This is a genomic window from Mesorhizobium sp. M2A.F.Ca.ET.043.02.1.1 (genome assembly GCF_003952405.1).
In the GTDB taxonomy this organism is placed as follows: domain Bacteria; phylum Pseudomonadota; class Alphaproteobacteria; order Rhizobiales; family Rhizobiaceae; genus Mesorhizobium.
The window spans coordinates 2,367,078-2,420,929 of sequence record NZ_CP034445.1 but is presented as its reverse complement, the minus strand read 5'-3'; the positions used below and the strand labels follow the sequence as shown (position 1 = coordinate 2,420,929).

At 64.0% G+C, this 53,852-nt stretch carries 59 protein-coding genes, 1 other RNA gene and 1 pseudogene (2 of these 61 cut by a window edge); 35 read left to right on the top strand and 26 right to left on the bottom strand.

What is annotated here, in order from left to right; all coding sequences use genetic code 11:
- The 5 genes from EJ068_RS11570 to EJ068_RS11550 all read left to right on the top strand — a co-directional run.
- On the top strand, nt 1–1,107 hold the 3' portion of the coding sequence (locus EJ068_RS11570; protein ID WP_127249635.1) for a branched-chain amino acid ABC transporter substrate-binding protein. The gene continues 12 nt to the left of window position 1, outside the view; the window shows 1,107 of its 1,119 coding nt (coding positions 13–1,119); its start codon lies off the left edge, out of view; its stop codon occupies nt 1,105–1,107.
- Nucleotides 1,108–1,377: 270 nt separating this feature from the next.
- The gene (gene pyc / locus EJ068_RS11565; protein ID WP_127249634.1) at nt 1,378–4,836 is read left to right on the top strand and encodes a pyruvate carboxylase; all 3,459 of its coding nucleotides are present in this window, start codon (nt 1,378–1,380) and stop codon (nt 4,834–4,836) included.
- 151 nt (nt 4,837–4,987) lie between these two features.
- Nucleotides 4,988–5,248, top strand: a complete 261-nt coding sequence (locus tag EJ068_RS11560; RefSeq protein ID WP_040991643.1) for a DUF2312 domain-containing protein — start codon at nt 4,988–4,990, stop codon at nt 5,246–5,248.
- 23 nt (nt 5,249–5,271) lie between these two features.
- Nucleotides 5,272–5,712 carry a hypothetical protein gene (locus EJ068_RS11555; protein ID WP_127249633.1) on the top strand — a complete coding sequence of 147 codons (441 nt, stop codon included), beginning with the start codon at nt 5,272–5,274 and terminating at the stop codon, nt 5,710–5,712.
- A gap of 9 nt (nt 5,713–5,721) precedes the next feature.
- Entirely contained in the window at nt 5,722–6,018 is a 297-nt protein-coding gene (locus tag EJ068_RS11550) for a hypothetical protein (protein WP_127249632.1), read from the top strand.
- A gap of 135 nt (nt 6,019–6,153) precedes the next feature.
- Here EJ068_RS11550 and msrB read toward each other — a convergent pair whose 3' ends face one another.
- The 6 genes from msrB to EJ068_RS11520 all read right to left on the bottom strand — a co-directional run bounded on the left by msrB (nt 6,154) and on the right by EJ068_RS11520 (nt 10,370).
- Nucleotides 6,154–6,558 (bottom strand): peptide-methionine (R)-S-oxide reductase MsrB, encoded by a 405-nt coding sequence (gene msrB / locus EJ068_RS11545; RefSeq protein ID WP_127249631.1) that lies wholly within the window; start codon nt 6,556–6,558, stop codon nt 6,154–6,156.
- A gap of 477 nt (nt 6,559–7,035) precedes the next feature.
- Nucleotides 7,036–8,226, bottom strand: a complete 1,191-nt coding sequence (locus EJ068_RS11540; protein ID WP_127249630.1) for a VWA domain-containing protein — start codon at nt 8,224–8,226, stop codon at nt 7,036–7,038.
- 10 nt (nt 8,227–8,236) lie between these two features.
- Nucleotides 8,237–8,641, bottom strand: coding sequence for a type II toxin-antitoxin system HicB family antitoxin (locus EJ068_RS11535; protein ID WP_126080719.1), 405 nt, complete (start codon nt 8,639–8,641; stop codon nt 8,237–8,239).
- A gap of 11 nt (nt 8,642–8,652) precedes the next feature.
- Nucleotides 8,653–8,847 (bottom strand): type II toxin-antitoxin system HicA family toxin, encoded by a 195-nt coding sequence (locus tag EJ068_RS33180; protein ID WP_127249629.1) that lies wholly within the window; start codon nt 8,845–8,847, stop codon nt 8,653–8,655.
- 63 nt (nt 8,848–8,910) lie between these two features.
- Entirely contained in the window at nt 8,911–9,357 is a 447-nt protein-coding gene (locus EJ068_RS11525; protein WP_127249628.1) for a GNAT family N-acetyltransferase, read from the bottom strand.
- Nucleotides 9,358–9,530: 173 nt separating this feature from the next.
- A complete protein-coding gene (locus tag EJ068_RS11520; protein WP_127249627.1) occupies nt 9,531–10,370 on the bottom strand; it encodes a MoxR family ATPase in 840 nt (279 codons plus the stop codon).
- A gap of 163 nt (nt 10,371–10,533) precedes the next feature.
- Between EJ068_RS11520 and ssrS the strand changes: the two genes are divergently transcribed.
- The 7 genes from ssrS (at nt 10,534) to EJ068_RS11485 (ending at nt 14,175) form a co-directional block, all read left to right on the top strand.
- Nucleotides 10,534–10,689: non-coding RNA, 6S RNA (gene ssrS / locus EJ068_RS11515), on the top strand.
- 82 nt (nt 10,690–10,771) lie between these two features.
- Nucleotides 10,772–11,356: a 5-formyltetrahydrofolate cyclo-ligase gene (locus tag EJ068_RS11510; RefSeq protein WP_127249626.1), complete on the top strand. Its 585-nt coding sequence runs from the start codon at nt 10,772–10,774 to the stop codon at nt 11,354–11,356.
- Nucleotides 11,357–11,437: 81 nt separating this feature from the next.
- Nucleotides 11,438–11,878 carry a DUF3592 domain-containing protein gene (locus EJ068_RS11505; protein WP_127249625.1) on the top strand — a complete coding sequence of 147 codons (441 nt, stop codon included), beginning with the start codon at nt 11,438–11,440 and terminating at the stop codon, nt 11,876–11,878.
- Nucleotides 11,879–11,924: 46 nt separating this feature from the next.
- Nucleotides 11,925–12,206: a BrnT family toxin gene (locus tag EJ068_RS11500; protein ID WP_127249624.1), complete on the top strand. Its 282-nt coding sequence runs from the start codon at nt 11,925–11,927 to the stop codon at nt 12,204–12,206.
- A 25-nt stretch (nt 12,207–12,231) separates the two neighbouring features.
- Entirely contained in the window at nt 12,232–12,519 is a 288-nt protein-coding gene (locus tag EJ068_RS11495) for a transcriptional regulator (RefSeq protein WP_127249653.1), read from the top strand.
- The gene (locus EJ068_RS11490; protein WP_127249623.1) at nt 12,516–13,340 is read left to right on the top strand and encodes a YmdB family metallophosphoesterase; all 825 of its coding nucleotides are present in this window, start codon (nt 12,516–12,518) and stop codon (nt 13,338–13,340) included. Before EJ068_RS11495 ends, EJ068_RS11490 begins: the two co-directional genes overlap by 4 nt.
- A gap of 70 nt (nt 13,341–13,410) precedes the next feature.
- Entirely contained in the window at nt 13,411–14,175 is a 765-nt protein-coding gene (locus EJ068_RS11485) for a TerC family protein (RefSeq protein ID WP_127249622.1), read from the top strand.
- Nucleotides 14,176–14,223: 48 nt separating this feature from the next.
- On the opposite strand, the gene EJ068_RS11480 is transcribed toward EJ068_RS11485, so the two are convergent.
- The gene (locus EJ068_RS11480) at nt 14,224–14,706 is read right to left on the bottom strand and encodes an SRPBCC domain-containing protein (protein ID WP_127249621.1); all 483 of its coding nucleotides are present in this window, start codon (nt 14,704–14,706) and stop codon (nt 14,224–14,226) included.
- 51 nt (nt 14,707–14,757) lie between these two features.
- Here EJ068_RS11480 and EJ068_RS11475 point away from each other — a divergent pair, with 51 nt between their 5' ends.
- The 3 genes from EJ068_RS11475 (at nt 14,758) to EJ068_RS11465 (ending at nt 16,385) form a co-directional block, all read left to right on the top strand.
- Nucleotides 14,758–15,081, top strand: a complete 324-nt coding sequence (locus EJ068_RS11475) for a helix-turn-helix domain-containing protein (protein WP_127249620.1) — start codon at nt 14,758–14,760, stop codon at nt 15,079–15,081.
- 203 nt (nt 15,082–15,284) lie between these two features.
- A complete protein-coding gene (locus EJ068_RS11470) occupies nt 15,285–16,034 on the top strand; it encodes a YebC/PmpR family DNA-binding transcriptional regulator (RefSeq protein ID WP_127249619.1) in 750 nt (249 codons plus the stop codon).
- A 39-nt stretch (nt 16,035–16,073) separates the two neighbouring features.
- Nucleotides 16,074–16,385, top strand: a complete 312-nt coding sequence (locus tag EJ068_RS11465) for a SelT/SelW/SelH family protein (RefSeq protein WP_126080728.1) — start codon at nt 16,074–16,076, stop codon at nt 16,383–16,385.
- Between the two features lie 31 nt (nt 16,386–16,416).
- On the opposite strand, the gene EJ068_RS11460 is transcribed toward EJ068_RS11465, so the two are convergent.
- Entirely contained in the window at nt 16,417–16,893 is a 477-nt protein-coding gene (locus tag EJ068_RS11460) for a DUF1772 domain-containing protein (protein ID WP_127249618.1), read from the bottom strand.
- 121 nt (nt 16,894–17,014) lie between these two features.
- Here EJ068_RS11460 and EJ068_RS11455 point away from each other — a divergent pair, with 121 nt between their 5' ends.
- Nucleotides 17,015–17,656, top strand: a complete 642-nt coding sequence (locus EJ068_RS11455) for a TetR/AcrR family transcriptional regulator (RefSeq protein ID WP_127249617.1) — start codon at nt 17,015–17,017, stop codon at nt 17,654–17,656.
- 302 nt (nt 17,657–17,958) lie between these two features.
- Here the strand turns inward: EJ068_RS11455 and rpmE are convergent, their stop codons facing one another.
- A complete protein-coding gene (gene rpmE / locus EJ068_RS11450; RefSeq protein ID WP_040974396.1) occupies nt 17,959–18,180 on the bottom strand; it encodes a 50S ribosomal protein L31 in 222 nt (73 codons plus the stop codon).
- 206 nt (nt 18,181–18,386) lie between these two features.
- Here rpmE and EJ068_RS11445 point away from each other — a divergent pair, with 206 nt between their 5' ends.
- Nucleotides 18,387–20,189, top strand: coding sequence for an ABC transporter transmembrane domain-containing protein (locus tag EJ068_RS11445; RefSeq protein WP_127249616.1), 1,803 nt, complete (start codon nt 18,387–18,389; stop codon nt 20,187–20,189).
- A 7-nt stretch (nt 20,190–20,196) separates the two neighbouring features.
- Here the strand turns inward: EJ068_RS11445 and EJ068_RS11440 are convergent, their stop codons facing one another.
- From EJ068_RS11440 to EJ068_RS11430, 3 genes are all read right to left on the bottom strand, one after another.
- Nucleotides 20,197–20,628, bottom strand: coding sequence for a type II toxin-antitoxin system VapC family toxin (locus EJ068_RS11440; RefSeq protein WP_127249615.1), 432 nt, complete (start codon nt 20,626–20,628; stop codon nt 20,197–20,199).
- Nucleotides 20,625–20,918, bottom strand: a complete 294-nt coding sequence (locus EJ068_RS11435; protein ID WP_126080733.1) for a hypothetical protein — start codon at nt 20,916–20,918, stop codon at nt 20,625–20,627. The genes EJ068_RS11440 and EJ068_RS11435 overlap by 4 nt, the downstream gene beginning before the upstream one ends.
- Nucleotides 20,919–20,979: 61 nt before the next feature.
- Nucleotides 20,980–22,467, bottom strand: coding sequence for a carboxypeptidase M32 (locus EJ068_RS11430; protein ID WP_127249613.1), 1,488 nt, complete (start codon nt 22,465–22,467; stop codon nt 20,980–20,982).
- Nucleotides 22,468–22,614: 147 nt separating this feature from the next.
- Here EJ068_RS11430 and EJ068_RS11425 point away from each other — a divergent pair, with 147 nt between their 5' ends.
- The gene (locus EJ068_RS11425; RefSeq protein ID WP_127249652.1) at nt 22,615–22,968 is read left to right on the top strand and encodes a DUF1304 domain-containing protein; all 354 of its coding nucleotides are present in this window, start codon (nt 22,615–22,617) and stop codon (nt 22,966–22,968) included.
- A 77-nt stretch (nt 22,969–23,045) separates the two neighbouring features.
- Here EJ068_RS11425 and EJ068_RS11420 read toward each other — a convergent pair whose 3' ends face one another.
- The 9 genes from EJ068_RS11420 to EJ068_RS11380 form a co-directional block, all read right to left on the bottom strand.
- Complete coding sequence (locus EJ068_RS11420; RefSeq protein ID WP_127249612.1) at nt 23,046–23,471, bottom strand: hypothetical protein; 426 nt, start codon at nt 23,469–23,471, stop codon at nt 23,046–23,048.
- 236 nt (nt 23,472–23,707) lie between these two features.
- Nucleotides 23,708–24,736: a peptidoglycan -binding protein gene (locus EJ068_RS11415; protein WP_127249611.1), complete on the bottom strand. Its 1,029-nt coding sequence runs from the start codon at nt 24,734–24,736 to the stop codon at nt 23,708–23,710.
- Between the two features lies 1 nt (nt 24,737).
- Entirely contained in the window at nt 24,738–25,757 is a 1,020-nt protein-coding gene (locus EJ068_RS11410) for a MotA/TolQ/ExbB proton channel family protein (RefSeq protein ID WP_126080738.1), read from the bottom strand.
- A 102-nt stretch (nt 25,758–25,859) separates the two neighbouring features.
- Entirely contained in the window at nt 25,860–26,552 is a 693-nt protein-coding gene (locus tag EJ068_RS11405) for a hemolysin III family protein (protein WP_127249610.1), read from the bottom strand.
- 189 nt (nt 26,553–26,741) lie between these two features.
- On the bottom strand, nt 26,742–27,542 hold the full coding sequence (locus tag EJ068_RS11400) for an inositol monophosphatase family protein (RefSeq protein ID WP_126080740.1): 801 nt from the start codon (nt 27,540–27,542) through the stop codon (nt 26,742–26,744).
- A 37-nt stretch (nt 27,543–27,579) separates the two neighbouring features.
- Entirely contained in the window at nt 27,580–28,146 is a 567-nt protein-coding gene (gene efp, locus EJ068_RS11395; RefSeq protein WP_126080741.1) for an elongation factor P, read from the bottom strand.
- 117 nt (nt 28,147–28,263) lie between these two features.
- Complete coding sequence (locus tag EJ068_RS11390; RefSeq protein ID WP_245463401.1) at nt 28,264–29,442, bottom strand: tetratricopeptide repeat protein; 1,179 nt, start codon at nt 29,440–29,442, stop codon at nt 28,264–28,266.
- Nucleotide 29,443: 1 nt separating this feature from the next.
- Nucleotides 29,444–30,091 (bottom strand): thiamine phosphate synthase, encoded by a 648-nt coding sequence (locus EJ068_RS11385; protein WP_127249609.1) that lies wholly within the window; start codon nt 30,089–30,091, stop codon nt 29,444–29,446.
- A 179-nt stretch (nt 30,092–30,270) separates the two neighbouring features.
- Nucleotides 30,271–31,368 carry an adenylate/guanylate cyclase domain-containing protein gene (locus EJ068_RS11380; protein ID WP_127249650.1) on the bottom strand — a complete coding sequence of 366 codons (1,098 nt, stop codon included), beginning with the start codon at nt 31,366–31,368 and terminating at the stop codon, nt 30,271–30,273.
- 160 nt (nt 31,369–31,528) lie between these two features.
- On the opposite strand from EJ068_RS11380, the gene EJ068_RS11375 reads away from it, so the two are divergent.
- Nucleotides 31,529–31,963, top strand: coding sequence for an SRPBCC domain-containing protein (locus EJ068_RS11375; RefSeq protein WP_126083675.1), 435 nt, complete (start codon nt 31,529–31,531; stop codon nt 31,961–31,963).
- A 139-nt stretch (nt 31,964–32,102) separates the two neighbouring features.
- Here EJ068_RS11375 and EJ068_RS11370 read toward each other — a convergent pair.
- Nucleotides 32,103–32,511 (bottom strand): annotated as a pseudogene (locus EJ068_RS11370) (GNAT family N-acetyltransferase).
- Between the two features lie 163 nt (nt 32,512–32,674).
- On the opposite strand from EJ068_RS11370, the gene EJ068_RS11365 reads away from it, so the two are divergent.
- Complete coding sequence (locus tag EJ068_RS11365) at nt 32,675–33,445, top strand: sulfite exporter TauE/SafE family protein (protein ID WP_127249649.1); 771 nt, start codon at nt 32,675–32,677, stop codon at nt 33,443–33,445.
- A gap of 186 nt (nt 33,446–33,631) precedes the next feature.
- On the opposite strand, the gene EJ068_RS11360 is transcribed toward EJ068_RS11365, so the two are convergent.
- Nucleotides 33,632–34,183, bottom strand: a complete 552-nt coding sequence (locus EJ068_RS11360; protein ID WP_127249608.1) for a DUF2269 family protein — start codon at nt 34,181–34,183, stop codon at nt 33,632–33,634.
- Between the two features lie 535 nt (nt 34,184–34,718).
- On the opposite strand from EJ068_RS11360, the gene EJ068_RS11355 reads away from it, so the two are divergent.
- From EJ068_RS11355 to EJ068_RS11330, 6 genes are all read left to right on the top strand, one after another.
- Nucleotides 34,719–35,249, top strand: coding sequence for a DUF1465 family protein (locus tag EJ068_RS11355; protein WP_127249607.1), 531 nt, complete (start codon nt 34,719–34,721; stop codon nt 35,247–35,249).
- Nucleotides 35,250–35,529: 280 nt separating this feature from the next.
- The gene (locus tag EJ068_RS11350; RefSeq protein ID WP_127249606.1) at nt 35,530–36,594 is read left to right on the top strand and encodes a glycosyltransferase family 2 protein; all 1,065 of its coding nucleotides are present in this window, start codon (nt 35,530–35,532) and stop codon (nt 36,592–36,594) included.
- A 473-nt stretch (nt 36,595–37,067) separates the two neighbouring features.
- Nucleotides 37,068–37,577, top strand: coding sequence for a crossover junction endodeoxyribonuclease RuvC (gene ruvC, locus EJ068_RS11345; protein ID WP_071031435.1), 510 nt, complete (start codon nt 37,068–37,070; stop codon nt 37,575–37,577).
- A 10-nt stretch (nt 37,578–37,587) separates the two neighbouring features.
- Nucleotides 37,588–38,208, top strand: a complete 621-nt coding sequence (ruvA, locus tag EJ068_RS11340; protein WP_127249605.1) for a Holliday junction branch migration protein RuvA — start codon at nt 37,588–37,590, stop codon at nt 38,206–38,208.
- 43 nt (nt 38,209–38,251) lie between these two features.
- Nucleotides 38,252–39,289: a Holliday junction branch migration DNA helicase RuvB gene (ruvB, locus tag EJ068_RS11335; protein WP_127249604.1), complete on the top strand. Its 1,038-nt coding sequence runs from the start codon at nt 38,252–38,254 to the stop codon at nt 39,287–39,289.
- Nucleotides 39,290–39,421: 132 nt separating this feature from the next.
- Nucleotides 39,422–40,324 (top strand): metallophosphoesterase, encoded by a 903-nt coding sequence (locus EJ068_RS11330; protein ID WP_127249603.1) that lies wholly within the window; start codon nt 39,422–39,424, stop codon nt 40,322–40,324.
- A 16-nt stretch (nt 40,325–40,340) separates the two neighbouring features.
- On the opposite strand, the gene EJ068_RS11325 is transcribed toward EJ068_RS11330, so the two are convergent.
- Complete coding sequence (locus EJ068_RS11325; RefSeq protein ID WP_127249602.1) at nt 40,341–41,591, bottom strand: cellulase family glycosylhydrolase; 1,251 nt, start codon at nt 41,589–41,591, stop codon at nt 40,341–40,343.
- Between the two features lie 56 nt (nt 41,592–41,647).
- Between EJ068_RS11325 and ybgC the strand changes: the two genes are divergently transcribed.
- The 9 genes from ybgC (at nt 41,648) to ftsH (ending at nt 51,852) form a co-directional block, all read left to right on the top strand.
- Complete coding sequence (gene ybgC, locus EJ068_RS11320) at nt 41,648–42,118, top strand: tol-pal system-associated acyl-CoA thioesterase (protein ID WP_126080751.1); 471 nt, start codon at nt 41,648–41,650, stop codon at nt 42,116–42,118.
- A gap of 461 nt (nt 42,119–42,579) precedes the next feature.
- Nucleotides 42,580–43,290, top strand: a complete 711-nt coding sequence (gene tolQ / locus EJ068_RS11315) for a protein TolQ (RefSeq protein WP_042645742.1) — start codon at nt 42,580–42,582, stop codon at nt 43,288–43,290.
- 9 nt (nt 43,291–43,299) lie between these two features.
- Nucleotides 43,300–43,761, top strand: a complete 462-nt coding sequence (gene tolR, locus EJ068_RS11310; RefSeq protein ID WP_042645743.1) for a protein TolR — start codon at nt 43,300–43,302, stop codon at nt 43,759–43,761.
- 7 nt (nt 43,762–43,768) lie between these two features.
- Nucleotides 43,769–44,929 carry a TonB family protein gene (locus EJ068_RS11305; RefSeq protein WP_127249601.1) on the top strand — a complete coding sequence of 387 codons (1,161 nt, stop codon included), beginning with the start codon at nt 43,769–43,771 and terminating at the stop codon, nt 44,927–44,929.
- A gap of 79 nt (nt 44,930–45,008) precedes the next feature.
- Complete coding sequence (gene tolB, locus EJ068_RS11300) at nt 45,009–46,283, top strand: Tol-Pal system beta propeller repeat protein TolB (RefSeq protein ID WP_245463454.1); 1,275 nt, start codon at nt 45,009–45,011, stop codon at nt 46,281–46,283.
- 271 nt (nt 46,284–46,554) lie between these two features.
- Complete coding sequence (pal, locus tag EJ068_RS11295; protein ID WP_126080754.1) at nt 46,555–47,061, top strand: peptidoglycan-associated lipoprotein Pal; 507 nt, start codon at nt 46,555–46,557, stop codon at nt 47,059–47,061.
- Nucleotides 47,062–47,282: 221 nt separating this feature from the next.
- Nucleotides 47,283–48,443 (top strand): tol-pal system protein YbgF, encoded by a 1,161-nt coding sequence (gene ybgF, locus EJ068_RS11290; RefSeq protein ID WP_127253565.1) that lies wholly within the window; start codon nt 47,283–47,285, stop codon nt 48,441–48,443.
- Nucleotides 48,437–49,813 (top strand): tRNA lysidine(34) synthetase TilS, encoded by a 1,377-nt coding sequence (tilS, locus tag EJ068_RS11285; protein WP_127253566.1) that lies wholly within the window; start codon nt 48,437–48,439, stop codon nt 49,811–49,813. Before ybgF ends, tilS begins: the two co-directional genes overlap by 7 nt.
- Before the next feature lie 104 nt (nt 49,814–49,917).
- Nucleotides 49,918–51,852 carry an ATP-dependent zinc metalloprotease FtsH gene (ftsH, locus tag EJ068_RS11280; protein WP_127253567.1) on the top strand — a complete coding sequence of 645 codons (1,935 nt, stop codon included), beginning with the start codon at nt 49,918–49,920 and terminating at the stop codon, nt 51,850–51,852.
- Between the two features lie 527 nt (nt 51,853–52,379).
- Here the strand turns inward: ftsH and EJ068_RS11275 are convergent.
- Both EJ068_RS11275 and EJ068_RS11270 read right to left on the bottom strand, forming a co-directional pair.
- Entirely contained in the window at nt 52,380–52,832 is a 453-nt protein-coding gene (locus EJ068_RS11275; protein WP_127253568.1) for a hypothetical protein, read from the bottom strand.
- A gap of 237 nt (nt 52,833–53,069) precedes the next feature.
- Nucleotides 53,070–53,852: the 3' portion of a hypothetical protein gene (locus tag EJ068_RS11270; protein ID WP_129554536.1), read on the bottom strand. The gene runs 84 nt beyond the window's last position; only the last 783 of its 867 coding nucleotides appear in the window; its start codon lies off the right edge, out of view; it ends in the stop codon at nt 53,070–53,072.

The following is a 53,852-nucleotide window of genomic DNA, read 5'->3' as shown; positions in this document are numbered from 1 at the left end:
CTCTTGTCCGCCGTTGCGCTGACCGCGTTCATCGCGTTCAGCGGCAGCGCGTGGGCCGATATCCTGATCGGCGTCGCCGGTCCGATCACCGGCCCGAACGCGGCCTTCGGCGCACAGCTGCAGAAGGGCGCGGAACAGGCTGTCGCCGACATCAACGCGGCGGGCGGCGTCAATGGCCAGCAGCTCAAGATCGAGATCGGTGACGACGTCTCCGATCCCAAGCAAGGCATCTCGGTCGCCAACAAGTTCGTCGCCGACGGCGTCAAGTTCGTCGACGGCCACTTCAACTCGGGCGTGACCATTCCGGCATCGGAAGTCTATGCCGAAAACGGCATCCTCGTCATGACGCCGTCGGCAACCAATCCTAAGCTTACCGAGCGCGGCCTGTGGAACACCTTCCGCACCTGCGGTCGCGACGACCAGCAGGGCAAGGTGGCCGGCGACTACATCGCCAAGAACTTCAAGGACGCCAAGATCGCCATCGTCCATGACAAGACGCCATACGGCCAGGGCCTTGCCGACGAGACCAAGAAGAACCTCAACGCCAACGGCATCAAGGAAGTGATGTATGAAGGCATCAATGTCGGCGACAAGGACTTCTCGGCCCTCATCGCCAAGATGAAGGAAAACAATGTCAACCTGATCTACTGGGGTGGCCTGCACACCGAAGCCGGCCTGATCATCCGCCAGACAGCCGACCAGGGCCTGAAGGCGCCGATGTTCTCGGGCGATGGCATCGTCTCCAATGAACTGGCCTCGATCGCGGGTGACGCGGTTGCTGGCACGCTCAACACCTTCGCTCCGGATCCGCGCAAGAACCCGGACGCCAAGGAAGTGGTGGAGAAGTTCCGCGCCGCCGGCTTCGAGCCGGAAGCCTACACGCTCTACTCCTATGCCGCCGTGCAGATCATTGCCCAGGCCATCGCCAAGGTCGGTTCGGCCGACGATGCGCAGAAGGTTGCCGAAGTGATCAAGTCCGGCGGTCCGTGGAAGACGGTTATTGGTGAGATCGGCTATGACGCCAAGGGCGATATCACCCGTCCCGACTACGTCATCTACGAATGGAAGAAGGGTGACGACGGCAAGTATAGCTACTTCGAGAAATAAGTCGGCAAATAGAAGCCGACTTGCAACGAATGCCCGGCGCTTGCGCCGGGCATTTTTTTGTGCGGCCGCAGCCGGCCGGAAGCCTCGCCCGGCGGGCTCGGAACGCGCCCTCGCCGCCCGCGACAGACCGGCGGAGGAGCAACAACGGCGCGCCTGCCGCAAACAAGCGAGTTAAACCGTTTTAGGTGTCGCGCAAATTTGTTTGCGCTGCAGCATTTTCACGTTAATCATTGCGCCGTTCACCTCCTTTACGCTGCTGGAGCCCAGTCCTTGGCCATCACGAAGATCCTCGTCGCCAACCGGTCCGAAATCGCCATCCGCGTGTTCCGCGCGGCCAATGAGCTCGGTCTCAAAACCGTGGCGATCTGGGCGGAGGAGGACAAATATTCGCTGCATCGCTTCAAGGCCGATGAAAGCTACCAAGTCGGACGCGGGCCGCATCTCGCCAAGGACATGGGGCCGATCGAGAGCTACCTGTCGATCGAGGAGGTGATCCGGGTCGCCAGGCTGTCGGGCGCCGATGCCATCCATCCCGGTTACGGCCTGCTGTCGGAAAGCCCGGAATTCGCCGAGGCCTGCGCCGAAGCCGGCATCACCTTCATCGGCCCGAAGCCGGAAACGATGCGCCGGCTGGGCAACAAGGTCGCCGCGCGCAACCTGGCGATCGAGGTCGGCGTGCCGGTCGTGCCGGCAACCGATCCGCTGCCCGACGACATGGACGAGGTCAAGAAGCTCGCCGCTCAGATCGGCTATCCGGTGATGCTGAAGGCCTCATGGGGCGGCGGCGGCCGCGGCATGCGCGCCATCCGTGCCGAGGCAGACCTCGCGCGCGAGGTGATGGAAGGCAAGCGCGAGGCCAAGGCCGCCTTCGGCAAGGACGAGGTCTATCTCGAAAAGCTGATCGAGCGCGCCCGCCATGTCGAGGTCCAGGTGCTGGGCGACACCCACGGCAATGCGGTGCATCTGTTCGAGCGCGACTGTTCGATCCAGCGCCGCAACCAGAAGGTCGTTGAGCGCGCGCCGGCGCCTTACTTGAGCGAAGAGCTGCGCCAGGAGCTTTGCGGCTATGCGCTCAAGATCGCGCGCGAAACGAGCTATATCGGCGCCGGCACGGTCGAGTTCCTGCAGGACGCCGACACCGGCAAGTTCTACTTCATCGAAGTCAATCCGCGCATCCAGGTCGAGCACACCGTCACCGAGCAGGTGACCGGCATCGACATCGTCAAGGCGCAGATCCATATCCTCGACGGCTTCGCCATCGGCACCAAGCAATCAGGCGTGCCGGCGCAGAAGGACATCAGGCTCAACGGCCACGCGCTGCAGTGCCGCATCACCACCGAGGATCCGGAGCACAATTTCATCCCGGACTACGGCCGCATCACCGCCTATCGCGAGGCGGCCGGCTTCGGCATCCGGCTCGACGGCGGCACCGCCTATTCGGGCGCGGTCATCACCCGGTTCTACGATCCGCTGCTCGAAAAGGTGACGGCCTGGGCGCCGACGCCCGGCGAGGCGATTTCGCGCATGAACCGGGCGCTGCGCGAGTTCCGCATCCGGGGTGTGGCCACCAACCTCACCTTCCTCGAAGCGATCATCAACCACCCGCGCTTCGCCGACAATTCCTACACGACCAAGTTCATCGACACGACGCCGGAACTGTTCGAGCAGGTGAAGCGGCAGGACCGCGCCACCAAGCTGCTCACCTATCTGGCCGATGTCAGCGTCAACGGCCACCCCGAGACGCGCGGCCGGCCGGCGCCGAAGGCGAATGCGGCCGCACCCGTGGTGCCCTATCTCAACGGCCATATCCCAGACGGCAGCAAGCAGAGGCTCGATGCGCTCGGCCCGGAGAAATTCGCCGCCTGGATGCGGGCGCAGCGCCAGGTGCTGGTCACCGACACGACGATGCGCGACGGCCACCAGTCGCTGCTCGCCACGCGCATGCGCACCTATGACATTGTCGGCATCGCCGGCACCTATGCGCGCGCCCTGCCGCAACTCTTGTCGCTGGAATGCTGGGGCGGCGCGACGTTCGACGTCGCCATGCGCTTCCTCACCGAGGACCCTTGGGAGCGGCTGGGCAAAGTGCGCGAGGCGGCGCCCAATCTGCTGCTGCAGATGCTTTTGCGCGGCGCCAACGGCGTCGGCTACACCAACTATCCCGACAATGTCGTGCAGCATTTCGTCAAACAGGCGGCAAGCGGCGGCGTCGACCTGTTCCGCGTCTTCGACTGCCTGAACTGGGTCGAGAACATGCGCGTCGCCATGGACGCGGTCGGCGCCGAGGGCAAGCTGGTCGAAGCGGCGATATGCTACACCGGGGACATCCTCGATCCGGCGCGGGCGAAATACGACCTCAAATATTATGTCGGGCTGGCCAAGGAGCTGGAAGCGGCCGGCGCCCACATCATTGCCGTCAAGGACATGGCCGGGTTGCTCAAGCCGGCCGCGGCGCGCGTTCTGTTCAAGGCGCTGCGCGAGGCGACCGACCTACCGATCCATTTCCACACGCATGACACGTCGGGCCTTTCGGCGGCGACGGTGCTGGCGGCGGTGGAGAGCGGCGCCGACGCCATCGACGCGGCGATGGATTCCTTCTCCGGCAACACCTCGCAGCCCTGCCTCGGCTCGATCGTCGAGGCGCTGAAGGGGACCGAACGCGATCCCGGTCTCGACCCGCAATGGATCCGCCACATCTCCTTCTACTGGGAGGCGGTGCGCAACCAGTACGCGGCTTTCGAGAGCGACCTCAAGGGGCCCGCCTCGGAAGTCTATCTGCACGAGATGCCGGGCGGCCAGTTCACCAACCTCAAGGAACAGGCGCGCTCGCTCGGGCTGGAGACACGCTGGCATGAGGTGGCGCAGGCCTATCACGACGTCAACCTGATGTTCGGCGACATCGTCAAGGTGACGCCGTCATCCAAGGTGGTCGGCGACATGGCGCTGATGATGGTCAGCCAGGATCTCACCGTCGCCGATGTCGAGAACCCGGCCAAGGACATCGCCTTCCCGGATTCGGTCGTGTCGATGCTGCGCGGCGATCTTGGCCAGTCGCCCGGCGGCTGGCCAGCGGCGCTGCAGAAGAAGGCGTTGAAGGGCGACAAGCCGATCACGGTCAGGCCCGGCTCGCTGCTGAAGCCCGCCGACCTCAAGGCCAGCCGCAAGGACATCGAGACGAAGCTCGAGCGCAAGCTCTCGGAGTATGAGTTCGCTTCCTGGCTGATGTATCCGAAGGTGTTCACCGATTTCGCTGCCGCGCAGGAGACCTACGGGCCGGTGAGCGTCCTGCCGACACCGACCTATTTCTACGGCATGAAGTCGGAAGACGAGATCTTCCTCGACATCGAGAAGGGCAAGACGCTGGTGGTCCGCTGCCAGGCGTTCGGCGATGTCGACGACAAGGGCATGGTCACGGTCTTCTTCGAGCTCAACGGCCAGCCGCGCCGCGTCAAGGTGCCTGACCGCGCGCATGGCGCTTCCGCCGCCAAGGCGCGCCGCAAGGCCGAGCCCGGCAATGAGGGGCATGTCGGCGCGCCGATGCCGGGCGTGGTCTCGGCGCTTGCCGTGGCGCCTGGACAGGCGGTCAAGGCGGGCGACGTGCTCTTGTCGATCGAGGCGATGAAGATGGAAACCGCGCTGCACGCCGAACGCGACGGCGAGATCGCCGAAGTGCTGGTCAAGGCCGGCGACCAGATCGACGCGAAGGATCTGCTCATAGCCTTTAAATGACGGTCGGATCGTCATGCCTGGCGGGCGGCTGACAGCAGCCGTCCACAGCCGCTCGACAAGTGTCTTGACCCGCCGCGCCCGGTCGGGCAGGGAACCCGCTCCAATTCGCCGTGGCGGGAATCGCCCTGGCTTCAGAAGACGCGGAGAGAAAATGGCCGACGAAATCACCGAGACCAGCCAGACTGTAGCCGCCGGCCAGCTGCGCACCATCATCGAGCGCATCGAGCGACTCGAGGAAGAGAAGAAGACGATCTCCGACGACATCAAGGATGTCTATGCCGAGGCCAAGGGCACCGGCTTCGACACCAAGGCGATCCGCACCATCGTGCGGCTGCGCAAGAAGGACCAGGCGGAGCGGCAGGAAGAGGAGTCGATCCTCGACCTCTACAAGGCCGCTCTCGGCATGGTGTAAGCCCTCATGGCCGGCAGCCGGTCATGACCGAATTCGACTTCGGCGGCCGCCGCGCCTCGGAGTTCCGCCATCGCGGCTTCTGGGCCCTGTTCGCCGAGCGGCATCCGCAGGAAAGAGCCACGCTTGCAAGGCGCGGGCCCTGGTTCTGGCAGCGCGGGCTGCCGGATTTCGCCCTGGTGCTTTCGATGTATGTCGCGCCGGCGCAAAACCATGTCGGCGTCTTCTTCGGGCGCAATGAGAAGTTCGGGGCAACGGACTCATGGTCGCGGCTGAAGCCGTTCCAGCCGGCGATCGAGGCGAAGCTGAAGCTCAAGCCCGAGCAGAGCTCGCAAGGTCTCGGCATCAACTCGCTATGGCATGTGAACTGCTATGCCGAGGACAACTGGCCGGCCATGACCGACTGGCTGGTGACAGAGTGCTCGCGCTTCGAAGAAGCCGTGACCGACGTCCTGGGGCGGAGATAGGCCGCCGGGATGACGGATTTTTTCCGCACGCGCTGGAGGGGTGAAGCGCCGCTCGACCGGCTGTTCTGGCGCGACATGCTGCTCGTCGCGACGATCCTGAGCATCGCCTCGTCGGCGCTTGCGCTGATCCTGCTTGGATTGAAGCTGCCGCTCTGGCTGGTGCTGGCGGTGCATTTACTGCCTGTTCCCTACAACATCTTCCTGACCATCGCCGTCTGGCGCACGGCGGAGAAGAGCGGCGGGTTCAAGGCGCAGCTGATGATGCTGGGTTCGGCGCTCTGGCTGATCGCGACGGTCGTGGCATGATGATCTTTCCCGGAGCAATTCCGGGCGGAAGGCTACGGCGAAGGCGCCGAACCTAACCGCGTCGCACTTTACCTGGAATCGCTCCAGACGAAAAAGGGCGGCCGAAGCCGCCCTTTGGGAGTTGTTTCCGGGATATCAGGTCGCCGGTTCGAAGCGCAGCGCCACGCCGTTGATGCAATAGCGCAGGCCGGTCGGCGGCGGGCCGTCCTCGAAGACATGGCCGAGATGGCTGCCGCAGCGCGAGCAGTGGCATTCTGTGCGGACCATGCCGTAGCTGCGGTCGACAGTGGTCTCGATCGAGCCCGGGACCGGATCGTTGAAGCTCGGCCAGCCGGTGCCGCTCTCGAACTTCAGCTTGGATTCGAACAGCGGCTGGTCGCAGCCGACGCAATAGAAAGTGCCGGCGCGCTTCTCATAGAGCAGGGCGCAGCTGCCGGGGCGCTCGGTGCCGTGATTGCGCATGACGGCATACTGCTCCGGCGTCAGCCGGGCGCGCCACTCGGCATCGGTGCGGGTGACGGGACAGGCGTGGGCGTCCATGAAATCTCCTCGCCTTGGCGGCTCGTTGTTGCTTGCAACGGGTATTCGTCGGAACATAGGCGTTTGTTACACGTGCCGCCAGCGAAAGCGGGCTAATCCCTGATACACGGATTTTGAAAGATTGCCGTTTGTCTTGGCGCAAGACTTTCTGCTCAGGCCCGTGAAATCGGCGCAAGCGCCGGGGATTGGTCGAGGCCGCCCCAACTTCGTCATTCTATGGCGGAGCAAGGAGCGAAGCGACGCGGCGCAGACCATAGAATCCATTCCGTGACTTGGAAGCGCCGCCACGGTGCAGAATTCTGCTCCGTTGCAGGCCTCGGCGAAGGTAACGGCATGGATTCCAGGGTCTGCGCGCGTCGCTTCGCTCCTTGCTCCGCCCTGGAATGACGATCGCGATGGGCGTTTCGGCCAATCTCCAAAGCATGCCGCCTGCCAATGCGAACGGAGCCGACCGGTCAACATCCCTGTGCCGGGGAACTAATGCTTGCGCGACAACTGCCTGGTCGCGGCTTCCAGCCCGGCCAGTGTCAGCGGGAACATGCGGCCGCCGAAGATCTCGCTGATCATGGCGATCGAGTGCGTGTAGCGCCAGTTCTTCTCGGCTTCCGGGTTCAGCCAGATCGCGTTCGGCCATTGCTGCAACAAGCGCACCAGCCACACGCTGCCGGCCTCCGGGTTCCAGTGCTCGACCGAGCCGCCCGGATGGGCGATCTCGTAGGGGCTCATCGAGGCGTCGCCGACGACGATCACCTTATAGTCCGGCCCGTATTTGTGGATCAGGTCGAAGGTCGGGATCGTCTCGGCCAGCCGCCGCCGGTTGTCCTTCCAGACGCGCTCGTAGAGGCAGTTGTGGAAGTAGAAATATTCGAGCTGGCGGAACTCGGCACGGGCGGCCGAGAACAGCTCCTCGACACCGCGGATGTGGTCGTCCATCGAGCCGCCGACGTCGAAAAACATCAAAAGCTTCACGGCATTGCGCCGCTCGGGCCGTGTCTTGACGTCGAGATAACCGTGCTCGGCGGTGGCATGGATGGTGCCGGGCAGGTCGAACTCCTCCTCGGCGCCCTCGCGCACCCAGCGGCGCAGCCGCTTCAGCGCCACCTTGATGTTGCGGGTGCCGAGCTCGACGGTGTCGTCGAAATTCTGGAATTCACGCTTGTCCCAGACTTTCACCGCGCGGCGATGCCGGCTTTCATGCTGGCCGATGCGCACCCCTTCCGGATTGTAGCCATAGGCGCCGAAGGGCGAGGTGCCGCCGGTGCCGATCCATTTCGAGCCGCCCTGGTGCCGGCCTTTTTGCTCCTCGAGCCGCTGCTTCAAGGTTTCCATCAACTTATCGAAGCCGCCCAAAGCCTCGACCAGTTTTTTCTCCTCCTCGGTCAGGTGCTTTTCGGCCAGCCGGCGCAGCCATTCCTCGGGGATGTTGGCGACATCGACGGCGTCGGATCCGCCAAGCGCCTCGACGCCCTTGAAGACATGCGCGAAGACCTGGTCGAAACGGTCGATATGGCGCTCGTCCTTCACCAGGGCCGCGCGGGCGAGGTAATAAAAAGCCTCGACGTCATAATCGACCAGCCCGGCTTCCAGCCCTTCCAGCAGCGACAGATATTCCCTGAGCGAAACGGGAACCCGCGCTGCCTTCAGTTCGAGGAAGAAGGGGATGAACATGGTTGGGCTGCTATCTGTGCCCCTCGATCTTCTCGCGTGCCGCGCTTGCAATGAACGCGGAGCGGGTAAGGCCGCGCCGGCCGGCTTCTTCGTCTATTGCTGCCAACAGACCAGCATCGAGGGACAGATTGGCTCGGACAGGTCTTCCTGAATCGATCAGCACGGGGATCATCACCGCGGATTCGCCGGCGGTGCTATCGATCTCGCCTGACCGCAGCAATTGCGTCATCGTGCGAGGGGCAGGCATCGGCAGCTGCTTTGCTATCCGGGCCTCAGCCCATTCACGCATGGCCGACGTCGCGTCGGCGATTGCTTCCTCGGGATTTGCCCCGCCGCCGTGGCAACCGGGAAGATCGGGCACCCGCACGCCCCAGACATCGTCGGCTCCGTCGAGTACTCCGACATAGTGCGTCATGTGGATCGTCCTCAAATCCATCCGGCAAGTCGAGCGATCGAACGCGCCACACCCGGAGACTGTTCGCGATGACGGGGCACGATGATCATAGCGTCCGGCCTTTCCGGATGCTCACACTTTTCATGCTTGCCGCCACCGACATTCAACCAACCTTCGTGCAGAAGTCTCGCAACAATCTTGCGCGTATTGGTCTCTATCAGCGGCATCGCGCTCCCTATTATATGCGCAATATATTGCGCAATTTCTATCATTTCAACCACTGACCATGATTACAGCAGATCGTATTCAATAAAACCCGTGCGGCGCGCGACATGATCATAGAGCCGGCGCGCGGTGGCGTTGGTCTCGTGCGTCATCCAGTAGACGTTCTTCACGCCGATCTTGCCGGCCTCGTCCTGCACCGCTTTGATCAGCGCGGCGCCCACGCCTTTGCCGCGCACCTCCGGGTCGGCGAACAGGTCCTGCAGATAGCAGTTGTTTTTCTCCGACCAGCCGGAGCGGTGGTAGAGGTAATGGGTCAACCCAACGGCCTTGCCGTCGAGCGTGGCGATGAAACCTTTCGGCTCGAACTCACCGTCGGTGAACAGCCGCTTCCAGGTGATGGCGTAGACCTCTTCCGGCAGCTTGGTTTCATAGAAGGTGAGATAGGCCGTCCACAACCGGCGCCAGTCGGCGTGATCGGACTGTGCGAGCGGGCGGATGGTGATCTCGGACATTTTTCCTCCGATATTTGAATTTGACTCGAAGCTGCCGCTGCGGCCGCTTGCCGGCAACGGTCCACAGAAGGGGAAAGCGCTATTGCTGGCGGCTAAAGCGCGACGCGCTTCAGCTCCTTGTTTTTACGCATGTCGTTGTCCCAGAACCGCTCCACACTTCTGGGCGACATGCGTTATTGCTGCCGTCTGGCCATGAAGGCCAGCCGCTCGAACAAATGCACGTCCTGCTCGTTCTTGAGCAACGCGCCGTGCAGTTTCGGCAACATGCTCTTCGGCTCGGCGCGCAAATCCTCTGGTGCGATGTCGTCGGCGACCAGCAGGCGGATCCAATCGAGCGCTTCGGAGGTCGAGGGCTTCTTCTTCAGGCCCGGCACCTCGCGGATCTCGTAGAACTGGGTGAGGGCCGCCCGCACCAGGTTCTGCTTGATGCCGGGGTAATGCACCTCGACGATGCGGTGCAGCGTGTCGACGTCGGGGAAGCGGATATAGTGGAAAAAGCAGCGGCGCAGGAAGGCGTCGGGCAGTTCCTTCTCATTGTTCGACGTGATGATGACGATCGGCCTGAACTCGGCGCGGATCGTCTCGCCGGTCTCGTAGACGAAGAACTCCATCCGGTCGAGCTCCTGCAGGAGGTCGTTGGGGAATTCGATGTCGGCCTTGTCGATCTCGTCGATCAAAAGCACGACTTTCTTTCGCGCCGCGAAGGCGTCCCACAGCTTGCCGCGCTTGATGTAGTTGGCGATGTCGTTGAAACGTTCGTCGCCGAGCTGGCTGTCGCGCAGCCGCGACACGGCGTCATATTCGTAAAGGCCCTGCTGGGCCTTGGTGGTCGACTTGACGTTCCATTCGATGAACTCGAGTCCGAGCGCCGACGCCACCTGGCGGGCGAGCTCGGTCTTGCCGGTGCCGGGCTCGCCCTTGACCAGCAAGGGCCGTTCCAGCGCGATTGCCGCATTGACCGCCACCATCAGATCCTTGTCGGCGACGTAAGCCGCGGTGCCTTCGAAACGCATCTTCTCTCCTGGCGATTTGCGGCGACCCTAAGGAGCCACGCGCATGCGCGCAAGCTTCGAAGCCAAAGTGGTCCGCCTTGGCGATAGCCGACCAAGCAAATAACGCTCAAACGCCCATCCGTTTCTCTGGCGCTCGGCCACCCACCGGCCTATATTTGCTTTCGGCGGTCTGCGCTTCCCGGCAGGAGAAACTTATCCCCGGGGCCTTATCGATCCTTAGGGAGCTGTCCCTGGGAAGACCCGTGGGTTTTCTCACACGGCGCCCACCTACTTTGTAGGCACCCGGGATCGACCTCTCCACCGGTTGTGTGGATCGTCACTCTCCCGATTTCGGGAGACATGCGCTAGAAAACGTCGTTCCTAAGACTCCATAGAATCCCGGCCCTTTCTAGCGTCTGAGCATGACCTCACCGAAAGACCTGAAGAAACAGCTTCGCAAGGAAGCGCTGGCGCGCCGCGATGCGCTGGACGAATTCTGGCGCGTCGAGATCGCGCTCGAAATGGCCGAGACGGCAAAGGAGAAAATCGACTTCGAGCCCGGCCGCATCGTCTCCGGCTTCTGGCCGATGCGCTCGGAGGTCGATGTGCGGCCGCTGATGTTCGCGCTGCGCGAGAAGGGCGCCAGGCTCTGCCTGCCGGCGATCCTGGACAAGACCACGATCGTCTTTCGCGAGCTGGTGCGCGGCGCGCCGATGGTCGAGATGGGCTTCGGCACGGTCGGGCCGCATGAAGAGGCGGAAGTGCTCGACCCGACGCTCATGCTGGTGCCGCTCGCCGCCTTCGACGGCCGCGGCCACCGCATCGGCTACGGCGCCGGCTATTACGACCGCGCCATCGCCAGGCTGGCCGAAAAGGGCATCATGCCCAGGCTGATCGGCATCGCGTTCGATTGCCAGGAAGTCGAGCGGGTGCCGGAAGAGAACCATGACGTCATCATTCCGGAAATACTGACCGAGAGCGGGTTGCGCCGCTTCGATGTCGCTTAAGCTATCGCGACCCGCTTAACGCGTTTCAAAGACACGTCGGATTATGTTCCTGCAGCTATAATCGAGCTGACGGGGATCGTGGTGTTCCTTCTTGCACGCTATTTGCTGATGCCCTTCGCGCTGATCGCGGCGATACTGTTCTCGATGTCGTTGCACATCATAGGAACTACCTTGCATCACCAGGCTGCCTGGCAGCGGACACTCGCCACCGTAACGGATGTCAGCGCCTACAGCGAAACGCGGGCGAACGGTCTCACCACGGATGGCATCAATGTCGCCGTCAGCTATGTTGCCAATGACGCGCCGATGACATGGTCCGGCAAGGACAAGGACATCGGTCTCTACAAGGCGGCCAAGGGCGACAGGATAGAATTTTACTATGACCCTGCCGATCCATCGAGCCTCGACACGGCCGCGATGAAAGGCTGGCGCGGCGGGCTGCTGCTGCTCGCCGTCACCGGTGGGTTCACCTTGTTCTACATCTGGTTCTTCTGGTTGCGAGGACGCCATGGTGCGGCTTGACGTTGGCGTTCGTCTGGCGAATACTACTGAAATCCAGTAGTCCGCAATGCTTGAGTTCGAGTGGGATGACGACAAAGCAGCAAGCAATCTTGCCAAGCACGGTGTGGCATTTGCGGATGCCAAGCGCCTGTTCGACGACATCCATGCCCAGTATTATTCGGATCGTTCCATGGACTACGAAGAGGAGCGCTTCATCGGCATCGGTATCGTCAATGGATTGGTGCTGACAGTGGTTTACACCGAGCGCGGCGACCGAATAAGACTGATCTCCGCCAGAAAGGCGACGCGCCATGAGCAGAAAGCATATGACCAAGCACGCCGGGACTGAATCCGATTGGGATCGTCTGCGCGCCATGAGCGACGCGGAGGCGGAGGCTGGCGCCTTGGCGGACAAGGACAATCCTCCGCTCGACACGGATCGGCCGGGAGTGGCATCTGTCGCGCGCGTCAAGGTGATCCGTCGGGCTTTGCATCTTACCCAGGAGGAATTTTCCATCCGCTATCGCATTCCGCTCGGCACGCTTAGAGACTGGGAGCAGGGCAGGACCGAGCCGGATCAGGCGGCACAGGCCTATTTGCAGGTCATCGCCAAGGAGCCGGAAACGGTGTCGCGGGCGCTCGGTACGCGTAGCGCCGCATGAGACTTCTCTTTCTTGGCGACATGGTTGGCAAAACAGGACGCACGGCGGTATGGGAACAGCTGCCGGGGCTGATCTCCGACTTCAGGCTCGACTTCGTCATCGTCAATGGCGAGAATGCCGCCGGCGGCTTCGGCATCACCGAGGAGATCTTTCGCGAGACGCTCGCTGCCGGCGCGGATGTCGTCACCACCGGCAACCATGTCTGGGACCAGCGCGACGCGTTGATCTTCGCGCCGCGCGAGGAGCGCTTCCTGCGGCCCTCCAATTTTCCCAAGGGCACGCCCGGGCGCGGCTCTGGCGTCTATATCGCCCGCAACGGCGCGCGCGTGCTGGTCGCCAACATCATGGGCCGCGTCTTCATGCATCCGGAGCTGGACGATCCGTTCCAGGCCGGCGAGCGGGAGTTGGCCGCCTGTCCGCTCGGCGAGCAGGCCGATGCGGCGATCGTCGATTTCCATGCCGAGGCGACCTCGGAGAAGATGTGCTTCGCGCATTTCGTCGACGGCCGCGCCAGCCTCGTGGTCGGAACGCATACGCATCAGCCGACCGCCGATCATCAGATCCTCAACGGTGGCACCGCCTATATCTCGGACGCCGGCATGTGCGGCGATTACGATTCCTCGCTGGGCATGGACAAGGAAGAGCCGCTCAACCGGTTTCTTTCCAAGGTGCCGAAGGGGCGCTTCGAAGCGGCGACTGGACCGGCGACTCTCTGCGGCGTCGGCGTCGATATTTCCGACCGCACCGGGCTTGCGGAAAGGATCGCGCCGTTTCGTCGCGGGCCTCGGCTGGAAGAAACGGCGCCGTCTTTCTGGTCGTGACATTGATATAGGCGAGGTCAGTGCCTAACTGGCGACGAAACTGCTCTAGATCGTAGAGGGGACGACCTCCATGCAGCTTGTCGAATTCCTGGCGCCGCACTTTGCCTTTGTTTCCGACCCGACCGCCTGGGTTGCGCTTTTGACACTGGTGGTGCTCGAGATCGTGCTCGGCATCGACAATCTGATCTTCATCTCGATCCTTACCAACAAGCTGCCGGAAGCGCAGCGCGCCCGCGCCCGCCGGCTGGGCATCTCGGCGGCGCTGGTCATGCGCCTCATCCTGCTCGCCACGATCTCGATCATCGTGCAGCTGACGACGCCGGTGTTCACCGCCTTCGGCCACGGATTTTCCTGGCGCGACCTGATCCTGATCGCCGGCGGCCTGTTCCTGGTCTGGAAGGCGACCAGGGAAATCCATCACACTGTCGACCCGCAGGATCATCAGGACACGATGGTGGGTACGCTGCAGCTGAGCCTTGCCGGCGCCATCTTCCAGATCCTGCTGCTGGACCTCGTCTTCTCGATCGATTCCATCATCACCGCCGTCGGCATGACCGACGAGATCGCCATCATGTATATCGCCGTGATCGTGGCGGTGAGCGTCATGATGCTGGCGGCGACGCCGCTTGCCAATTTCATCGCCAGGAACCCCTCCATCGTCATGCTGGCGCTGGGCTTCCTGCTGATGATCGGCATGACGCTGATCGCCGACGGCATGGGCTATCACGTGCCGAAGGGCTACATCTACGCCGCCATGGGCTTTTCGGCGCTGGTCGAGGGTCTCAACATGCTGGCGCGGAATCGCAAGAAGCAGGGGTCGGGCGGCGGGCATTGATGGTGGCAACGAGGGCGGCAGCGTGCGGCTGTCGCTCCCGCCGCAGGATCATTTGCTTTCCGACGTCGGCAGTTCACCGCGCATTTCGCTGGGGTAGAACCCTTCACGCAGATTGATGCCGTACTCCACGTAAGCTTTCATGCATGACAGCATCTGCGACCAGCCCTCGCAATTGCCGTAGGATGATTTGCGGCCGGCCTCGTCCTCGCGCCATCCGCTTTCGGCAATGGTGACGAAGGTGCCACCGTCATCCAGGGCTTCGAAGCTCATTTCGATCGTGGTCTTGTAAGCCGGTACAACGCCGGGGCCGCCGCCATCCCAGCGCAGCACGATGCGCTCGTTGGGCACCACTTCATCGACCTCGACGGGCACGGTCTTCCACCATGTGACCGTGGTGCCGGGGACCAGCGGCGCCGCGGCGCCGCCAAGCGTCGTAAAATACCCGCTGAGCTTCGTCGGGTTGACGACGGCGTCGAAGACCTCGGCGACCGGTTTGCCGATGCGCCCGGAAATCCTGAATCCAAGGGACATATCCACAGCTCCTTCCTTGCTCAGTGGAACAATATGTTATAAAAACATAACATGTCAAGCCAAACCGCGGACGACCATGTTTTCAAGGCCTTGGCGCATCCGCGCCGGCGCGAATTGCTGGATCGCCTGAAGGATCAGCCGCAGACCACCGGCGCGCTTTGCGAGGCGTTCCCGGACATGGACCGCTGCACGGTGATGATGCATCTGAAAGTGCTGGAGGAGGCCGACCTGGTGATTGCGAGGCGCGAGGGACGCGAGCGTTGGAACCATCTCAATGCCTTGCCGATCAAGCAGATCCACGATCGCTGGATCAGCCAGTATGCCGGCCATGCGATCAGCATTCTCGACCGGCTGAAGTCCGACCTTGAGAGCTGAGCGGCCTCTCCGGCGCCGGAGTTACGGCGCGTCTGGACGAATTGAGCCGATTTATCTATAAGCCGGCCATTCCGACAGAGAGCGCCGTGTGCCTTCGCAGGCATGCCTGGAGCGTTCTGAAAATTTGAATTCGAGCAATTTGCGGATGGCGAGGTGATCCCATTTCGCTCCGCGGTGCTCTAGCCGAACACGACAGGGGTGCCATGGCTGGCCATTCGCAATTTAAGAACATCATGCACCGCAAGGGCCGTCAGGACGCGGTGCGGTCGAAAATGTTTTCCAAGCTGGCGCGCGAAATCACTGTCGCGGCCAAGACCGGCACGCCGGACCCGGCGATGAACCCGAGGCTTCGCCTTGCGGTGCAGAACGCCAAGGCCGTGTCGATGCCGAAGGACAACATCCAGCGCGCCATCAACAAGGCTTCCGCGGGCGACGGCGAGAACTACGAAGCCGTGCGCTACGAGGGCTATGGCCCGGGCGGCGTGGCGCTGATCGTCGAGGCGCTGACCGACAACCGCAATCGCTCGGCATCCAATGTGCGCGCCGCCTTCACCAAGGCCGGCGGGGCGCTCGGCGAAACCGGCTCGGTGTCCTTCATGTGGAACCGCGTCGGCGAAATCTACTATCCGGCTTCGGCCGGCAGCGCCGACAAGGTGATGGAAGCCGCGATCGAGGCCGGCGCCGACGATGTCGAGTCCGACGAGGAAGGCCACACCATCTATTGCAGCTTCGAAAGTCTCGGCGACGTGTCGAAATCGCTAGAAGCGGCGCTCGGCGAGGCTGAATCGGTCAAGGCGATCTGGCAGCCGCAGAACAACGTCCCGGTCGACGAAGAGCGGGCGCAGTCGCTGATGAAGCTGGTCGCCACCCTCGAGGATGACGACGACGTGCAGAGCGTCTACGCCAATTTCGAGGTCGACGACGAGACGATGGCCAAGCTCAGCGCGGCCTGACCGGCAACGCGATCCGATATGAGCGAAGCTCAATCTCGTATGACCGACAAGCCGCTTCCCGTCATCCGCATCACCTATTGCACGCAATGCCAATGGCTGTTGCGTGCCGGCTGGATGGCGCAGGAGCTGCTTTCCACCTTCGGCACCGATCTCGGCGAGGTGACGCTGGTGCCGGGCACCGGCGGCATCTTCACCATTTCCTGCAACGATCAGCTGATCTGGGACCGTAAGCGCGACGGCGGCTTTCCGGATGCGGCGAAGCTGAAGCAGCTGGTCCGCGACGTCATCGATCCGGATCGGGATCTCGGCCATGCTGACCGCAAAACCCACAAGAAGACCGACCCCGCCTGAGGCGGGGTCTTTAGCATTGCGGCCGCGTATCTCAGATCAAAGCCATGATGAAGCAGGCCATCGACACGATAGCGGTGACGGTGCGGACGTGGTTCCACATCACCCATTGGCTCAGATGGTTCGCCCAGACGGCGGCGCCGTTGGCGCTCTGCGGATCGACGGCGGCTAAAGCGTCGTTGAGCGGAACGTTGATGACCATGGTCACGATCGGGTTGCCGACGAAATAGATCACCGCGCCGGCAAGCAGCCAGTATGAGCCCGACTGGCTCCAGCCGAAGAGAGCGGCGGCAATCAACACCAGGCAGATGACGCCGGTGCCGAACAGCGCCGTCATGAAGGTCGGCGTGATCACCGTGACATTGATCGAATTCATCGCCGCGATGCCGCTTGGGACGGGCAGCCGCGCGAGTGCCGCCATGACGAAATTGGAAAAGGCGAAGAACACGCCGCCGACCACGCCGGAGCCGATCGCGGCGATGAAGGTGAGGGTGGGGAGAAGTTTCATCATCTCAGTTGGCTCCAGATGTCGGTTGGTCTGCAAATGTGATAAATCCTCACATTTGCAAAACGTGATAAACCCTCGTATTTTGTAAGTCAAGCTGGTGTTGGAGAATCGCCTGGAGGAAGCCATGGACGAGAAAGTCACCGCCAAGCCGGATCAGGCCATCATCGGCTCGCCGCGCCGGTCGCCGAGCCAGCAGCGCAGCCGCGAGCGGGTCGAGCGCATGCTTGCCGCCGCCTCGGCGCTGATTGCCGAGCAGGGCAGCGATGCGATGCGGATGGGCGAGGTGGCGGAGCGGGCAGGGGTGTCGATCGGCTCGCTCTACCAGTTCTTTCCGGACAAGCGGGCGATCGTCTGGGCGCTGGCCGAGCGCTACACCGCCGAGAGCCAGGCCTGCATCTCGGCGGCGCTGAAAGATGTCAGGGACGCCGAAGGACTGAAGCAGGCGTTTTCAGAGCTGGTCGACATCTACTATCAGCTGTTCCTGGCCGAGCCGGTTATACGCGACGTCTGGTCGGGCACGCAGGTCGACAAGGCCCTGCGCTCGCTCGAGCTCGCCGACAGCCGAGCCAATGCCGAATTTTTGGTCGCGGTGCTGAAGCGGCTGAGGTCCGATGCCGATCCGGTCGAACTGGAGACGACGGCCTTCCTCGTCTGGCAGATGGGCGAGGCGGCCGTGCGACTGGCGATCTCGGTCGATCGGGAGGAGGGTGACAGGTTGGTTGAGGCCTACAGGCGCATGGCGCTGCGGGAGTTGGTGGGGGAGTAGCGGCCTTCCTCCTCGCAGCGTACGCGATTGGCGAAATCGCCGGCGAGAGCGTCCCCTCTCCCCGTCACTATACGGGGAGAGGATGCCGGCAGGCAGGTGAGGGGCAGCGCCGGCCTATGAAAAGTGCACTGTCACCGAATTTCTCTGATGTATTTCTGTTGTTGCTGATGGTCAGCTTGCCGACGCCGGCGCTGCCCCTCATCCGCCCTTCGGGCACCTTCTCCCCGTTGAACGGGGAGAAGGAAGAAAACAAAAAACCCGCCTCGAAGGCGGGTTTTTCAAATCCTGCGGGCGTATCCGGGTTAGAGGCCGAAACCCTCGAAGCGCTTCTTGAACTTCGACAGGCGGCCGCCGCGGTCGAGCAGGGTCTGCTGGCCGCCCGTCCATGCCGGGTGCGTGGTCGGGTCGATGTCGAGGTTCATCGTGTCGCCTTCCTTGCCCCAGGTCGAACGGGTCAGGTATTCGGTGCCGTCGGTCATGACGACCTTGATGGTGTGGTAGTCGGGATGGATATCGGCCTTCATTGTCTTATGTCCTGGCTTGCCGGCGCCGGTGACGGGCCAATGGCCTGCGTCGATGCGCCCCTTTTTAAAACTCGAAGCCGCAGCTAATGAAAAGCCACGGCTTCTAAAACGGTCGGCGAGCCTATACATCAGCCGGAATTGAATCACAAGGCCGCGGCAAGCGCATATTGAAGCGCGGTGTTGACCAGCGGCCAGAGGAAACGCTCATGGCGGATATCGGTGCCAGTGGAGACCAGCGCAGGCGCTCGGTCCGGCCGCTGAGAAACCTTTTCCCCTATATCACGCGCTACCGGAAACTGGCGGTCGGCGCGATCATCTCGCTGGTCGTGGCGGCGGTGACGACGCTTGCCCTGCCGATGGCCGTGCGGCGCATGATCGATCACGGTTTCCAGGCCTCGGGCTCCACCTTCATCGCTGAATATTTCGCCGCGCTGGTGGCGATGGCGGCGCTGCTCGCCGCCGCCTCTGCCAGCCGCTACTATTTTGTGATCACGCTCGGCGAGCGCGTCGTCGCCGACATCCGCCGCGACGTTTTTGCCCATGTCACGACGCTGTCGCCCGCCTTTTTCGATCGCACGCATTCGGGCGAGATCGTATCGCGGCTCGCCGCCGACACCACGCAGGTGAAGTCGGCGGTCGGCGCCACCGCCTCGGTCGCGCTGCGCAATGTCATCCTGGGCCTCGGCGCGGTGGCGATGATGGTCGTCACCAGCCCGAAGCTTTCCGGCCTGGTGATCGCGGCCATTCCGCTGATCGTGCTGCCGCTGGTCGCTTTCGGCCGCTCGGTGCGGCGCAAGTCCCGGCAAGCGCAGGATACGCTCGCGGAGGCCACCGCCTACGCCAGCGAGCAGATCGGCGCTGTGCGCACGCTGCAGGCCTTCACCAACGAGAAGCTGGTCACCGGCCGCTTCGCGGCCGCCGTCGACGCGGCCTTCGAAGCGGCGCGGGCCTCGGTGTTCGCGCGCTCCTTCCTGACCTTCTTCGCCATCTTCATGATATTTTCCTCGGTGGTGGCGGTGCTGTGGTTCGGCTCGCGCGACGTGCTTGCCGGCACGCTGTCGCCCGGCACGCTCAGCCAGTTTCTGCTCTATTCGGTGTTCGCCGCCGGCGCGCTCGGCGCCTTGTCGGAAGTGTGGAGCGAGCTGTCGCAGGCGGCGGGCGCCGCCGAGCGGCTGACCGAGATCCTGGCCGAGACGCCGACGATCCAACGGCCGGTCGATCCCGTCGCGCTGCCGGCCACGGCCAAGGGCGCGATCAGCTTCGACGACGTCTCCTTCTCCTATCCGGCGCGGCCGGACCGCGCCGCCGTGCATGGCCTGAGCTTCCAGGTTAAGCCCGGCGAGACGGTGGCGATCGTCGGGCCTTCGGGCGCCGGCAAAAGCACTGTCTTCTCGCTGATCCTGCGCTTCTACGATCCCGAGACCGGGCGCGTCGCCATCGACGGCGTCAATCTGCGCGAGGCCGACCCGGCCGCCATCCGTCAACGCATCGCGATCGTGCCACAGGACGTCACCATCTTCGCGGCAAGCGTGCGCGACAATATCGGCTTCGGCCGGCAGGGCGCCGGCGACGCCGAGATCGAGGCCGCCGCCAAGGCCGCGCTTGCCGATGAATTCATCGCCAGACTGGGCAACAGCTATGACAGCCAGGTCGGGGAGCGCGGCGTGACACTGTCGGGCGGCCAGCGCCAGCGCATCGCGACTGCCCGCGCCATCTTGCGCGACGCGCCGATCCTCCTGCTCGACGAGGCGACCTCGGCGCTCGACGCCGAAAGCGAGACCCTGGTGCAACGGGCGCTGGAGCGGCTGATGCGCGGGCGCACCACCATCGTCATCGCGCACCGACTGGCGACGGTGCTCAAGGCCGACCGCATCCTGGTCATGGAGGGCGGCCGCATCGTCGAGGAAGGCACGCATCAGAGCCTTGTCGCCAAGGGCGGCATCTACGCGCGGCTCGCCAAGCTGCAGTTCGAGGCAGGCGCCGACGCGTTCAAAGGCGCGGCGGAGTAGAAATGTGTCAGCCTGGTCGCCAGTCGGCGAGTAGAGTGATGCGGCCCAAGTGTTTTGTTTTGGCAAAATGCCGCCGGTCGGCTGTTACCAACGTTGCAGCGCGATTGATGGCGATGGCGTGGTAAACGCAATCGTTGAGCGTCGGATAGCCGCCAGCCGGACTGAGCTGCGTCGCCATCTCCTGTGTTTTGGCCAGTTCGTCCATATCCGGCTCCAGAAGCTCGAAACCGCCTTCGCGCAATCCGGCGATGAGCTTTGCGACCATGACAAAGGATTGCTCATAATGGAGCGCAGTCGATAGCGCCTCGTAAAGCAGGATGCCGGGAGCGGCTATGGCGCGGCCATCTGCAATGTTCTTCGCGAACAGATTTCGAGCCTGTTCGCTGTCATCCTCATCCCGAAAGAGTTTGATGAAGATCGACGCGTCGACGATGATCACTTTTTGCGGCCTTCGAGGATATCCACCGGCCGGCCGTCCATTTCCTGGCGAATTCTGCGCAGCACGTCGGTGGAGTCTTCGCCGCCGGTCGAGGTCGACTTGAATTCCCGGATCATTTTCAGAGCGCGTTCTTTCGCGGCGTCCTTCAATGCCTTCGCGATCGCCTCTTCGACAAAGCGGGATCGCTTGCTTTTCGGAATCTGGCTTTCAAGCGTCTCCTTGATCGTGCTGTCGATCGAAAACGTTGCGCGTTCCTTGGGACCTGAAGCGTTCATCTGCGCACCTCCCAATCATAACATACAGTAGTACGAAATGGTACGCAAATGAGCGGCCATTGCCGCCGGGGTCGGTCTATGAGGCTCCGTACCGCCAGCGCAGATGCTCCGTGAAGTAAGCGGCGTTCAGCTTCTCGCCAGTGGCGCGCTCGAGCAGCTCGGGCGTCGACCAGCGCGAGCCCTGCGACCAGATCTTTGCGCGACGCCACTCGTTGATGGCGCTGAAATCGCCCTTGGCAAGGTCCTCGTCGGCGGACGGGTGCTCCCTGGTCAAAGCCGCCCATTGCTGCGCCGCCATCATGGCGCCCAACGTGTAGGAGGGGAAATAGCCGAAAGCGGCGCCCGGCCAGTGCACGTCCTGCATCGGCCCCTCGGCCGGGTTGTCGATGGTCGAGAGGCCGAGATAGTCGCGCATCTTGACGTCCCATGCCTCGGGGAGGTCGGCGGCTTCCAGCCGGCCGGACACCAGCTCCTGCTCGAGTTCGTAGCGCAGGATGACATGCAGCGGATAGGTGACCTCGTCGGCGTCGACGCGGATCAGGCCGCGCTCGACATGGTGGACATGCGGCAGGATGTCGACGAGCGACCAGGCTTCGCCGAGATGTCTTTCGACCATCGGCAAAGCCCAGCGCCAGAAGGCGGGGTTGCGGCCGACCTGCTTTTCGACGAACAGGCTCTGGCTCTCATGCACGGCCATGCCGCGCGCCTTGCCGAGCGGCCAATGCGACCAGGCCTTCGGCAGGTTCTGCTCGTAGAGCGCATGACCGGTCTCGTGCAGCACGCCCATCAGCGCCGACAGGAAATCGGAGGTCTTGTAGCGGGTGGTGATGCGCACATCGGTCGGCACGCCGCCGCAGAAGGGATGGTGCGATACCGACAGCGAGCCATGGGTGAGGTCGAAGCCGACGGCCGCCATCATGGCAAGGCCGAGCTCGCGCTGGCGGTCGACGGCATAGCTGCCTGACAGCGGCTTCAATGGGTGCTTCGCCAATCGCGCATCCTGCACGGCCAGCGCATGCGGCAGGAAGTCCTTGAGAAAGACCTTCAGCTCGGCAAACACCGGCGTGATGTCGGCGGCGCGGTTGCCGGGATCATACTGCTCCATCAGCGCGTCATAGGGGGCGAGGCCGAGCGCGTCGGCGCGCAGCGCCGCCTCTTCCCGCACCAGGGCCACGACGCCTTCCAGTGCCGGCAGGAAGCCCGCCCAGTCGTTCCTGGCGCGCAAGCTCCGCCAGAGCTGCTCGGAGCGCATGCGCGCTACCGTCTGGCGTTCGACAAACTCGGCCGGCAGGCAGGTGAGGTTGGTGTATTGCCGGCGCAGTTCCCTGACCGCCGCCTGCTGTTCCTCGCTGAGCGGCTCGGCTTCGGCGGCCGAAATCCAGTCGCCGATCTCCGGCGCGGTCGCCTGGCGATGCAACATGCCGGCCAGCGAGGACATCGCCTCGGCGCGTTTCTCGCCGCCGCCAACCGCCATATGCGTCGCCTCGTCGGCGCCGAGTATGGCCAAAGCATGCTCCAGCGCTTCGAGCTTGTGGCCGAGGTCGTCGAGTTTCTGGAAGGACATGATGGATACCCAGCTTCAATGTGGCTGGCGCGAAAAGATACCAACGCACCGCGCTTGGCAACCCTGATCGGCCGGGATGGAACCAGTGGTCTTGCCTTGTGGGGCGGCTGCGTGATCAATGCCGGGAACAAGCCGCTGGAGGGGACGATGATCGGCAATATCCTGGTCGGGCTGGTGGCGCTGATCCATTGCTACATCGTCTATCTGGAGATGGTGCTTTGGGACACGCCGCGCGGTCGCAAGGCGTTCGGACTGACGCCGGAATTCGCTAGCGCCTCGAAGGTGCTCGCCGCCAATCAGGGGCTCTATAACGGCTTTCTCGCCGCGGGCCTGATATGGGGTCTCTACCTCGGCACTGCGGGCTTTCAGGTCAAGATGTTCTTCCTGCTGTGCGTCGCGACAGCCGGCCTCTACGGCGCGGCAACTGTCGGCCGCAAGATTCTCTTTGTTCAGACGGTTCCGGCAGTGCTTGCGATCCTCGCGCTTTGGCTCGGCCTATAACCAAAGCGATACGCGATCGAAAAAGGACGCCCTCTGGGCCAGGTCCCGCGGGCGCCAGGTGGTCCCTTCCCTGGTGGTCAACCGTTCGGGTAATTCCCGCCGTCGTCGCCGTCGCCTATCATGAAGCCGCTGCCGGTGTCGTTCATCAGCCTCTGGTCGACATTGTCGAGGCGGCGCAGCAGTTCATGGTATTGCGCGGACGGGATCCGGCCGTGATCAGAAGCCGCGACATGCTCCGCGGCCTGGCTGATGCGAGCGGCGCGCATGTGCAGTTGCTGCGCCTCGGAAGCCGAAATGTTGTTTGCCTGCCGGGCATCGGTGATGCCCTGATCCACGCCTTGGACCTGATCGATAAGACCGGCCGCGCGGGGGCCGACGAAATCGGCCGTAGGGGTCGCGTCGAGAGCCCCCTTGTGGTGTCCGGCCGCATAGGCGCCGGCGAGCGGGGCCGCGATCAACGCGGCAGCCAGAGTCATAGTCTTGAGAGATGTTGAAGCGCGCATGGCGGCGCATCCTCCGATAGGGAAGGCTGCGGCCCTGCCGCATTGCCTTCCGACCTTTGCGGGCCGTCCGGTTCCGTCGCGTCGCGATGGGAGGCATCGCCGGCGGTCCCCGGCCCTGCGCGGCAAATTAGGTGCGTCGATTGCCGATGGTAATGTTTTCAGGACTTGCCGGCGGGACTTGGTACTCTAAGTATTCAGCCGACAAACAACTTCCCGTGACTTGGTGTGATAATGGATCACCGTTCGGTGAGCTTCAGTTCAATGCGGCGGTTCTTGCTGCGCGCCTCGTCGGTGTCGGCGGGGTCGAGTGGCTGGAACTCGCCGAAGCCGGCGGCCACCAGCCGGTTGGCCGGCACGCCGTTCTCGATCAGAAACTTCACCACCGAGGTGGCGCGCGCGGTCGACAGTTCCCAGTTGTCGCGATAGCGGCCGGTGCCGGACAGCGGCTTGTTGTCGGTGTGGCCGTCGACGCGCAGCACCCAGCTGATCTCCGGCGGGATTTCCTTCTGCAATTCGATGATGGCGTCGGCGAGCTTCTTCATCTCGACCTTGCCGGCGTCGTTGATTTCGTCGGAGCCGGTCGGAAACAGCACCTCCGACTGGAAGACGAAACGGTCGCCGACGATGCGGATGTTCTCACGGTCGGCGAGGATCTCGCGCAACCGACCGAAGAAGTCGGAGCGGTAGCGGTTGAGCTCCTGGACGCGCTGCGCCAGCGCCACGTTCAGACGGCGGCCGAGATCGGCGATCTTGGTGTTGGAGTCGCGGTCGCGCTGCTCGGAGACGTTAAGAGCGTCTTCGAGCGCGCCGATCTGCTTGCGCAGCGCCGCGATCTGCTGGTTGAGGATCTCGACCTGGCTCAGCGCCTGCTGGCTGATCTGGCGCTGGTTGCTGAGCTCGCCGGAAAGCTGGTCCGCCCGCTTGTTGGCCGCGTCGCCGGCGCCGGCGCCCTGCGCCAGCAATTGCTCGAGGCGGCTCTTTTCGGCCTGCGCCGCCGACAGCGATGCCTGCAGGTTGGCGAGCGTATCCTCCTTGTCCTGGCTGTTCGAGCGCTCCAGCGCGAGCAACTGGGTCAGCTCGTTGATCTGCGAGTTGAGACGGTTGAGCACGGTGTCCTTGCCGGAGATCTCGCGGCTGAGCAGGAACTGCGCCAGCACGAAGACGGTGAGCAGGAACATGATCGCCAGAAGCAGCGTCGACAAGGCGTCGACGAAACCCGGCCAGTAGTCGATGCGGCGGTCGGCGCGCCGTCTTGCCAGCGCCACGTCAGTGGACCCCTTGCTTCTTCAGCGCGTCGGCGATCTTCTCCAGCGTGTTGCGCATGGCCTTCTGCTCGTCCGACTGGGCCTCGACCCAGTCGCGCATGATCTGCTGCTCGGAGCGCATGTTCTTCACCAGCCCCGAGATGCCGTCGGCGAGGTTGGCCATGGCGGTGGCGACGCGCGGATTGGAGCCGCCGCCATTCTCCTGCAGGCTGCGCAACCGCTCCGACAGTAGGCGGATGTCCTCGGAGGATTCGGTCTTGGCGGTGTCGGAGACGACGATGTCGGACGACAGGTCGGTGACCGAGGACAGCCAGTTCTCAAGCTCGGTGTAGAAACGGGTCTGGGCGCGGCCGGCCTGCAGGTCGAGGAAGCCGAGCACAAGCGAGCCGGAAAGGCCGAACAGCGAGGACGAAAAGGCGGTGCCCATGCCGGCGAGCGGCGCCGACAGACCCTGCTTCAGCGCATCAAGCACGGCGGCGGCATCGCCGGTGCCGGGATCCAGCGCTTCGATCGTCTCGCGGATCGAGGCGATGGTGTTGAGCAGGCCCCAGAAGGTGCCGAGCAGGCCGAGGAACACAAGCAGGCCGACCAGGTAGCGTGAGGTGTCGCGGCTCTCGTCGAGGCGGGTTGCGATGGAATCCAGCATCGTGCGCATCGACGAGGTCGAGAAGGCGATCGTCGACGAGCGGCCGATCATCGCCTTCATTGGCGCCAACAGCACCGGCTCGGTGGTTTCGGAGCCGGCGCGGAAGGAATTGACCCAGCGCACCTCGCGGAACAGCCGCCCGACCTGGACGAAGGCAAGCAGGATGCCGACCGCCAGCACGCCGACGATCAGCCCGTTGAGGCCCGGATTGCTGGAGAAGGCGGTGGAGATCTGGCGGGTGAGGATGGCGGCGATGAAAGCGACGATGATCAGGAAGATCACCATGGTGAGCAGGAAGACCTGCGGGCTCGACAGCTTGTGCGGATCGTAGACAAGGACGTCCGATCGCCTGCCGAAGGATCTGAGAAAAGCCATCCGTGCCCCGTTTCCGATGCCACCCGCCGCAGAATTGCCGCGACTCTAAACGGAATTGTGACCAAATTGAATGGTGCTTGGCAATATGGCCTATGTCATGGATTAGAACCGGTTGACGACCAGGCAGTCGACCATGGCGGCCAGATGCAGCCCGGCGCCGGTGACGACGAAGCCGTGCCAGACGGCATTGTGGAAGCGCAGGCCTTTCCAGGCGAAGAAGACGACGCCCAGGGAATAGACGATGCCGCCGGCGACGAGCAGCGCGACCGAGGTCGGCGGCAGCGTCTCGATCAGCGGTCCGGCGAGCACCACGCCGCTCCAGCCGATGGCGAGGTAGAAGAGGATGGCCAGCCGGTCGTAGCGGCCGGGCAGGAACATCTTGATGGCGATGCCGGCCAGCGCGGCACCCCACACGACGACGATCATGGGCAATGCCAGCGGCGAGTTGTCGAGTTGGGCTAGGAAGGGCGTGTAGGTGGCGGCGATCAGGAGATAGATCGCGGCGTGGTCGAAGCGGCGCAGGATCCATTTCGCCGGCCAGGATACCGGCCACAGATTGTAGGCCAGCGACACCGACAGCACGGTGAGCAGCGAGACGACATAGAACACAGCGGCGGCATACTCGCCGGGGCCGGCATGGAAAGCCGCGAGCGCCAGGAAGGCGGAGCCCGCCGCGATCGCCAGCACGATGCCCACCGCGTGGACGATGCCGTCGGCGATCATTTCGGCGCGCGAATAATGCCAGCGTCCCACGAAGGGGATCTCAAGCTGCGTATCTGGTCGCGCGTCGCTCATCACATGATCCTGCAACCCTAATCTGGGCAGTCGCGGACCAGTATTTCAAGCTTCGGTTGCGGTTTTGCGACTGCGGCGCCGCGCGTCCTTTCGACGCGCAAAGAGCGCTGTGGCGCGTTGATTTGCGCATGATCCCTTGCGAAAATCGATTCCGACTTTCGCGGTAGGGCGCTGACCGCGACGCCGCGCTCAGCGAGGCGCCAACGGCTTCTTCACGGTCTTGAGCAGCGCGCGCTGGATGAGCTCGTTGCCGGCGACGACCTCGCCATTGTCCAGCATGTCCTGCGCGCCATCCATGTCGGAGACGAAGCCGCCGGCTTCGCGCACCAGAAGGATGCCGGCGGCGATATCCCAGGACGACAGGCCGGTTTCCCAGAAGCCGTCCATGCGTCCGGCCGCGACATAGGCAAGGTCGAGCGCCGCGGAACCGAGGCGGCGAACACCCGAGACTTCGGCCATGACGTTGCGCAGCTCGATCAGGAAGTTGCCGTGCTGGCCGCGGCCGAGATGCGGCACGCCGCAGCCGATCACCGCGTCGGTGAGCTTGGAGCGGCCGGCAACGCGCAGCCGGCGGTCGTTCATGAAGGCGCCGCCGCCGCGCTCGGCCGTGTAGAGCTCGTCCATGGCCGGATTGTAGACGACGCCGGCGACGACCTGGCCCTGGCGCTCGAGCGCGATCGACACCGAGAAGAGCGGGATGCCGTGCAGGAAGTTGGTGGTGCCGTCGAGCGGATCGACGATCCAGCGGTGCTGGGCGTCCTCGCCCTCCACGGCGCCGCGCTCCTCCATCAGGAAGGCATAGCCCGGCCGCGCCTTCGACAGCTCGGCGTAGACGATCTCTTCGGCCTTGCGGTCGGCCTGGCTGACATAGTCGCCCGGTCCCTTCATCGAGACCTGCAGGTTCTGCACCTCGCCGAAGTCGCGCGACAGCGAGCGGCCGGCCTTCATCGCGGCCTGCACCATGACGTTGAGGAGAGCGGAACGCGCCATTTTTTCTTCCTGGCTTTTTCTTCCTACCGGCCGGCGCTCAATCGGCGCGGCGCATATAGGTGATTTCGTTGGTGTCGACGATGATGCGCTCGCCGGCCGAGATGAAGGGCGGCACCAGAACGCGGATGCCGTTTTCCAGCACCGCCGGCTTGTAGGAGGAGGCGGCCGTCTGGCCGCGCACCACCGGATCGGCCTCGGTGACGGTCAGCGTCACCTGGTCGGGCAGCGAGATGCCGATCGGCCGCTCCTCGTAGAGCTGCACCGTCACCATCATGCCGTCCTGCAGGAAGGCGGCGCGCTCGCCGACGAAGTCCTTCGCCAGCTCGAGCTGCTCGTAGCTTTCAGTGTCCATGAACACCAGCGCATCGCCCTGCTCGTAGAGGAACGAGAAATCCTTGAGGTCGAGCCTTATCTGCTCGACGGTCTCGGCCGAGCGGAAGCGCTCGTTGAGCTTGGTGCCGTTGATCAGGTTCTTCAGCTCGACCTGGTTGTAGGCGCCGCCCTTGCCGGGCTTGACGGTGTTGGTCTTGACCGCCACCCACAGCCCGCCATCGTGCTCGATGACATAGCCGGGACGGATTTCGCTGCCACTGATCTTGGCCATGATGAACTGATCCGGAATGAGATTTTCTGGCGCGGGTCGCGCTTTGGCGCCTCCAAGACCACAAATTGCCAAGGTAGGCAAGGGAGGGAACCCGAGCGGTTGCCGCGGCGACGCGCCTCAAGGCAGGCGATTTGCCTTTTGCAGCGCCTGCTTGGTCTGGTCGTCGTCGAGGCCCTGCAGGAAATCGTCCATCTGCGGGTCGATCAGTCCGGCGCGACGAGCGACGATATACCAGGCGCCGGCGAGGATCAGGTCCGGGTCGGTGCCGATGCCGCCCATATAGAGCTTGGCGAGGCGGTTCTGGGCGGCGACATTGCCGCCTTGCGCCGCCCGTCTTATCCAGGCAAAGCCCGATTTCAGGTCGCGCTCGCCACCGCGCCCCTCGATCATCCAGGCGGCGAGGTCGATCTGCGCCGTGTCGTAGTTTTGGCGCGCGGCTTGCGTCAGGAGGATACGCGCCTGGGCGTCGTCATGCGGCTTGCCGCCGGCGCCGTTGGCATAGAGTTGCGCCATCGCGTATTGCGCGTCGGCAAGGCCGGTGGCGGCCGCGCGCTCGTAGTAGACGGCGGCTTTCACAAGCCCGTCATCGCCGGGATCCTGCTGGACAAGCAACTGCGCGAAGTTGAACTGCGCAAGCCGGTTGCCGGCCTCGGCCGAGGCCTGCATCAGCGCGAAGGCGCCCTTTTCGTCCTTCTTCACATAGCGGCCGTCGAGCAGCATCAGCGCATATTGGAACTGCGCCTCCGGCACGCCCTGTTCCGCGGCCAGCCCATACCATTTTGCGGCCTCGGCGGGATTGAGCGGCACGCCCAGCCCGCGCGACAGGATTTCGGCCACCAGCGTCTCGGCGGCCGGATCGCCGTTCTTGGCGCGCTCCATGGCGAGATTGTATGCGGTCTTGTAGAGGCCGCGCTGGAAGGCGCCATAGGCGGCGTCCGGCTGCTTGGCGCCGAAACGGTCGGGATTGACGGTGTCGGCCGATGGCGGAGTCATGGTGGCCGGCTGCGGCAAGGTGTTCTGGATCGGCTTGTCGATATGCGGATCGCCGCCGAACCGGCTCGCATCCGGCGCGGTGTCCGGCGTGGCTGTGTCCGGCTTGCCCTTATCCGGCGTGCCCGTGGCCAGCGAGCCTGCATCCGGCTTGGCTGCGTCTGGCGCGCCCTTGTCCGGCGCACTCGTCTCCGGCCGGGGCTGGGGCAGAGGCACGGTCTCGGTCGCGCTCGCCGTTTCGCCCAGCCAGCAAGCCGGAACCAGCAAGCCGGCCAGGACGGCCAGAGGAAGCACACGCAAGCGCATGTCAGTCCTCGAAACGCGGCGCGGTTTCATCGAGCAGCGCGTTGGCGGCGGCGATCGCCGCCGCGGGATCGCGCCCATCGGCGAAAACGGCGCTGGACAGCGCCACGAATTCGGCGCCGGTCGCGGCCACCGCCTCGACGGAAGCAAGCTCGGAGCCGCCCATGACGATGCAGGGAATCGAGATCATCTCAGCCCACCATTCGCCGAGGGCGAGGTTGCGGTGATGCGGCTCCGGCTTGTTGTCGTAGCCGAAGCGGCCGAAGAACATGTAGTCGGGCCGTTCCTCGCCGAGCTCCAGCGCCTCGTCGCGCGTCTTGGCGCCGCCGGCGCCGACCATCATCTTGCCGGCCAGTCGCTCGATCGTCTCGGCGAGCTCCCGCGGCTTTGCCTCGACATGGATGCCGTCGGCCTGGACGCGCCCGGCGATGCGGCTGTCGCCGGCGATGATGACGGCGATGCCGGCGCCTTGAGCGATCGGCACGATCCGTTCGGCAAAGGCCTGGAAGGAAGCATCGTCCATGCCGTTGTCGGGCAGGATAAGCGAAGCGACGTCGCCGCCCTCGAAGGCCGCGCAGATATGCTCGGCCGGCACGAGCGGCGGCGCGATCAGCACGATGCGGCAGCGATTGGGCGGGGTTAAATCGTTCATTGGCCTTCGATCCCGGTTTCGCCTATGCCGGGCGAAGATGGTTGCATTGCGGCATAGAGCAAAGCGGCCAGCTTGAACAGGAGGGCGAAGCAGGATCGTCGTGCGCGGGGACGCCGCCGGATCGCCGCGCTCCGTCGTTTACAGAGCCGGTTCGCGGAAACGCCGAACCGCTCCAGGGATCACCCGTCCGGCAGGCTGAAGACGGCGCACGGTCTGACAATTCCACGCAATTGGTGTTCGCCCAGCGGGACCAAGGGCGTCGAGGTTTCCGCCGCGACAGCACCGGAGATCAGGACGCTCCATCCAAGCGGCCGACACAGGCCTTCGAGCCTGCTGACGAGGTTCACGGCCGGGCCGATTGCCGTGAAATCCAGACGGTCGGCGGTGCCGACATTGCCCCACACCATGTCGCCGATGTGCAGCGCCATGCCGAATTGCAGCTCGGGCATGCCCTGTCCGGCACGAACCTGATTGAGCTGCGCCATCCCCGCCCGCGCCGCTGCGACCGCGCGCAACGCCGTCTCGCAAGCCTCTGAGACCGAGCGCTCGCCGACAGGAAAGATCGCCAGCACGCCGTCGCCGATGAATTTCAGCACCTCGCCGCCAAAAGCGTGAACGGCGCCGGCGATGCGATCGAAGCTGGCGTTGAGCGCCGCCACGACCTGCTCGGCGTCCGTCTCTTCCGACAGGGCGGTAAAGTCGCGCAAATCGCTGTAGAGCAGGACCGCGCGGATTGTCTCGCCAACCTCGCGCCGCGAACGGCCGGCCAACACCTGCGCCGCGCTGCGTTGCCCAAGATAGGCCTCAAGCAGGGCCGACAGCGTCGACCTGGCGGCGAGAGCGGCAAGCGGCGCCACGGCGAAGCGCGCCACCTGGTCCAGTGTTTTCGATTCGTGCTCCGCGAGAGGGCGTGCCGCGGCCCAGTTCAGTTTTGGATTCCCCGATTGCGCATCCTCGCGCTTGGGACCAACCGTGTAATCGTGCACGACACCGGTTCCCAGTCCCGCCAGCCATTCGCGTCCGAGATCTGCCTCTCCGGTTCCAGGCATCATGCCGGCGCCAAAACCCAGCGCCTCCATGACGACGCCTGTCTCCGCCCGCCACAGCCAGGCGCGGCGCGTTATGATCGGATGCGGCGCGGCGAGCGTCAGGGCTCCACCGACGAGCGGCAACCCGTCGTCAACCAGCCGCGCGCCGAGCGTGGCCAGAAAATCATCCGGCTGGACGGCGCCGCCGGCGCTGTCGACCAGCCAGGCGAAAGTTGAAGAAAGCCGCATCGATATGATCATGCTTCGGCGTTCCGTCGCTGTCACCAGCGCGAATCGAGCCAACGAGATTTTAGTTGAACGGCAGGGCGATTTGGCTTCGAATCGAAAGCGCTGGCCCGGCGCCACCTGCCAGGCGAGCCGTGTTGGCGCGCAAACCCGGGAGGTTTCGATGGCTGAACCCTTGATCGTTCGTCGCGAGGTACAGATCGCGGCGCCGCCGGCGACAGTCTTCGCCTTCCTGACAGATCCGGACAAGATTGTGCGCTGGATGGGAACGGAGGCAACGGCGGAACCCAACCCTGGCGGTCTCTATCTGCTGAATTTGGGAGGAAGAGCCACGGCTCGCGGCCAATTCACCGAGGTCATACCCGTCCACCGCCTTGCCTACAGCTTCGGCTGGGAGGGCAACGATCGGACGCCACCCGGTTCGAGCCTCGTCGAAATCGATCTGGTCGAAGAGCCGGGCGGGACGCGGGTCAAGCTCACCCATAGCGGCCTTGCCGACCGAGAGATTTGCGACAGCCACGAGAAGGGCTGGACGCACTATCTGGATCGGCTCGCAATCACCGCCGCCGGTGGCGACCCGGGACCGGACAAAATGTAGGGCAGCGGCCGCAATTGCCGACAGCCAGCGGCCAATCGCTAGTGTGTTTCACCGTTTCACGGAAACGGCGAAACGCGCTATCTTCTTGTTTTTACGCAATTCCGGACGGAAAACCGCTCACACCTCTCCTGGAATTGCTCTAGAGTTCAAGCTTGTAGCCGATATGGCTGGCTTTGAAGCCAAGCCGCTCATAGAAGCGGTGCGCGTCCGTCCGGCTCTTGTTCGTCGTCAGCTGCACGACCCGGCAGCCGCGCTCGCGGCATTTGTCGATCGCCCATTCCAACAGGCGCTGTCCCAGCCCCTCGCCGCGCCGCGATAGGCCGGCGAGAAAGGTGATCTGGAGCGTGCCGATGACCGTCGTTGCCATCGGTCATCACCGCGAGCAACTGGTTCGGATCGCCGTCTATCGCCGCGAAGGCGTCCAGATAGGGTTGCGCCAGCGGCAGGCTTGCGTCTTCACGGGCCCGGCCCAGCGCATCGTCGGCAAGCATTGCGACGATGACCGCAACGTCCGCTTCACGTGCACGGCGAATGCTGATGGCGTTCATTTCCACTCTCCGAAATGGCGGGCCGACCGACCGGCGGACCCTGGCGGGGCGGATGGTCGTGCTGATTGGGCGGCAATAGCGGATGCCGGCATTAATGACTATCCCGGCGGCGCCGTTCTGCGCTATGGCTTGGTTCCCCGCCTCCTCCAACCTTCTCTTGCCGATGTCAGGCTTGCTCAGCGATCCCTGGTTCTATGCCGCCGCCATCCCGGCGGTGATCCTTGTCGGCCTGTCGAAAGGCGGCTTCGGCGGCGCCGTCGGCTTCGTCGGCGTGCCGTTGATGGCGCTGACCATCCCGCCGGTCCAGGCAGCGGCCATCCTGCTGCCGATCCTGTGCCTGATGGATATCGTTTCGGTGTGGACGTGGTGGGGCGTCTATGACCGCAAGATGCTGGTCGACATGATGCCCGGCGCCGTCATCGGCATCGGCCTCGGCTGGCTGACCGCCGCCTTGGTGACCGAGGAGATGGTGCGGCTGATCGTCGGCGCCGTCGCACTGGTGTTCGTGCTGCGCTGGCTCTACCTGCAGTTCCGCCATGGCGCCGATCATGCGGCCGAGCCGAACCGCATCGCCGCCGCCTTCTGGGGCACGGTCGCCGGCTTCACCAGCTTCGTCGCCCATGTCGGCGGTCCGCCCTTCCAGGTCTATGCGCTGCCGATCCGGCTTGATCCCAAAGTGCTGTCGGGAACGGCCGCGATCTTCTTTGCCACCACAAACGCGCTGAAGCTCATCCCCTATTTCGCGCTCGGCCAGTTCGACACCGCCAACCTCACGGCCTCGGCGGTGCTGATGCCGCTGGCGCCGCTGTCTACCATCGCCGGCGCCTGGCTGGTGCGCCGCATGCGGCCGGAGATCTTCTATCCGTTCACCTACGCCACCGTCGCGGTGGCCGCCGTCAAGCTGCTTTGGGACGGCATTGCGGGCCTGATGTGAGGCGTGCAGATATTCAGGTGAGGCCGGCCTGCAAATGGCGGTTTCCTGCGCTTCCGGTGCTCACGTACTTTAAGTACGCTCCGCTCCGGTTCTCGGAAACCGCCCAGTTTGGTCGCTTCGCGCCCGTCTTCGACTCCGACTCGGCCTGACCTGAATCTCAACGCGCCTCGGGCGGTCGCCTTGATGTCAGGCGGCGCTCGGCACCAGCTGCCGGCTGCCGCCGAAGCCGAGGGCGGCGCCGAGCGCAATCACCATTGCCATGCCGGCAAGAATGCCGATGTCGTGCAGAGTGGGCTTCAGCACCATGTCGGCGATGATCACCAGCATCACCGCATAATCGAGGCGCGCCCATCTCATCATGCGCTGGCCGATGGCAAGGACGGCGGGCGTCACACCCTGCTCGGCGACCATGGCGCCCATGCGCTCGCCGGTCGGCTTGAAGATCAGCATGCCGATCGAGAAGGTCGTGGCATAGCCGACGAGGCCGATGACGATCCACAGTTCGGTGAAGCCGACCCAGAAACCGCACATGACGAGGCCGAAGATCAGCGTCAGCATCGACATCGGCGCGAAGAACCTGCCGCCGAGCTGTCCGCTGGCGCGCATTGCCTGCAGCTTGTCCTCGATGTTGCCGGCGCGCTCGGCCAGCACGCCGAGCAGGAACAGCACGAAGCCGCCGCCGACCCACAAGATGGCCGAAACAACGTGAAGGAATTTGACGATCGAATACCAATCCATGGTTTGCTCCCGGATAGCGTGCCTGATTTCAAGCGGCGAGGATTTGCGCGCCGCTTCAGAGGAGCGGCCTTTTGCGTGGCGCGTGTTTCGGAACGATGCCGCGGCAGCGGCGGGCATGTTACAGGCGGCCACGATCGGCATTCGAAAATCCGGTTTTAGACGATCCCCAGCGGCGGAGCCGCTGTCCTGTTCCGGCACAGGGAAGCGCGTTCGCTTAAAAAATCGCCGCCTCGTTAAGGGTTCGTTAAGCTTTACAGGCGTTTACTATGCGCATCCAGTTTTGCTGGATTCTTACCGAGTGGTTGGAGCCACTTTGTTTGACGCCTCCCTGTTAAACTCCTGAGAGCCGCCTTATCCGCGGCTCTTTTTTTGTCCGCAGGCGGCTGGCTCCAAAGCAGCCGGCGTTAACCGTTTGTTAAACATGCGCTTGCCTTCATGGGCGTCGAAGCGCATTTTCAAGCCTCGGTCATTTAAGGGTGCTGGCCACGTCGGCAAGGATAGTCGAATCGGCTGGCGGCAGTGCAGGGGCGTATCGATGAACGAGCCTTCGAAGGGCAGCGCGAAAACCATCAAGCTGGCAGAGCGCCGGGTTTTCTCCCAATCCTTCAAGCCGCTCTACCAGGAAGGCATGGGGCTGGTCGAGCAGGCCGCCGAATATCTCGATGGCAAGGGCAGGCTCGAGGCCAAGAAATTGTCGCGCACGGCCGCGACCCTCTATGCGGCGGAATCGATGCGGCTGACCACCAGGCTGATGCAGGTCGCCTCCTGGCTGCTGCTGCAGCGCGCGGCGAATTCCGGCGAGATGACGCGCGACCAGGTGGCCTCGGAGAAATCCAAGGTGCGGCTGGATACCGCGTCGGCGCATGACGAGGCGCTTGGCTGGAACGAGTTGCCGAAGGAATTTCTCGATCTGGTGACGCGCTCGCTGCGCCTGCAGGCGCTGGTGCGGCGCATGGACGAGGAAATCTATGGCGGTGTCGTGGCCGAGACGCACGCCCCCGGTCGCCGGGCCAATCCGGTTTCCGACCAGATCAGCCTTTTGAACACGGCGTTCGCGCGCGGCTGACACCGCGTTTGCAACAAACGCTGAGATAGCGCCGGCGGCTTCCCCCTTCGAGCCGTGATCGGCGCAAATCAAGCGCCTCTGGCCTCCAGCCACTTTTCGATATTGCGGCAGCAGCCTTCGGCGCATTGAAGGCCGTGCCGACCTTCGCGAGAAAGATCACCCTTGCCTGGAAGCGATAGGCCTCTAGTTGGAGCCGTTCGCCGCAGCCGGGTCGACCCGAGCCGGATTTGCAAGAAAATCACCGTCACTGTGACCAAAGCAGATTGCGAGGCTTGATCCCGTGCATTCGCCATTGGACCGCATTCCGGTATCGATCATCATCCCCAACTACAATTACGAACAGTTTCTCGGGCGCGCCATCGACAGCGCGTTGGAGCAGGACCACCGAAATGTCGAGGTCGTGGTCGTCGACGACGCTTCGACCGATGCGTCGGTGGCCGTCATCGAATCCTATGGCGACAAGATCCGCCCGTGCCTGAGGCGCAGGAATGGCGGGCATGGCGCAGCATTCAACACCGGATTCGAGGCGAGCACCGGGGAGATCATCCTTTTCCTGGACGCCGACGATTATCTCTATCCGAACGCCGTCTCCGAGGTCCTGGACGAGTGGGATGCGGATGTCGCCCAGGCGCAATTCCGGCTGCATCTCGTTGATGAGGACCAGCAGATCAAGGATGTCTTTCCCCCTCCCGAACAGCCGTTCGATTCAGGCGACGTCGTGTCGGAATTGTTGCGCAAGGGGCGCTACCGTACGACGGTGACAAGCGGGCTGGCGTTCGACCGCGAGGCGCTGGAACTGATAATGCCCATGCCTGAAAGCGATTTCCGGCAAGGCGCCGATGGCTATCTGGCGACACTGGCGCCGCTTCACGGAGAAGTGAAATCCATCGACACCTGCCTTGGCGCCTACCGCATCCACGGCTCCAACCATTCGGTCTTCGACGAGAAGCTTGCCGAGCGGGCGCGCTGGCGCATGCAGCATGACTTCCGGCGCCTCGAAGCCCTGTCCGACCGGGCGGCCGAGATCGGCTTGACCATGCCGCCGGATGCCGGTCTTCACGATCCGGTTCACCTGGAAGAGCGGCTGGCTTCGCTCTGCGTCGACGAGCCCCAGCATCCGGTTGAAACCGACTCCCGGCTGGGCCTGGCAAGAGCGGGCGCCGCGGCCAGCCTGGAAATGAACGCATCCTGGCGGCGGCGGGCTGCCCTGGCGGCCTGGTTCCTCAGCATCGGAATCCTGCCGCGGCGCATGGGCAATGCGGTGCTGGCATGGAAGCTGGTCGCGTCGTCCCGGCCGGCGGTCCTGACGCGGCTGTCGAAAACTATCCGTCGCATGACGAACTAGGTTCGCGACACAGGGATTTTGAAAGGTTGCTGTTTGTCTTGGCGCAGGATTTTCCATTCATTTGCGTGAAATCAGCGCAAACGCTGGAGATTGGTTGAAGCCGCCCCAACCTCGTCATTCTATGGCGGAGCAAGGAGCGAAGCGACGCGGCGCAGACCATAGAATCGATGCCGTGACTTGAACGCGGCGCCACGGTGCAGAATTCTGCTCCGTTGCACGCCTTGGCGAAGGTAAAGGCATGGATTCCAGGGTCTTCGCGACGGAGCTTCGCTCCTGCTCCGCCCTGGAATGACGATCGCAAAGGGCGTTTCGGCCAATCTCCAACGCATTCCGCCTGCCAACGCCAACAGAGCCGACCGGCCAAATCCCCTTACGGCCTGCGACACCGGTCAGGCGGGATCTTGGGATCGCGACTGTTTCCGGTTTGTTCACATTTCGCTGGCATCGCTTGCCGCCGAGGTTAAACTTGGCGCATGGGGGAAGCGATTCGCATCATCGGCATCGATCCGGGCCTGAGGCGCACCGGTTGGGGTATTGTCGACAGCGTGGGCAATTCGCTGCGCTTCGTCGCGTCCGGCACCGTGCGCTCGGATGACAAGGCGCCGCTCGCGACGCGGCTCTGCCAATTGCATGACGGGCTGGCCGAGGTGCTGCATCAGGCCATGCCGCATGAGGCCGCGGTCGAACAGACCTTCGTCAACAAGGATGCGACGGCGACGCTGAAGCTCGGCCAGGCGCGCGGCATCGCCATGCTGGTGCCGGCGCGCGCCGGGCTGGTGGTCGCCGAATACGCGCCCAATGCGGTCAAGAAGGCGGTGATCGGCGTCGGCCATGGCGAGAAGAAGCAGATCCATATGATGGTCAAGGTGCTGATGCCGAAGGCGGTCTTCGACACCGACGACGCCGCCGACGCCCTTGCCATCGCCATCTGCCATGCGCATCACCGCCCGAGTGTCGCCTATCGGATGGCGGTTGCGGGGTGAGGGGAAAATCATGATCGGCAAGCTGAAAGGCACGCTGGACGAGATCGACGAAGATAGCTGCGTCATCGACGTGCATGGCGTCGGCTATGTCGCCCATTGCTCGGCGCGCACGCTGGCATCACTGCCATCACCCGGGGAGGCGGTGGTGCTTTTCATCGAGACCTATGTGCGCGAGGACATGATCCGGCTCTACGGCTTCCAGACGGGGCTGGAGCGCGAGTGGTTCCGGCTTTTGATGAACAATGTGCAGGGCGTCGGCGCCAAGGTGGCGTTGGCGGTGCTGTCGACGCTGGCGCCGGCCGACCTAGCCAACGCCATCGCGCTGCGCGACATCGCCATGGTTTCCCGCGCGCCCGGCGTGGGCAAGAAGGTGGCCGAGCGCATCGTCACCGAATTGCGCACCAAGGCGCCGGCCTATGCTGGCGCGGCGACCGGCACGATCGGCCTCAAGCAGGAACTCGGCGAAGGCGTCGCGGCCGCGCCGATCACGGATGCGGTCTCGGCGCTCGTCAATCTCGGCTATTCGCGCGACATAGCGGCAAACGCGGTCGCGGCGGCGCTGAAATCGGCCGGCGACGGAGCGGATGCCTCGAAGTTGATCCGTTTCGGGCTCAAGGAACTGGCGCGGTGATGCAGCGCTTGTCCCGCCAGCGGTCCTATGCCAGGAAGGCGGCATGAGCCTTTCGCCCCGCCTCATTGCCCCCGACAAGCGCGGCGAGGATGCCGACCAGACGCTGCGGCCGCAGTCGCTCGACGAGTTCGTCGGCCAGGCTGCGGTGCGCGCCAATCTCAAGGTCTTCGTCGACGCCGCCAAGGGTCGCGGCGAGGCGCTCGACCATGTGCTTTTCGTCGGCCCTCCGGGGCTCGGCAAGACGACGCTGGCGCAGATCATGGCGCGCGAGCTCGGCGTCAATTTCCGCTCGACCTCCGGCCCGGTCATCGCCAAGGCCGGCGACCTTGCCGCGCTGCTCACCAATCTCGAGGAACGCGACGTCCTCTTCATTGACGAGATCCACCGCCTCAATCCGGCGGTCGAGGAAATCCTCTATCCGGCGATGGAGGATTTCCAGCTCGACCTGATCATCGGCGAGGGGCCGGCGGCGCGCTCGGTCAAGATCGACCTTGCCCGCTTCACCTTGGTCGCGGCGACAACCCGGCTCGGGCTCTTGACCAATCCACTGCGCGACCGCTTCGGCATTCCGGTGCGGCTCAATTTCTACACGGTCGAGGAGCTGGAGCAGATCGTGCGCCGCGGCGCCCGGATACTCTCGATGCCACTCGGCGACGACGGGGCGGTGGAGATCGCGCGTCGCGCGCGCGGCACGCCTCGCATCGCCGGCCGGCTCTTGCGCCGGGTGCGTGACTTCGCCAGCGTCGCGGGCGCCGCGCATGTCGACAGGAAGATCGCGGACGAGGCGTTGACCAGGCTGGAAGTCGACGCGCTCGGCCTCGACGCGCTCGACCGCCGCTATCTGTCGATGATCGCGCGCAATTTCGGCGGCGGGCCGGTCGGCATCGAGACGATCGCGGCCGGGCTCTCCGAGCCGCGCGACGCGATCGAGGACATCATCGAGCCCTATCTCATCCAGCAGGGTTTCATCCAGCGCACGCCGCGCGGGCGCGTGCTGACCGCCAATGCCTGGCGGCATCTGGGGCTCGACCCGCCAAAGGATATCGCGCAGCAGCAGATCGGCCTGTTCCAGGAAGAGTAACGCAGATTTGTTCGCCGCTCGGCCAAGCAAGGGCCGATCTGCGCATAATCTGCGCGCCTTGGCCCAGCTGAGGGCGCAATTGCCGGCTCTAAGGCAGCTTCCTGACAAATCCCAAGGGGCTCGGGCCGATCCATGATCACCAGACGCGGTTTCCTGCGCCTTGTCGGCGGCTCGGCCTTCGCCATGGTGTCGCTCGGCGCCTACGCGGTCGGCATAGAGCCGATGCTGCTCACCCATGTGAAGCGCTACGCGCTGACGCCGCCGCATTGGCCAGTCGGCCTCAAGCTGCGCGTCGTGGCGCTCGCCGACATCCATGCCTGCCGGCCCTGGATGACGCCGGAGCGGATCGCAGGGCTTGCCGAGCAGGCCAATGCGCTGCAGCCGGACGTCATCGTCATGCTTGGCGATTACCCTGCCGGAACCCGCATGGTGACCGGCTGGGTGAAGGCATCCGAATGGGCGCCGGCGCTCTCCGCGCTGAAGGCGCCGCTCGGCGTGTTCTCGATCCTCGGCAATCACGACTGGTGGGAGGATCGCTCGGCCCAGGCGGCTGGGGCAGGGCCGACAATTTCCCGTAAGGCGCTGGAGGCCGTCGGTATTCCGGTGCTGGAGAACGACGCCGTGCGCCTGGAAAAGGACGGCAAAGGCTTCTGGATTGCCGGGCTGGCCGACCAGATTGCGCTCTTGCCGGACAGGGCAAAGGGCCGCGAGGGGCTTACCGGCCTCGACGATCTTCCCGGCACGCTGGCCAAGGTCGGCGACAGGGATCCGATCATCCTGCTCGCGCATGAGCCGGACATTTTTCCAAAGGTGCCCTGGCGGGTTTCGCTGACGCTGTCCGGACACACGCATGGCGGACAGGTGCGGCTGTTGGGCTATTCGCCGGTCGTGCCTTCGGCCTATGGCAATCGCTATGCCTACGGCCATGTCGTCGAGAACGACCGCAACCTGATTGTCTCGGGCGGTCTCGGCTTCAGCATTGCGCCGATCCGTTTCGGCGTGCGGCCGGAGATATTGCAGATCGACCTAGGATAGTTCGCTTCCCGCGCGTTCAGCGAGGCGACCTGATCACATCCATCACATTGGGTTCCGCCTTCTCGCCGTCGAACGCGTCGACGACGCCGAAGGCGCCGCCATAGCTCCACACCGACCAGGAGAACCCATGCGCCTCGGCGCGGCCGATCATGTCGCGCACATAGGCGGCGCGGTACGCCGCCGGCATGACGAAGCCGTTGCCATATTCCTTGCGGATCATGCCGAATTCGCCGAGCGTGATATCCTGCGGCCTGACGCCGTTGGCCTTCGCCCAGGCATCGACCGTCCTGAACGGCGCATCCATGACGGCGGCCAGCTTTTCGGGACTGTCCATCGCTGCCACCTGTTCGTCGAGATAGGCGAGCATGCCGCTCTGCCGCGCCCAGGGCGCCTCGGCCCTGATCCGGTCGCGGATCGTGTCCAGCGTCAGGTCCAACTGCGCCTTCGGAACGGCTGTGAGCGGATAGGGCAGGCCGGTGACGTATTGGATGAAATCGCCGGCCCAGGTCGCGCCCTGGTGTGTCAGAAGGAACGGGTCGTAGGAATGGAAGGTCCAGATGATGTTGTCGTCGGGGATCGTCCCGGGGTCGATCCTGGCCAGGGACTCCGCGTTTGAATAGCAGCCGCCGGTCAGGATCAGCGTGAGCCTGGTGGCGGAAGCTCGCGCGGCCGCGAACAGCTTTTTCTGGCGGTCAGGCCAAAGGTTGGTGCCGTTCGCGTCGCAATCGACGATCGGCTCGTTCATCAGCTCCAGCGCGACCTGCTTCGGATCTTCCCGGGCCAGCGTCTTTGCCATGTTGCGCACGACCTCGGCATAGGCGTCGAAGACGGCCGGGTCGTCCATCACTTGCCCCATGCCGATCTTGCGGTTGCCGCCAGCGGGGATCAGATGCAGGTCGACGATCACCTTCAGGCCGGCGCGGTTGATCATGCGCGCCGAGTCGAGCACGCTGGCATAGAGGTCGTCGCGAAGCGCCGCGGTCCGATCCGAGAGAAAGGGGGAGGGATCGACCGGCATGCGCAGGAAATCGAGACCGGCATCCTTGAGCGCCTTGAGGTCGTCCTGCTTGAGAAATTTGCGCCACTCCGGATAAGGCAGGATCGCCCGGCGATCGCCCCATTTGTCCTCGCTGGGCCAGGTGACCCACTGATCGAGATTGAGGCCGCGTTTCATCGAGAACGTCGCCGCCCCGGCCGGCAAAGCCAGCGCGCCGAGCGCAAGCAGCGCCGCCATCAAGCCCTTGATCATCGTGCCCAACAGTGCCATCCCGCCTAAAGCCCGAGGGCTTTAGCTGCCTGTTCGGGCCGAAAAAGGAAAGCGCGATGGACGATCATGGTGAATCGGCGGCGCTCAGCGCCGGGCTTTCCGGTGCGCTGACGGATTTCGGCCACCGGCTGATGGCCAGGGTCTACTACGCCGACACCGATTTCTCCGGCGTCGTCTATCATGCGCGCTATCTCGAGTTCCTCGAACGCGGCCGCTCCGACTATCTGCGGCTGACCGGCGTCCACCACACCGAGCTTCTCGACGGCAAGCATGGCGAGCGGATCGTCTGGGTGGTGCGGCGCATGGAAATCGACTTCCGCTCGCCGGCCCGCATGGACGACATCCTGACCATCGACACGCGCACCGACGACATCTCCGGCGCCCGCATCTTCATGGGCCAGCAACTGAAGCGCGGCGGCGAGGTGCTGGTCGAGGCGAAAGTCGAGGCGGCGATCGTCGGCGAAAGCGGGCGCCCGAAACGGTTTCCAAGGGAGTGGATTGCCGCCTTCATGCCTCGGGTACGCTGATATTCAGGTGATGCCGGCCTGCGAATGATGGCTTCCTGCGCTTCCGGTGCTCACGTAGTTTCTAACTGCCGCACGTCCTTATCGGAAAACCGGAGACCACTTTTCCGGGACATGCCGAAGTACGCTCCGCTCCGGTTCTCGGAAGCCATCGTTCTCGGCTCGGCCTGACCTGAATCTCAGCATACCCTTGCGGCGGCGCTTGTTGATTGGTCGCCTGCCAAGCGCGGCAATGCGCCGCGCCTGACATCCTAACCCATCCTTAACCATAACGGTTCATGAAGGAATTGGTGAAGATTGGCGCAATTCGTGCGCCTTCCTTTCACCAATATTTGCCTCGAAAAGGCCGCGAAACGGTGCATTCGGGGCGTGTCCCGCAAGCTTCACGCTTCGCGCGATCGGACCAAAGGGATGCCCATGGGCCAGCCGCCAGCGATGCCCGGAAAATCTTAAGGACTTAAGTGATGGAAAATATCGCACTCGCCGATCCGGCAGCGCATTTGTCGATCTGGGCCCTGTTCATGCAGGCCGGCTGGGTGGTCAAGCTGGTGATGATCGGCCTGCTCTGCGCCTCGATCTGGACCTGGGCGATCATCATCGACAAGCTCGTCGCCTATAGCCGCATGCGCCTCGCCCTCAATCGCTTCGAGCAGGTCTTCTGGTCCGGGCAGTCGCTCGAAGACCTCTACCGCACGCTGGCCGACCGCAAGACCACCGGCATGGGCGCGATCTTCGTCGCCGCCATGCGCGAATGGAAGAAGAGCTTCGAAAAGGGCGCGAAGTCGCCGCTGGCGCTGCAAACCCGCATTGACAAGGCCATGGACCTGGCATTGACTCGCGAGATGGAAAGGCTGGAGGGACGCCTCGGCTTCCTCGCCACCACCGGCTCGGCCGCGCCCTTCATCGGCCTGTTCGGCACCGTCATCGGCATCATGACCTCGTTCCAGGCGATCGCCGCGTCGAAGAACACCAGCCTTTCGGTGGTGGCGCCCGGCATCGCGGAGGCGCTGCTGGCGACCGCGATCGGCCTGCTCGCGGCCATCCCCGCCGTCATCGCCTACAACAAACTGTCATCGGACGCGAACAAGCTCGCCGTGCGCATGGAAGGATTCTCGGACGAGTTCTCCGCCATACTCTCGCGCCAAATCGATGAAAAAGTAGCGCAGAAGGCCTGAGGAACGATCATGGGGATGTCTGCTGCTGGCGCAGGTGGCTCGGGGCGAGGCGGACGCGGCCATAGGCGCCGTGGCCGTCACCATGGCCTGATGTCGGAAATCAACGTCACGCCGATGGTCGACGTGATGCTGGTGCTGTTGATCATCTTCATGGTCGCGGCGCCGCTGCTCACCGTCGGAGTTCCGATCGATCTGCCGGACACGCAAGCCAAGGCGATGAATGTCGATACGCAGCCGATCACCGTCTCGATCGACGCCGCCGGCAAGATTTTCCTGCAGGAAACCGAGATCCCCATCGAGGAACTGGTGGCCAAGCTGCAGGCGATCTCGAAGACCGGCTATGACGAGCGCATCTTCATCCGCGGCGACAAGTCGACCGACTACGGCACGGCGATGAAGGTCATGGCCCGCATTTCAGCCGCCGGCTACAAGAATATCGGCTTGGTCTCGCTGCAGGAACAGGATCAGTAGACGCCAGATGCGCACGGGCCTCACCTCATCGGTGATCTTGCATGCGGTGGCGCTGGCCTTCGGGCTGTTCACGCTGTCCTCCCCGCCGGCCATGCCGGCCGCCGACGTGGAGTCGGTGGCGGTCGACATCGTGCCGATGGAGGCCATCGCCCAAACACTGCAGGGCGACAAGAAGGCGGTTATGCATGACAAGCCGGCGCCGGTTCCGACGAAGCGGCCGGATGTCGTTCCCAATGCCCAGAAGGTCGGCGAGAATACGGTCGACACCGATAAGGCAGTGACGGACGAAGCCAAGCCGAAGCCGGTCGAGAAGACTGCGGCGCCGCCGCCCGCACCGACGCCAACCGAGAAGCCTGCGGTCGAGGACGTGCCGAAGCCGCAGGAGAAGCCGAAGCCGACGCCCGCGACGGAAGTCGCGCCGACGCCGACGCCGAAGGAAGAGGTCAAGCCCGAGCCGGTCAAGCAGACGGAGCCCAAGCCGACGCCGGCCAAGGAACCGACGCCAACGCCCGACAAGACCGCCGCCATCCAGAAGGAAGAGGTCAAGCCGGACGCGGTGGCCGAGGCGATCTCGCAGGATCAGCCGACGGATGAGGCGAAGCTGCCGGATTCAGCGCCCGCGCCGGAAGCACGGCCGAAGCCGCAGCCGCAGCCGCAGCCGGCCCAGGCCGAGAGCGCCAAGGCGCCGGATCGCAAGGACGCGGAAAAGCCGGTGAAGGAAGCGTCTTCCAAGAAGAAGTCGGACGAGAAGCAGTTCAACGCCGACGAGATAACGGCGCTGCTCGATAAGCAGAAGCCATCCGGCGGCGGCGCCAAACGCTCGACACAGCAGGCTTCGCTGGGCGGCGAGAAGGATCAGGGCCAGAAGCTCTCCAAGTCGGAACAAGGGGCGTTGGAGGATCAGCTCAAGGGCTGTTGGTCTATTCCAGCCGGTCTGGAGGGTGCCGAGAACTTCGTGGCAGTCATCCAGTTCAATCTGAATGCGTCCGGGAAGCTCGAGGGCCGCCCAAATGTCGAAAAGTCGAGCGGCAACCCCCAATTCGACGCCAGCGCGGTGCGGGCCGTCCAGAAATGCGACGTGGCCGGCCTGCAGGTTCCCGCCGGCAAGCAAGACATCTGGAACGATGTCGAAGTCACGTTCGATCCACGATCGATGTTTGGCCTCTAGGCCGAGTGTCTGAACAATCGAAGAAGAAAAGCGAGAAGACATGAGATCTTTCCTCAATCCGCTCCTAGTGATCGCAGCGATGGCACTGGGCACGACCTTGGGCTCTGCCTTGCCGGCATTGGCTAAGGTTGAGCTGAAGGTCACCCAGGGCAATGTTGAGCCGCTGCCGATCGCCATCCCCGACTTTCAAGGAGGGCTTGGGCCACAGATATCGGAGATCGTCACATCCGATCTGAAACGGTCGGGGCTGTTCGCGCCGATCGACAAGGCCGCCTTTGTCGAAAAGATCACCAATCCGGATGCGCAGCCGCGTTTCGATGATTGGAAAGTCATCAACGCGCAAGCGCTGGTGACCGGCAGCGTGAGCAAGGAGGCCGACGGACGCATCCGCGCCCAGTACCGGCTGTGGGATATCTTCGGCAATCAGCAGATGGCCGGTGAGCAGTTTTTCGCGAACGACGCCAATCAACGCCGTGTCGCGCACATCATCGCCGATGCGATCTACGAGAAGATCACCGGCGAGAAAGGCTATTTCGATACACGCGTCGTCTTCGTCGACGAATCCGGCGCCAAGAACGCGCGCAAGAAGCGGCTCGCCATCATGGACCAGGACGGCGCCAATGTGCGCTATCTGTCCGACGGCCGCGCCATCGTGCTGACGCCGCGCTTCTCGCCGAACCGGCAGGAAATCACCTACATGTCCTATGAGAGCGGACAGCCGAAGGTGTATCTGCTGCAGATCGAAACCGGACAGCGCGAGTTGGTCGGCAACTTCCCCGGCATGACATTTGCGCCGCGCTTCTCGCCCGACGGCCAGAAGGTGATCATGAGCCTGCTGCGCGATGACGGCAATTCCAACATCTTCGCCATGGATCTGAGAAGCCGCTCGACCACGCGGCTCACCGATTCGACCGCGATCGACACCTCGCCGTCCTATTCGCCGGATGGCTCGCAGGTCGTCTTCACCTCAGACCGCGGCGGCGGCAGTGGCCGCTCGCAGATCTACGTCATGGGTGGCGACGGCTCGAACCCGCACCGCATCTCCTTTGGCGACGGCGTTTATTCGACGCCGGTCTGGTCGCCGCGCGGCGACCTGATCGCCTTCACCAAGCAGAGCGGCGGTGAATTCCAGATCGGCGTCATGAAGACCGACGGCTCGGGTGAGCGCATCCTGTCCTCCGGCTTCCAGCAGGAGGGCCCGACCTGGGCGCCGAACGGCCGCGTGTTGATGTTCTTCCGCGACTCGGGCGGCGGACCCAAGCTGGTCTCGGTCGATCTTACCGGCCGCAACGAGCAGCCGATCCCGACCGCGAACTACGCGTCGGATCCGGCTTGGTCGCCGTTGCTGGAATAAGGAACTGAAGAACTGAGGAATTGAAGAACTGAGGAATCGAGAAGCCCCGGCTCTCAATTTCTTAGTGCCATTTTCCACGGCTTGGTCGCGTTTTGGCCGCATTTCCGCCTACGGTCCGCGCGCATTGTCGATCTTGGTAAATGCGTGGATGCGTAACGGCCGCGGACGGCGGCCGAAACCAAAAATTAACCGTGTTTCTTGAATGCCGGTTAACCCAAACGTGGTTACTGGGTGATCAACGAAATCACTCGAATGCTAAGGAGAGGGCGGCATGGGCCGTATCGCAGCACTTACCCGAAACCCGGCGATGATCGCGTTGGTGGCGGCTCTCGCCATCACCGGTTGCGCGTCGAAAAAGACCCCGAACAGCGCGGCCGATCTCGGGCTCAACGGCGCCGGCGCCGCCACGCCGGGTTCCGCGCAGGACTTCACCGTCAACATCGGCGACCGCATCTTCTTCGACACCGACTCCTCGTCGATCCGCGCTGACGCGCAGACCACGCTGGCGCGCCAGGCGCAGTGGCTCAACCAGTATCGCCAATACGCGATCGTCATCGAAGGCCATGCCGACGAGCGCGGCACGCGTGAGTACAATCTGGCGCTGGGCGCCCGCCGCGCCGCCGCCACCCGCGACTTCCTGGTTTCCAAGGGCGTCTCCGCCGGCCGCCTGAAGACCATCTCGTACGGCAAGGAGCGTCCGGTCGCGGTCTGCGACGACATCTCCTGCTGGTCGCAGAACCGCCGCGCCGTCACCACGCTGTCGGGCGCCGGTTCCTGATAACCAGGCCCCGTGGCCGCCGCCTGGCGCGACGCCACAGGCGGCAAAAATACAACATTGCAAATTCAAAGGCGGCCTCAGGGGCCGCCTTTTTCATTTGCAACGGCTTGAAACAAAATTTGGCCGAAGTCTCGCGTCCTGCTATGAGCGCGAGGGCGCTTGCTCCCATTGTCTGATTTGGAAAGGCGCATCAGGCCAACACATCCACCGCGAGAGACAGAATGCATTTCAGAACGGTCCTGAGCGGCACGCTTGCGCTGCTGCTCGTATCAAGCCTCCCGAGCCTTGCCGCTTCGGCCGACAGCGCCGGGCAGGCCTCCGGCAGCGGCTTTACCTTTCACCTGCCGACGCTCGGCATCTTCGGCGACAAGAAGAAGCCTGAACAGGCGCAGATCGCGCAGGATAGTGGCGGCGGCGTGACCGGTCTGGAAGACCAACTGCGCCAGCTGAACGGCAAGATCGAGGAGATGAATTTCCAGATCCTGCAGATGCAGGAACAGATCCGAAAGCAGCAGGAAGACAATGAATTCCGCTTCCAGCAGCTCGAGGGCGGTTCGCAAGGCGGCGCCAAGCCGACCGGGCAGAAGAAGTCGGAGGCCGCGCCTCAGGACGGAACCGGCGGCAACACCAACCTCGGAGATGCCGGCACCGGGGATTCCGGCACCGGCGACGCCGGTGCGGACAACAGCGTCGCCCAGGCCCCGGCGACGCAGGCGCCTGCTGACACCGGCGGGCAAAATGGCGGCGGCAAGACGGTCGGCGACGTCATTGTGGAATCGCAGACCGGCGACCCCGGCAAGCTGATCACCGGCGCGCCGCCGAAGAATTTCGGCACCATCACCGTCGACAAGAACGGCAATGTCGTCAATGCCGAGACCGGCCCGCAAGCCAGCGCGCCGGTGCAGGCTCCCGCGGCCACGGCAAGCGCTCCTTCCGCCGAGACGCCGGCCAAGAAGAACAAGTCCGGCGACACGCAAGTCGCGGCCCTGCCGTCGACCAACGATCCCGACGAGCTCTACCGCAATTCCTACCAGTTCATCTTGTCGGGCGACTATCCAACCGCCGAGCAGGGCTTTCGCGACCATATCTCGCGCTTCCCCAAGGACGCCAAGGCGGCGGACGCGCATTACTGGCTGGGCGAGTCTCTGCTGGGTGAGCAGAAATACCGTGACGCGGCCGAAGTCTTCCTCGCCGCCAGCAAGGAGTACCCGAAGGCCAAGAAAGCCCCCGACATGCTGCTCAAGCTCGGGGTTTCGCTGGTCGGACTGAAGCAGAATGACGTCGCCTGCGCCACTTTCAACGAGATCGGCAAGCGCTATCCCGACGTCTCCGCCACGCTCAAGGAGCGCATCAAGCAGGAAAAGGCGCTGGCGGCGTGCTGACGCCCGATACCAAAGCCGACCTCTCAGACGACCTTTTCTCCGACCTGGACCTTTCGACCGGCGCCGTTGCAGCCGTGTCCGGCGGCAGCGACTCGACCGCCCTGCTCCTCCTTCTCAAAGATCATCTCGACCGGACCGCACCGGGCGCCAGGCTGCTCGCGGTGACGATCGATCATGGCTTGCGGCCGGATTCGGCCACCGAGGCACGGCAGGTTGCCGATTTCTGCGCCGAGCGCGGCGTCGCGCATCGCATTCTCGCCTGGCGCGGCGACAAGCCCCTGACCGGTCTGCCGGCCGCGGCACGCGCGGCGCGCTACAGGCTGCTGGCGCAAGCAGCCGACGCCGAAGGCATCAAGCTGATCCTGACCGGGCACACCGCCGACGACCAGGCCGAGACGGTGCTGATGCGGCAGGCACGCGACGATGACGGCCGCGGGCTTGCCGGCATGGCGCCCGCCACGCTGCATGACTGGCGCACCTGGATCGTCCGGCCGCTGCTCGGCACAAGGCGTGCGGCACTGCGCGACATGCTGCGGCATCGCGACGTCGGCTGGATCGAGGACCCGACCAATGTGGATGTCCGCTTCGAGCGGCCGCGCATGCGGGCGTCGCTCGCGCAGGGCGAAGGCGAACGGCGCATTGCCGAGGCGCTGGCGCGGTCGGCCCAGGCGGCACGTGAGCGCCACGACATCGGCCGCCGCGCCGCCATGCTCATCGACGCGTTCGCCAGCAGGCCGGTTCCGGGTCTCATCCGCCTCGATCGCGATTTCGCTGGGCATGAGGACGGCCAAGCGGCCGTTTACGTGCTGCGCATCCTGCTGGCCACGGTTGGCGGCATGTCCTTTCTCGCCGACGAGGTGCGCTGTGCTGAGCTGCTTTCCCGCCTGCAGCTGGGATCGCTTTGCGCTACATTGTCGCGGACGGTGGTCGATGCGCGCCGTACAGGCATTTTCCTTCGCCGCGAAAGCCGCAATCTGCCCGCCCCCGCGCCGCCGGCGGATAATTGGCTTTGGGACAACCGCCGGCGCATCACTTTGAAAGACGGGTCGGGCGATTTGGTGATCGCGCCGCTGGGCCCTGCCGCCGCCGGTAAAGCGCCCTTCAGCGAGGATGTTCCACAAAGCCTTTCACGCGCGGCGCTTGCCGCGGAGCCGGCGCTATGGTCCGGCGGCAAACACCTTGATTTCGCTGGCGGCGATGCCGGCCCGCAATCGGTGTCGATCGTTCCGGCGGTTGCCCCTTTCGCGCGCTTCCTGCCGTGCTTCGACATCGAACCCGCCACCGCCGTCGCGATGCTTGTCGGAGCGCCGCCGGTGCCGGCGCCGCCATTCCATGGCCATGATGGTGGGCGAGGGTGGGCGAAAGCTTAACCGATACGTGCTGTTCTGCTTGGCAAGGGGAGGCGCTCTCCCTATGTTAGGCCCAAGCTTCTCCATCATCGCGGGCCCGCAGGCGGGCTCCAACGGGACAATAGATGAATCCGAACTATCGCAACCTCGCGCTCTGGGCGATCATAGCGGTCCTGCTCATCGCCCTGTTCAATCTGTTCCAGACGCCCCAGACGCGCGGTGCAACGACGGATATTCCCTATTCGCAGTTCCTGCAGGACGTCGCCTCCGGCCGGGTCAAGAGCGTGACCATCGCGGGTGCCCGCGTCTTCGGCAACTACACGGACAACGCCAACGGCTTCCAGACTTATTCGCCGGGCGACCCGTCGCTGGTTTCCAGGCTGCAGGACAAGAACGTCACCATCACCGCCAAGCCTGAGACCGACGGCTCCAACTCGCTGTTCGGCTACCTGATTTCGTGGCTGCCGATGATCCTGATCCTCGGCGTGTGGATATTCTTCATGCGCCAGATGCAGTCCGGCTCCGGAAGAGCGATGGGCTTCGGCAAGTCGAAGGCCAAGCTTCTGACGGAGGCGCATGGCCGCGTCACCTTCCAGGATGTCGCCGGCGTCGACGAAGCCAAGGAAGACCTCGAAGAGATCGTCGAGTTCCTGCGCGATCCGCAGAAGTTCCAGCGCCTCGGCGGCAAGATCCCGCGCGGCGTGCTGCTGGTCGGCCCGCCCGGCACCGGCAAGACGCTGCTCGCGCGCTCGGTCGCCGGCGAGGCCAATGTGCCGTTCTTCACCATCTCCGGCTCGGACTTCGTCGAGATGTTCGTCGGCGTCGGCGCGAGCCGGGTGCGCGACATGTTCGACCAGGCCAAGAAGAACGCGCCCTGCATCATCTTCATCGACGAGATCGACGCGGTCGGCCGTCATCGCGGCGCCGGTCTTGGCGGCGGCAATGACGAGCGCGAGCAGACGCTGAACCAGCTGCTGGTCGAGATGGACGGCTTTGAATCGAACGAGTCGATCATCCTGATCGCCGCCACCAACCGGCCCGACGTGCTGGACCCGGCGCTGCTGAGGCCCGGCCGCTTCGACCGCCAGGTCGTGGTGCCGAATCCCGACATCGTCGGCCGCGAGAAGATCCTCAAGGTGCATGTGCGCAACGTGCCGCTGGCGCCCAATGTCGACCTCAAGGTCATCGCGCGCGGCACGCCGGGCTTCTCCGGCGCCGACCTGATGAACCTCGTCAACGAATCCGCGCTGATGGCGGCGCGCCGCAACAAGCGGCTGGTCACCATGGCCGAGTTCGAGGACGCCAAGGACAAGATCATGATGGGCGCGGAGCGCCGTTCGTCGGCGATGACGCAAGCCGAGAAGGAGCTGACCGCCTATCACGAGGCCGGCCACGCCATCCTGGCGCTCAACGTGCCGACGGCGGACCCGCTGCACAAGGCGACCATCATCCCGCGCGGTCGCGCGCTCGGCATGGTCATGCAACTGCCGGAAGGCGACCGCTATTCGATGAGCTACAAATACATGATCTCCAGGCTGGCTATCATGATGGGTGGCCGCGTCGCCGAGGAGTTCAAGTTCGGCAAGGAGAACATCACCTCCGGCGCCTCCTCCGACATCGAGCAGGCAACCAAGCTGGCGCGTGCCATGGTCACGCGCTGGGGCTTCTCCGACAAGCTCGGCCATGTCGCCTATGGCGACAACCAGGAAGAGGTCTTCCTCGGACACTCGGTGGCCCGCACGCAAAACATCTCGGAAGAGACGGCGCAGATCATCGATGCCGAAGTGCGGCGGCTGATCGACGACGCCTACTCGACCGCCAAGGCCATCCTGACCAAGAAGAAGAAGGAATGGATCGCGCTCGCCGAAGGGCTGCTCGAATACGAGACGCTGTCCGGCGACGAGATCAAGCAGTTGATCGCAGGCCACAAGCCCGCCCGCGACCTCGGCGACGACACCCCGCCCAGCCGGGGTTCTGCGGTGCCGAAGGCCGGCACGGGCGGTCGCCGCAAGAAGGGTCCTGAGCCCGAAGGCGGCATGGAACCGCAGCCGTCAAGCTGAGGACAGCGAATGCTCACAACGAACGCCGCGGATCAAACCGCGGCGTTTTGCATTTTTGGGCGCGCCGGGAGTTTGGCTGGCGTGCGCTGGTGATTGGCGAAAGCGGTGGGACAGCCAATCTCCCTCTTTGTGGGAGAAATACCCGGCAGGCAGAGGGGCGCTGTCCCGCGGGCGTATCAAAGCTTGGGTTCCTCGCCCCCGCCAAGGCGGGGGAGGGGTGGCCGCGAAGCGGACGGAGAGGGGGCCTTCGCAGGGCGCTTCCCTCTCCGCCTCGGCTTCGCCGAGCCACCTCTCCCCACTTTCGTGGGGCGAGGAACCTTCGTCCTGTGAGCGTCGAGTTCCTTCGCGCCCCCCTCTGTCCTGCCGGACATCTTCCCCACAGGGGGGAGATTGGCCGTCACGCCGGCTTTCGCCAATCGCAAGCGTCGAAAGAAGGAAGACTCCGAAGCTGCCGATCTTTGAGCGTTTTAAAGGAGCCGAGGACGTGACTTTTGAAGCTATCCAACAAAAAGGAAGAGGCTAAGCGATCAGCTCTTCAGCTTGGCATTGCAGAGGCTGTAGTAGCCGCCGCCCTTCTGGATCCAACGAAGGCCGTTCAACGTACCCGCCTCCTTGTTGTCGTGGTAACCCTGCAGGCAGGTCTTCATCCTGGCCTTCGCGGGCGTTTCGGTCTTGAACTCGGCGGCGAGGGTGGCCGGGAATGTCACGCCCGCCGGTGCCACAGTGGGAGTGACCGCCGCGCTGGTGTCTTTTTCTGCTGGCTCCGCGGTTTTGACCGAATCCGCGCTGACACTCTCCGCGGCGGACGTGGCGCATTTCTCCTTGCGGAAAGCGGCCCAGTCCATGCCGTTCAGAGTGCCGCCATCCTTGGCTGCCCGATAGGTCTCGCCACATTCCTTCATCGTCAGTGCGCTTGCCGGTGCGACGTTCCAAGCGACGAATGCCGTCACAGCCAATGCCGCTAATTTCAAATTGAACATAAGACCCTCCTGATTGATGATAAGTTAGACGTCTTTTGTATACTGTTTGTTCCCTGTATGTTCAACCTGAATTTTGCGAGCTACCCATAAGCCTGGCGGTGGGCAGTGTGGGCAAATCGACGATGCCGGCAGTCCCGCCATATGCAGATAGAGCAAGGCCGCGGGCGTCTTCGCCTGTACAAAAAAAGCCCACGCATCTTGCGATGCGCGGGCCTTTTCTCTTGAATAACTAGGCGATCAGCTCTTCAGCTTGGCATTGCAGAGGCTGTAGAAGCCGCCACCCTTCTGGATCCACTTCAGGCCGTTCAGCGTGTTGGCGTCCTTGTTGGCGTAGTACTGCTCGAGGCAGGTGTGCATGCGGCCCTTGCCCGGATTTTCGGTGGCGAATTTCGGCGAAATCGCCTTCGGGAAGCTCACGCCCTTCGGCGCTGCGACCGTCGGCTTCGCCGGCTCGCTGGTGTATGTGGCTTCGGTCGGAGCCGGCACGGTGTCGTCGTCATCGGCGCCGGCACCGCACTCGGCCTTGCGGAAGTCGTTCCACTTCATGCCGTTGAGCTTGCTGGCGGTCTTCGCGGCCTGGTACTTGGTGCTGCATTCCGCCATGGTCAGGCCCTTGCCGCCGGCGGCAGCCGCGGTCGAGGTCTTGGCCGGCTTGGTTTCGGCTGCGGGCGCGGTGGCAGCCGCAGCGGTTGCGCCAGGGCCGCACTCGGCCTTGCGGAAGTCATTCCACTTCATGCCGTTGAGCGTGCCGGCGGATTTTGCAGCCTGGTACTTGGCGCTGCATTCCTTGGAACTCAGGCCCTTGGCCGTGTCGTCGGCAGCGGCGGCTGCCTTTGCCTTCTTAGTCGTCTTGGTGTCGGCGGCCTTCGTGTCGGTCGCAGCCTTGGTGTCGGTGGCCGCCTTGGTGTCGGTCGCGGCGGAAGCATCGCTGCCGCACTGCGCCTTGCGGAATTGGTTCCAGGTCTGGCCGGCAAGCGTTCCCGCATCCTTGGCCGCATTATACTTGGTGCTGCACTCGGC

What these genes read in the sequence shown, in the direction of transcription:
- EJ068_RS33180 (WP_127249629.1), bottom strand. Translation starts at nt 8,847, where the DNA reads ATGCCGCTGATAGAGACCAATACGCGCAAGATTGTTGCGAGACTTCTG.
- EJ068_RS11325 (WP_127249602.1), bottom strand. Translation starts at nt 41,591, where the DNA reads ATGGCACTGTTGGGCACGATGATCAAGGGCTTGATGGCGGCGCTGCTT.
- ruvA (WP_127249605.1), top strand. Translation starts at nt 37,588, where the DNA reads ATGATCGGCAAGCTGAAAGGCACGCTGGACGAGATCGACGAAGATAGC.
- tolQ (WP_042645742.1), top strand. Translation starts at nt 42,580, where the DNA reads ATGGAAAATATCGCACTCGCCGATCCGGCAGCGCATTTGTCGATCTGG.
- EJ068_RS11445 (WP_127249616.1), top strand. Translation starts at nt 18,387, where the DNA reads ATGGCGGATATCGGTGCCAGTGGAGACCAGCGCAGGCGCTCGGTCCGG.
- EJ068_RS11550 (WP_127249632.1), top strand. Translation starts at nt 5,722, where the DNA reads ATGACGGATTTTTTCCGCACGCGCTGGAGGGGTGAAGCGCCGCTCGAC.
- EJ068_RS11470 (WP_127249619.1), top strand. Translation starts at nt 15,285, where the DNA reads ATGGCTGGCCATTCGCAATTTAAGAACATCATGCACCGCAAGGGCCGT.
- EJ068_RS11495 (WP_127249653.1), top strand. Translation starts at nt 12,232, where the DNA reads ATGAGCGACGCGGAGGCGGAGGCTGGCGCCTTGGCGGACAAGGACAAT.
- msrB (WP_127249631.1), bottom strand. Translation starts at nt 6,558, where the DNA reads ATGGACGCCCACGCCTGTCCCGTCACCCGCACCGATGCCGAGTGGCGC.
- EJ068_RS11540 (WP_127249630.1), bottom strand. Translation starts at nt 8,226, where the DNA reads ATGTTCATCCCCTTCTTCCTCGAACTGAAGGCAGCGCGGGTTCCCGTT.
- EJ068_RS11360 (WP_127249608.1), bottom strand. Translation starts at nt 34,183, where the DNA reads ATGGATTGGTATTCGATCGTCAAATTCCTTCACGTTGTTTCGGCCATC.
- EJ068_RS11405 (WP_127249610.1), bottom strand. Translation starts at nt 26,552, where the DNA reads ATGAGCGACGCGCGACCAGATACGCAGCTTGAGATCCCCTTCGTGGGA.
- EJ068_RS11410 (WP_126080738.1), bottom strand. Translation starts at nt 25,757, where the DNA reads ATGGCTTTTCTCAGATCCTTCGGCAGGCGATCGGACGTCCTTGTCTAC.
- EJ068_RS11555 (WP_127249633.1), top strand. Translation starts at nt 5,272, where the DNA reads ATGACCGAATTCGACTTCGGCGGCCGCCGCGCCTCGGAGTTCCGCCAT.
- EJ068_RS11355 (WP_127249607.1), top strand. Translation starts at nt 34,719, where the DNA reads ATGAACGAGCCTTCGAAGGGCAGCGCGAAAACCATCAAGCTGGCAGAG.
- EJ068_RS11375 (WP_126083675.1), top strand. Translation starts at nt 31,529, where the DNA reads ATGGCTGAACCCTTGATCGTTCGTCGCGAGGTACAGATCGCGGCGCCG.
- ruvC (WP_071031435.1), top strand. Translation starts at nt 37,068, where the DNA reads ATGGGGGAAGCGATTCGCATCATCGGCATCGATCCGGGCCTGAGGCGC.
- EJ068_RS11275 (WP_127253568.1), bottom strand. Translation starts at nt 52,832, where the DNA reads ATGTTCAATTTGAAATTAGCGGCATTGGCTGTGACGGCATTCGTCGCT.
- ftsH (WP_127253567.1), top strand. Translation starts at nt 49,918, where the DNA reads ATGAATCCGAACTATCGCAACCTCGCGCTCTGGGCGATCATAGCGGTC.
- EJ068_RS11380 (WP_127249650.1), bottom strand. Translation starts at nt 31,368, where the DNA reads ATGCGGCTTTCTTCAACTTTCGCCTGGCTGGTCGACAGCGCCGGCGGC.
- EJ068_RS11465 (WP_126080728.1), top strand. Translation starts at nt 16,074, where the DNA reads ATGACCGACAAGCCGCTTCCCGTCATCCGCATCACCTATTGCACGCAA.
- tolB (WP_245463454.1), top strand. Translation starts at nt 45,009, where the DNA reads ATGGCACTGGGCACGACCTTGGGCTCTGCCTTGCCGGCATTGGCTAAG.
- EJ068_RS11385 (WP_127249609.1), bottom strand. Translation starts at nt 30,091, where the DNA reads ATGAACGATTTAACCCCGCCCAATCGCTGCCGCATCGTGCTGATCGCG.
- efp (WP_126080741.1), bottom strand. Translation starts at nt 28,146, where the DNA reads ATGGCCAAGATCAGTGGCAGCGAAATCCGTCCCGGCTATGTCATCGAG.
- tolR (WP_042645743.1), top strand. Translation starts at nt 43,300, where the DNA reads ATGGGGATGTCTGCTGCTGGCGCAGGTGGCTCGGGGCGAGGCGGACGC.
- pal (WP_126080754.1), top strand. Translation starts at nt 46,555, where the DNA reads ATGGGCCGTATCGCAGCACTTACCCGAAACCCGGCGATGATCGCGTTG.
- ybgC (WP_126080751.1), top strand. Translation starts at nt 41,648, where the DNA reads ATGGACGATCATGGTGAATCGGCGGCGCTCAGCGCCGGGCTTTCCGGT.
- EJ068_RS11430 (WP_127249613.1), bottom strand. Translation starts at nt 22,467, where the DNA reads ATGTCCTTCCAGAAACTCGACGACCTCGGCCACAAGCTCGAAGCGCTG.
- EJ068_RS11460 (WP_127249618.1), bottom strand. Translation starts at nt 16,893, where the DNA reads ATGATGAAACTTCTCCCCACCCTCACCTTCATCGCCGCGATCGGCTCC.
- EJ068_RS11400 (WP_126080740.1), bottom strand. Translation starts at nt 27,542, where the DNA reads ATGGCGCGTTCCGCTCTCCTCAACGTCATGGTGCAGGCCGCGATGAAG.
- EJ068_RS11485 (WP_127249622.1), top strand. Translation starts at nt 13,411, where the DNA reads ATGCAGCTTGTCGAATTCCTGGCGCCGCACTTTGCCTTTGTTTCCGAC.
- EJ068_RS11510 (WP_127249626.1), top strand. Translation starts at nt 10,772, where the DNA reads ATGACCTCACCGAAAGACCTGAAGAAACAGCTTCGCAAGGAAGCGCTG.
- rpmE (WP_040974396.1), bottom strand. Translation starts at nt 18,180, where the DNA reads ATGAAGGCCGATATCCATCCCGACTACCACACCATCAAGGTCGTCATG.
- EJ068_RS11330 (WP_127249603.1), top strand. Translation starts at nt 39,422, where the DNA reads ATGATCACCAGACGCGGTTTCCTGCGCCTTGTCGGCGGCTCGGCCTTC.
- ruvB (WP_127249604.1), top strand. Translation starts at nt 38,252, where the DNA reads ATGAGCCTTTCGCCCCGCCTCATTGCCCCCGACAAGCGCGGCGAGGAT.
- EJ068_RS11560 (WP_040991643.1), top strand. Translation starts at nt 4,988, where the DNA reads ATGGCCGACGAAATCACCGAGACCAGCCAGACTGTAGCCGCCGGCCAG.
- EJ068_RS11455 (WP_127249617.1), top strand. Translation starts at nt 17,015, where the DNA reads ATGGACGAGAAAGTCACCGCCAAGCCGGATCAGGCCATCATCGGCTCG.
- EJ068_RS11365 (WP_127249649.1), top strand. Translation starts at nt 32,675, where the DNA reads ATGTCAGGCTTGCTCAGCGATCCCTGGTTCTATGCCGCCGCCATCCCG.
- EJ068_RS11475 (WP_127249620.1), top strand. Translation starts at nt 14,758, where the DNA reads ATGTCAAGCCAAACCGCGGACGACCATGTTTTCAAGGCCTTGGCGCAT.
- EJ068_RS11535 (WP_126080719.1), bottom strand. Translation starts at nt 8,641, where the DNA reads ATGACGCACTATGTCGGAGTACTCGACGGAGCCGACGATGTCTGGGGC.
- EJ068_RS11305 (WP_127249601.1), top strand. Translation starts at nt 43,769, where the DNA reads ATGCGCACGGGCCTCACCTCATCGGTGATCTTGCATGCGGTGGCGCTG.
- EJ068_RS11500 (WP_127249624.1), top strand. Translation starts at nt 11,925, where the DNA reads ATGCTTGAGTTCGAGTGGGATGACGACAAAGCAGCAAGCAATCTTGCC.
- ybgF (WP_127253565.1), top strand. Translation starts at nt 47,283, where the DNA reads ATGCATTTCAGAACGGTCCTGAGCGGCACGCTTGCGCTGCTGCTCGTA.
- EJ068_RS11525 (WP_127249628.1), bottom strand. Translation starts at nt 9,357, where the DNA reads ATGTCCGAGATCACCATCCGCCCGCTCGCACAGTCCGATCACGCCGAC.
- EJ068_RS11520 (WP_127249627.1), bottom strand. Translation starts at nt 10,370, where the DNA reads ATGCGTTTCGAAGGCACCGCGGCTTACGTCGCCGACAAGGATCTGATG.
- EJ068_RS11480 (WP_127249621.1), bottom strand. Translation starts at nt 14,706, where the DNA reads ATGTCCCTTGGATTCAGGATTTCCGGGCGCATCGGCAAACCGGTCGCC.
- EJ068_RS11420 (WP_127249612.1), bottom strand. Translation starts at nt 23,471, where the DNA reads ATGCGCGCTTCAACATCTCTCAAGACTATGACTCTGGCTGCCGCGTTG.
- EJ068_RS11490 (WP_127249623.1), top strand. Translation starts at nt 12,516, where the DNA reads ATGAGACTTCTCTTTCTTGGCGACATGGTTGGCAAAACAGGACGCACG.
- EJ068_RS11425 (WP_127249652.1), top strand. Translation starts at nt 22,615, where the DNA reads ATGATCGGCAATATCCTGGTCGGGCTGGTGGCGCTGATCCATTGCTAC.
- EJ068_RS11390 (WP_245463401.1), bottom strand. Translation starts at nt 29,442, where the DNA reads ATGCGCTTGCGTGTGCTTCCTCTGGCCGTCCTGGCCGGCTTGCTGGTT.